The organism is Bradyrhizobium sp. UFLA05-125 (genome assembly GCF_059803515.1).
This window is the reverse complement of record NZ_JBANBJ010000028.1, coordinates 1-57671: the sequence shown is the minus strand read 5'-3', so window position 1 is coordinate 57671 and position 57671 is coordinate 1. Positions and strand designations below refer to the sequence as shown.

The window sequence follows — 57671 nt, the reverse complement described above, 5'->3', positions numbered from 1 at the left end:
CCTGCCTTGCGCCATGCGGCACCAGGAAGATGACGAGGAACAGGAGCACGCCGAACACTGCGCCGGAAAGGCCTTTTGAGATGCTTTCCGCCATGTTCGGCACGAAGATGATGAAGGCCGCGCCGACGAACGAGCCGGGCAGCCAGCCGACGCCGCCGACGACCATGCCGAGGAACAGCGAGATCGCGAGCGTGATGTTGTAGCTGTCGGGCGCGACGAACTGCACCGCGATGGCGCTGAGGCCGCCGGCGACGCCGGTGATGCCGGCGGACACACCGAAGGCCAGCGTCTTGTACAGCGCAACGTTGACGCCCATCGAGGAGGCCGCGATCTCGTTGTCGCGGATCGCCATGAAGGCGCGGCCCGAGCGGGAACGCAAGAGATTCACCGAGAAAACGTAGATCGCGAGCGTCACGAGGAGCGTGAAGTAGTACAGCCACATGTCCTGGCCCATCGGCAGGCCGAACGGGGCGTCCGGCTTGGTGACGACGAGACCCTGGACGCCGCCGGTCCAGTGCTCGAGGAAGTTCAGCTTCAGAAGCTGCGGCATGGCGGTGGCGAGCGCAAACGTCGCGAGCGCCAGATAGACGCCGGAGAGTCGCAGCGCCGGCTGGCCGAACAGGAAGCCGAAGCCGAAACAGACCACGCCGGCGACCGGCAGCGTCAGCGCATAGTTGACGTTGAACTGCTCCATCAGCACCGCTGTGACGTAGGCCCCGACGGCATAGAACGCACTCTGGCCGAGCGAGAACTGGCCGCTTCCGCCGGTGAGAATGTTCAGCGCCAGCACAGCGAGCCCGTAGATCAGGAGCATCGTCAACTGGAAGATGATGAAGTTCTTGGCGAACAGCGGAACGATCAGGAGCGCTGCGAGCACCACCAGCGAGGTGGTCGTGCTCAGCGTCATGGCCCGCTTCGGAACGGCCTCGACCGTCTCGTGGCCTTCGGCAACGACTTCTTCTGCTGCGCTCATGATCAAACTCGCTTGACGATGTGCCGGCCGAACAGGCCAGCGGGTTTGACGACCAGGACGGAAATGATCAGCGCAAGGGCGATCGGGAGCTTCAGCTCATTGCCGACGCCGGGGACGTAGGTGCCGACAAGGTTCTCGAAGATACCCATGAGGAAACCGCCGACGACGGCGCCGAACGGGCTCGACAAGCCGCCGAGCACTGCAGCTGCAAAGCCATAGAGCAGGACGCCGACCATCATATTGGGCTCGAGGAATACCACCGGGGCGATCAGCATGCCGGCAATGGCGCCGATAGCGGAGGCCATGCCCCAGCCGAGCGCGATCATCCAGCTCGTGTTGATGCCGACGAGGCGGGCCGATTCAGGCAATGAGGCTGCCGCCCGCATGGCGAGGCCGATCCTCGTGTACCGGAAAAAGAAGAACAGGCCGATCAGCAGCAGCAGGGTCACGCCGATCATGCCGGCCTGGTGGGTCGAGATGAGTTGGCTGCCGAGGAACGGCGAGGAGCCGAACGGGGTCGGATACTGCTTGATGGTGAAGTCCCAGATCAGGCCGGCCGAGGAGTTGATGATCGAAAACAGCGCGATGAAGCCGGCGACGTTGGTCAGGATCGGCGCCTTGGCGAGCGGCTTGAACAGGATGCGCTCGATCGCGATGCCGCCGACAAAGGCGAAGACCAGCGTGAGGACGAACGCGCCCCAGTAGGGCACGCCCCATTGCATCAGCTGCCAGGAGATGAAGGTTGAGAACATCGCCATCTCGCCTTGCGCGAAGTTGAGATGGTCGATCGCCTGGTAGATCATGACCACGGCGAGCGCCATGCAGGCATAGATCGCGCCGGTCGCAATCCCGGCCAGGACCTGGTTGGTGAAAAGCTCCATCGTCCCGGCTCCCTCAGTAACCCAGATAGGATTTGCGGATGTCCTCGTTGTTCGCGATGTCCTTGGCATTGCCCGACATCACGATGCGGCCGGTCTCGATCACATAGGCCTGGTCGGCGAGTTCGAGCGCGAGCTGGGCGTTCTGCTCGACCACCAGGATCGTGACCTTGTCCTCGCGGTTGATCTTGCCGAGGATCTTGAAGAGGTCGCGCACGATCAGCGGCGCGAGTCCAAAGGACGGCTCGTCGAGCAGCATCAGGCGGGGCCGCAGCATCAGCGCGCGGGCAACCGCGAGCATCTGCTGCTCGCCGCCCGAGAGCGTGCCGGCCTGCTGGGTATGCCGCTGCTTGAGGACCGGGAAATGCGCATACATGCGCTCGATGTCGGAGACGATGCCGGCATTGTCCTTGCGGGTGATGGCCCCGAGCTGAAGATTTTCCTCGACCGTCATGTTGGTGAAGGTGCCGCGGCCCTGCGGCACATGCGCGATGCCGAAGCGCACGATGTTTTCGGTCGAGCGGCTGGCGAGCGGCTTGCCGTCGAACTCGATCGCGCCGGTGGAGCGCACCATGTTGCAGATCGCGCGCAGCGTGGTGGTCTTGCCGGCGCCGTTGGCACCCAGGAGCGTCGTCAGCGAGCCCTCGTTGAGCGAAAAGGACAGGCCGTGAAGGGCCTGCACCTGGCCGTAATAGGCGCGCAGGTCCTTGACGTTGAGCAGCATCGTCATTGGTCCTTGCTCCCGAGATAGGCCTTGATGACGTCGGGATCCGCCTGCACCTGGGCGGGCGTGCCTTCCGCGAGCTTCTTGCCGAAATTCAGCGCCACGACGTGGTCGGCGATCGACATCACCAGCCCCATGTGGTGCTCGACCAGCAGCACGGTCATGTGGCGATCGTCGCGGATGCGGCGGATGAGGTCGCCGAGCACATAGACCTCCTCATGGTTGAGACCGCCGGCCGGCTCGTCGAGCAGCAGGATCTTGGGATCCGCCGCCAGCGCCCGCGCCAATTCGACGCGCTTCTGCGTGCCGAAGGGCAGGCCGGAGACGATGGTGTGGGCGACGTCCTCGAGGTCGAGATAGGCGAGGATCTCGTGCACCTTCTTGTTGACGCTGGACTCGCTGCGGCGAACCCAGGCGAGACGAAGCGAGTCACTGACGATGTCGCTGGAGGTGCGCGCATGGGTACCGACGCGCACATTGTCCATCACCGACAGGTTGGGGAACAGCGCCACGTTCTGGAAGGTGCGGCCGATGCCGATCTCGGCGATCCGGTGCGGCGGTCGCGTCAGGATGCTCGCGCCTTCCATCAGGATGTCGCCGGACGAGGGCTGGTAGAGCCGGGAGAGGCAATTGAACAGCGTGGTCTTGCCGGCGCCGTTGGGACCGATCAGCCCGAGGATCTGCCCCTTGTGCATGTCGAAGGACACGCCGTTGAGCGCGACGATGCCGCCGAACACGACGCTGACGTCGCGAACCGCGAGCAGAGGAGAATTCCCCTGCGCGAGCTGTACCTGCGTCATCTCGTCTCGCCCACACCGTTGAGTGGGCCGGAGGGCGACACGATGCACCCTCTGCAACGACGACGGCTATCTGATCCCCTCGGCCACACGTGCAACTTTCCCTCCTGATTTCAGCTTCTTGCCGGCTTCTTTTTTGAATTGCGGCGCTATTCCCCCGAGCGCCGCTTCGATGTTCCTTACCATCGCCAAGAGACGTGGTCCAATGTCGGTGATCAAACGCTCTTCCGTAAAGCGGAATGCGGGCGCGCCGCAATTGAAAGCGTAGGGACCGGTTCCATCGTTCAGCCTGAGCGCGACGCCCGCGGCGCCGATGTCGTCGTGCCAGTCGCCGACCGAAATCGCAAAGCCGTATTTCGCGACGATCTCGCCGGAACGCTCCAACCCGTCGCGCAATTTCGGCCAGCGGCTGCCGTAATGTTCGCGCAAGTCACGCAAGAGCGACGCGCGTTCCTCTTCTCCCAGTGCCCAGAAATAGGCACGGCCCATCGCGCTGGTTGCAATCGGCACGCGAGAGCCGACGTCAAGTTGAACGCCGACGGTCTCGTTGCCTCGGCTCTGCCCGAAATAGATCATGCTCTGGCGGTCGCGCCCGCCCACCGCGACGGCGCCGCCCGTGGCGCGCATCACTTCCTCGCGAAACGGCTCGGACAGATGGCGAATGCCGAGATTGGCGAGCGCCGCATAACCGAGCGCCAAAGCGGCGGGTGCGAGCTGGTACTTTTCGAAGCGGGGAACCGGTGTAAGATAACCGAGCCTGGTCAACGTATAGGTCAGCCGCGAGACGGTTGGCTTGGGCAAATTCGTGCGGGCCGCGATCTCCTGATTGCCGAGAAGCCCGTCATTGGGTTGGAATGCGCGCAATACATCGAGCCCGCGGGAAAGCGCGACGACGAAGTTCCGATCGGTCGCTGGTTTCTTTCCCGTACGTTTCATCCCTGATCTGCTTCTCGCGCGGAGTCGTTGACAAGCCACGTGCTTCAAAATAACCCTGCCGTCAAGATGCGGAATTAAATTCCGCACTGCGAAATTGAAACAAAAGTAAATCCTTATCCGGAGGGTATGCCGTGAGCGAAGTGGTCAAGCTTGAGCGTCATGACGAGATCGGGGTCGTCACGGTCAACAGTCCTCCGGTGAACGCGCTCAGTGCGGCCGTCCGCGGCGGAATCCTGGAATGCGTCAAGCAGGCGGTTGCCGATCCCGCCATCAAGGGCATCGTGCTGACCTGCGCGGGCCGCACCTTCATCGCCGGCGCCGACATCACCGAATTCGGCAAACCGCCGAAGCCGCCCGCGCTCAATGACGTGCTCGCGGAGATCGAGAATTCGCCCAAGCCGGTCGTTGCTGCGATCCACGGCACCGCGCTCGGCGGCGGTCTCGAGGTCGCACTTTCCTGTCATTTCCGCGTGGCGACGAAAGAAGCAAAGCTCGGCCTGCCCGAGGTGAAGCTTGGCCTGCTGCCCGGCGCTGGCGGTACCCAGCGCCTGCCGCGCGCGGTCGGCCCGGAACTCGCGGTCAAGATGATCGTCGGCGGCGATCCGATCGGCGCGGCGGAGGCGCTGAAGAACGGCCTGATCGAGGAGATCGTCGAGGGGCCGGCTGCGGGCGGGGAAGCCTTCGTCCGCAAGCTGCTCGCCGAGAAGCGCCCCTTGCGGCGCCTGCGCGACGATGACAGCAAGATCGCTGCGGCCAAGGCCGACCGCTCGATCTTCACCAATGCGGTTGCCGCGATGACCAAGAAGTCGCGCGGCCTGGAAGCGCCATTCGCGGCTGCCGACGCCGTCGGCTACGCCATCGACCTGCCGTTCGACGAGGGTCTGAAGAAGGAGCGCGAAGGCTTTCTCAAGCTCCTCACCAGCGACCAGTCCAAGGCGCAGCGTTACGCCTTCTTCGCCGAGCGCGAGGCCAACAAGATCGCGGGCGTGCCCGAGGGCACGAAATCGCGTCCCGTGGAGCGCGTCGCCATCCTCGGTGCCGGCACCATGGGCGGCGGCATCGCGATGTCCTTTGCCAATGCCGGCATTCCCGTCACCCTGATCGAGACCGGCGAGGAGCAGCTCAAGCGCGGTATGGGCATCATGCAGAAGAACTGGGAAGCAACCGCGGCGCGCGGCGGCATCCCGGCGGATGCGCCCGCCAAGCGCATGGCGCTGATCAACGGCGTCGTCGGCATCGAGAATGTCGGCAATGCCGATCTCGTCATCGAAGCCGTGTTCGAGACCATGGCGGTCAAGAAGGAAGTGTTCGGCAAGCTCGATCAATACGTCAAGCCGGGCGCCGTGCTCGCCTCCAACACCTCGTATCTGAACATCGACGAGATCGCCAAGTCCACCAAGCGTCCGCAGGACGTTTTGGGCATGCACTTCTTCTCGCCGGCCAACGTCATGAAGCTGTGCGAGATCGTGCGCGCCGACAAGACCGCGCCCGATGCGCTGGTGACCGCCGTCACCATCGCGCGCAAGATCGCGAAGGTGCCGGCCGTGGTCGGCGTCTGCGACGGCTTTGTCGGCAACCGCATGCTGGCGCAGCGCGGCAAGCAGGCGGAAAAACTGCTGTTCGAAGGCGCGCTGCCGCAGCAGGTCGACGCCGTCGTGACGAAGTTCGGCATGCCGATGGGGCCGTTCGCGATGGGCGATCTCGCCGGGCTCGATATCGGCTGGCGCTCGCGCAAGGATCGCGGCATCAAGTCGGAGATCGCGGACGCGCTGTGCGAAGCCGGCCGCTTCGGCCAGAAGACCGGCAAGGGCTATTACAAGTACGAGGCCGGCTCCCGCGCACCGCTGCCCGATCCGGAGGTCGAGAAGCTGATCGACGAGACGCTGCTGCGCCTCGGTCGCAAGAAGCGCGTCGTCAGCGACGAGGAGATCCTCGAGCGCATGATGTACCCGATGATCAACGAGGGCGCGAAGATCCTCGAAGAAGGCATCGCCGCACGTCCGTCTGATATCGACGTAGTCTGGCTCTACGGCTATGGCTGGCCGATCTATCGTGGCGGCCCGATGTACTGGGCCGACACCGTTGGCCTCAAGCACATCGCCGACCGCCTGTCGGTCTATGCCAAGGAGACCAACGACCCGAGCCTCGAGCCCGCGCCGCTGCTGAAGAAGCTCGCAGCAGAAGGCAAGACCTTCGCCTCGCTCGCGGCAGAGTCGAAAGCGGCGTGATGGGGTTTACCACAAGTCGTCTGTCGTTCCGGGGGCGCTCTCTCCGTTCCCTCCCCCCTTGCGGGGGAGGGGCAGGGAGGGGGGTAGCCCCGGGTGACGTCAGCGCTTGTGGCTACCCCCTTCCCCAACCCTTCCCCGCAAGGGGGAAGGGAGCCCGTCCGCTTGTGCCCACCTCACGCGACATTGTTGCGGCCGCTTTGCAGAGTATCGATCGCCCATGACCCATCCCGGCGAACAGTTTTATCCCGAAGGCGTGCATTGGGACGACGCGATTTCCCAGGGCACGTTGCCTAGTCTACTGTCGAAAGCCGCCGCCGACTTCGGCACGCGTGCCGCGCTCGAATTCCGCGATCGCCCGATCAGCTACGGCGAGCTCGAAGCGATGGCGGAAGCGGCCGCCGCTGCCTTCCTGCGCGCCGGCTGCGGCAAGGGCTCTTCCGTTGCGCTGTTCCTCGGCAACACGCCCGATCACCCCGTCAATTTCTTCGGCGCACTCAAAGCCGGCGCGCGCGTCGCGCATCTGTCGCCGCTCGACGGCGAGATCGCGCTGTCGCACAAGGTCAGCGATTCCGGCGCGCGGGTGCTCGTCACCTCGAACCTGGCAGCGCTGCTGCCGACTGCGCTGAAGTTTCTGGAAAAAGGCCTGATCGACCGCCTGGTCGTCTGTGAGGACGATCATTGGGGCAAGGTCGGCACGCCGCAAGCCGCGATCCCCGCCGATCCGAGGATCATTACCTTCAAGAGCTTCGTCGAGGGCGCCCCCAAGCCGGCACGATGGCCTGCCGTCGACGCCGATGACGTGGCACTCCTGCAATATACCGGTGGCACCACGGGCCTGCCGAAAGGCGCCATGCTCACGCACGGCAATCTCACCTCGGCCGTCTCGATCTACGACGTCTGGGGCAGGCCGAGCCGCGCCGCGCGCGGCAACGTTGTCGAGCGCGTGATCTGCGTGCTGCCGCTGTTCCACATCTACGCGCTGACCGTCGTTCTGTTGTCCTCGCTTCGCCGCGGCAATCTGATCTCGCTCCATCAGCGTTTCGATGTCGAGGCGGTCATGCGCGACATCGAGGTCAAGCGCGCGACCTATTTTCCGGGCGTCCCGACGATGTGGATCGCGATTGCGGCGCTCCCCGATCTCGACAGGCGCGATTTCTCCTCGCTTGCCATGATTGGCTCAGGTGGCGCGCCGCTGCCGGTGGAGGTCGCGAACTTCTTCGAGCGCAAGGTCGGCAAGAAGCTCAAGAGCGGCTGGGGCATGACCGAGACCTGTTCGCCAGGCACGGGGCATCCGCCCGTCGGCCCGGAAAAGCCGGGATCAATCGGTCTGATGCTGCCCGGCATCGAGCTCGACGTCGTGTCGCTGGATGATCCGACAAGGGTGATGCCGCCGGGCGAAGTCGGCGAGATCCGCATCAAGGGCCCGAACGTCACCACGGGCTACTGGAACAAGCCGAAGGAGAGCGCGGAGTCCTTTGCCGATGGCCGCTTCCTCACCGGCGACATCGGTTATCGCGACGCGGACGGCTATTTCTTCCTGGTCGATCGCAAGAAGGACATGATCATCTCCGGCGGCTTCAACGTCTATCCGCAGATGATCGAGCAGGCGATCTATACGCACCCGGGCGTGCACGAGGTCATCGTGATCGGTATTCCCGATCAGTATCGCGGCGAGGCGGCAAAAGCTTTCATCAAGCTCAAGCCGGATGCAAAGCCGTTCTCGGTCGACGATCTCCGCAGCTTCCTTGCCGGCAAGGTCGGCAAGCATGAATTGCCGGCGGCGATCGAGTTCGTCGACGAGCTGCCGCGCACGCCGGTCGGCAAGCTGTCGCGCCACGAATTGCGCCAGCAGCAGAAACCATCTCAATCCACCCAACAAAGCGCTACAGGAGTCCGCTCGTGACCGACGCCGTCATCGTTTCCACCGCCCGCACGCCAATCGGCAAGGCCTATCGCGGCGCGCTCAACGCCACCGAGGGCGCGACGCTGCTCGGCCACGCCATCGGCGAGGCCGTCGCGCGTGCGAAGATCGATCCGAAGGAGGTTGAGGACGTCGTGATGGGTGCGGCCCTTCAGCAGGGCGCGACCGGCGGCAACATCGCGCGCAAGGCGCTGCTGCGTGCCGGCCTGCCGGTTACCGTCGCCGGCACCACCATCGACCGGCAATGCGCCTCGGGCCTGCAGGCGATTGCCCTTGCCGCGCGCTCGGTGATCTTCGACGGCGTCGAGATCGCGGTCGGCGGTGGCGGCGAGTCGATCTCGCTGGTGCAGAACGACAAGATGAACGGCTTCCATGCCCAGGATCCGGCGCTGCTGAAGATCAAGGGCGAAGTCTACATGCCCATGATCGACACGGCTGAGGTCGTGGCGAAGCGCTATGGCATCTCGCGCGAACGCCAAGACGAATATTCGCTGGAGAGCCAGCGCCGCACGGCGGCCGCGCAGCAGGGCGGCAAGTTCAAGGACGAGCTCGCGCCGATCACGACCAAGATGGCCGTGGCCGACAAGGCGACCGGCGAAGTCTCCTTCAAGGATGTGACACTGTCGCAGGACGAGGGTCCGCGCCCTGAAACCACCGCCGAAGGCCTCGCCGGCCTGAAGCCCGTGCGCGGCGAAGGTTTCACCGTCACTGCCGGCAATGCCAGCCAGCTCTCCGACGGCGCCAGCGCGACCGTGATCATGAGCGACAAGGAAGCGGCCAAGCGCGGCCTGAAGCCGCTCGGCATCTTCCGCGGTTTCGTCTCGGCCGGCTGCGAGCCCGACGAGATGGGCATCGGCCCGGTCTTCGCCGTGCCGCGGCTCCTCAAGCGCCATGGACTCAAGGTTGACGACATCGGTCTCTGGGAATTGAACGAGGCGTTTGCCGTGCAGGTGCTTTATTGCCGCGACAAGCTCGGCATCGATCCCGACAAGATCAACGTCGATGGCGGCGCGATCTCGGTGGGCCATCCCTACGGCATGTCGGGCGCGCGGCTGACCGGCCACGCCCTGATCGAAGGCCGCCGCCGCAAAGCCAAATACGCGGTCGTCACCATGTGCGTCGGCGGCGGCATGGGCGCAGCGGGACTTTTTGAGGTGCTGCAGTAGAACTTTTTCGTCATTCCGGGGCGCCGCGAAGCGGCGAGCCCGGAATCCATAGCCACCGATCGGGGATATGGATTCCGGGCCTGGCCCTTCGGGCCATCCCGGAATGACGGCGGGATTGATATATTCACAGGAGGATCCGATGGATCTCGCATTCACGAAAGAAGAGCAGGCGTTTCGCGAGGAAGTGCGGCAGTTCTTCCGCGACAACGTGCCGCCGGACACGCGCCGCAAGCTGGTCGAGGGCCGCCACCTCTCGAAGGATGAGATGGTGACGTGGTGGCGCATCCTCAACAAGAAGGGTTGGGGCGTCAGCCACTGGCCGAAGCAATATGGCGGCACCGGCTGGACCAGCGTGCAGCACTACATTTTCAACGAGGAGCTCCAGTCCTATCCGGCGCCGCAGCCGCTTGCCTTCGGCGTCAGCATGGTCGGCCCGGTGATCTACACCTTCGGCAATGAGGAACAGAAGAAGCAGTATCTGCCGCGCATTGCCAATGTCGACGACTGGTGGTGCCAGGGTTTCTCGGAGCCGGGCTCGGGGTCGGACCTGGCTTCGCTGAAGACCAAGGCCGAGCGCAAGGGCGACAAGTGGATCATCAACGGCCAGAAGACCTGGACCACGCTCGCTCAGCACGCCGACATGATCTTCTGCCTCTGCCGCACCGATCCGTCGGCCAAGAAGCAGATGGGCATTTCGTTCATCGTCTTCAGCATGAAGTCGAAGGGCGTGACCGTGCGCCCGATCCAGACCATCGACGGCGGCGTCGAGGTCAACGAAGTGTTCTTCGACGACGTCGAGGTACCCTACGAGAACCTGATCGGCGAAGAGAACAAGGGCTGGGACTACGCAAAATTCCTGCTCGGCAATGAGCGCACCGGGATTGCGCGCGTTGGCGTCTCCAAGGAGCGCATCCGCCGCATCAAGGAGCTGGCCTCCAAGGTCGAGTCCGGCGGCAAGCCGATCATCCAGGACGCCGCCTTCCGTGAGAAGCTCGCGGCCTGCGAGATCGAGCTGAAGGCGCTGGAGCTCACGCAGCTCCGTGTCGTCGCGGATGAGGGCAAGCATGGAAAGGGCAAGCCCAATCCGGCGTCCTCGGTGCTGAAGATCAAGGGCTCCGAGATCCAGCAGACCACGACCGAACTGCTCATGGAAGTCATCGGCCCGTTCGCTGCGCCTTACGACATCCACGGCGACGACGGCTCGAACGAAGCCATGGACTGGACCGCCCAGATCGCGCCGAGCTACTTCAACAACCGCAAGGTCTCGATCTACGGCGGCTCCAACGAGATCCAGCGCAACATCATTGCCAAGGCGGTGCTGGGGTTGTGAGGGGGCCGTCATTCCGGGGCGCCGCGATAGCGGCGAACCCGGAATCTCGCGCCACAACCTCTGGATTCCGGGTTCACGCGCTATGGCGCGTGCCCCGGAATGACGAAACCAAATGATTCCGGGTACGAGGAAAGCTTAGAACCATGGATTTTGATTTGACCGAGGAGCAGCGGCTTCTCAAGGACAGCGTCGACGGCCTCTTGACGGATTCTTACGACTTCGAGAGTCGCAAGAAGTACATGGCCGAGAAGGGCGGCTGGAGCAAAGCCGTCTGGGGCAAGCTCGCCGAGCAGGGCCTCCTGGGCCTGCCCTTCACCGAAGCCGATGGCGGCTTCGGTGGCGGCGGCGTCGAGACCATGATCGTGATGGAGGCGCTCGGCAAGGCGCTCGTGCTCGAGCCCTATCTCGCGACGGTGGTGATCGGCGGCGGCTTCCTGCGCCATGGCGGCTCGGATGCGCAGAAGGCCGCGCACCTGCCCGGCATCATCGACGGCAGCCAGACGCTTGCGTTTGCGCAGCTCGAGAAGAATTCGCGCTACGATCTCTTCGATGTCGCGACCACGGCGAAGAAAAAGGGCAGCGGCTGGGTCATCGACGGCGAAAAGTTCGTCGTGCTCAACGGCGAGAACGCCGACACGCTTGTCGTCACCGCCCGCACCAACGGCGACCGCCGCGACAAGACCGGCATTGGCGTCTTCCTGGTTCCCGCCAACAGCAAGGGTGTCAGCAAGAAGTCGTATCCGACGCAGGACGGCCTGCACGCTGCCGACATCACCTTCACCGGCGTCGAAGTCGGCGCCGATGCGGCGATCGGCAACCCCGAGAATTCGCTCGTGCTGATCGAGCGTGTCGTCGATGAGGCCCGCGTCGCCCTCTGCGCCGAAGCGGTCGGCCTGATGGATGAGTCGCTCAAGACCACCGTCGAGTACATCAAGACGCGCAAGCAGTTTGGTGTGGCGATCGGCTCGTTCCAGAGCCTCCAGCACCGCGCCTCCGACATGTTCGTCGCCGCCGAGCAGGCCCGCTCGATGTCGATGTTCGCGACCATGGCGAGCGATTTCGAGGACGCCAGGGAGCGCTCCAATGCGGTTGCAGCAGCCAAGGTGCAGATCGGCAAGTCGCTGAAATTCGTCGGCCAGCAGGCGATCCAGCTCCACGGCGGCATCGGCATGACCATGGAGGCGAAGATCGGCCACTACTTCAAGCGCCTGACCATGATCGAGAACACGTTTGGCGACACCGAGTATCACCAGCGCCGCGTCGCCGACGCGGGCGGGTTGATCTAGCCCCACGATGACTGTCATGCCCCGGCTTGACCGGGGCATCCAGTACTCCGCAGCGGCAGTTCATTCATGCAACTTCCGCCGCGGAGTACTGGATCGCCCGGTCAAGCCGGGCGATGACGACTGAGTAAGGGGAATCAGCGAGGTACCCGCCTCGGTGGTGCCGCTGCTGTCGATGACGACAGTCTGGCCGGTCGTGAAGCTCGAAGCGTGTAGCCAGTAGAACTACTTGCAATTGTATCGATGTCGCACTTCACTTCACCCTCCCCTGGAGGGGTCCGAGACGAGCGTAGCTCGCTCGTGGGTCGCTCGCGCGAAGCGCGAGCGGGGTGGGGTGAAGCCGCAAAGATGGTCTCAACATCGATTCGACGCGCTGCCGCGAAGAGACTGAGAGCGAATACCACGCCGCACGAACGGATCCTGTGGCGTGCTCTCAAGGAGCTCCCGATCGAAGGGTCGCACTTCCGCCGACAAGCGCCGATCGGTCCTTACGTCGTCGACTTCTTTCCAGCCAAGCGTCTCATCCTGGAAATCGACGGCGGACATCATAACGAGGATGATGCGGCCAAGCGTGATCGCGAGAGGCAACAATGGCCTGAGAGTGAGGGGTATCGTGTCGTGCGGTTTTGGAATTCCGAGATTGCGGTCGACCTGAATGCCGTGCTCGAGCGAATCTACATCGAGCTGTACGGATCAAGGGATGCTGAGATCGCCCGATTGAAGCACCGAAGGCGCTGATAGTCTGTCACCCCACCCCGCCCGCGCTTCGCGCGGTCGACCCACGAGCGAGCTACGCTCGTCTCGGACCCCTCCAGGGGAGGGTCAGCGGTAGCACCTTCATCTTACCTTGACCTTCCCGCCCCAATCCGCTCCCTTAGCCGCGACACAAGAACCCTCCCGGCACACCGGAATCGCCAAGGTCAACATTCATGTCTTTCGTCCTCGCCATCGATCAGGGCACCACCTCCTCGCGCGCCATCGTGTTTCGGAGCGATATTTCCATCGCGGCGACCGCGCAGCAGGAGTTTCCGCAGCACTTCCCGGCCTCGGGCTGGGTCGAGCATGAGCCGGAGGACATCTGGACCTCGACCGTGACGGTCTGCCGCGACGCGCTTCAGCGTGCCGGCGTCACCGCCAAGGACATTGCCGCGATCGGCATCACCAACCAGCGCGAAACCACCGTGGTGTGGGACCGCGCCACCGGCCAGGCCGTGCACCGCGCCATCGTCTGGCAGGACCGCCGCACCGCCGAGATCTGCTCGAAGCTGAAGGCCGAAGGCCACGAGCCGCGGATCTCCCAGAAGACCGGCCTGATCATCGATCCCTATTTCTCCGGCACCAAGGTCGCCTGGATCCTCGACAACGTCCCCGGCGCCCGTGCGCGGGCCGCGCGCGGCGAACTGATGTTCGGCACGGTCGATTGCTACCTGCTCTGGCGGCTGACCGGCGGCAAGGTGCATGCGACGGATGCCACCAACGCCTCGCGCACGCTGCTGTTCAACATCCACACCGGCGAATGGGACGACGAACTGCTGGAGCTGATCGGTGTGCCGCGCTCGATGCTGCCGGAGGTCAAGGATTCCTCCGCCCGCTTTGGCGAGACCACCCCCGACCTGCTCGGCGGCGCAATTCCGATCTGCGGCATCGCCGGCGACCAGCAGGCCGCGACCATCGGGCAAGCCTGCTTCCGTCCGGGCATGATGAAGTCGACCTACGGCACCGGCTGCTTCGCCCTGCTCAACACCGGCACCACGCCGGTGGCCTCGAAGAACAAGCTGCTGACCACCATCGCCTATCAGCTCGGCGGAAAACGCACCTACGCCCTCGAAGGCTCGATCTTCGTTGCCGGCAGCGCGGTGCAATGGCTGCGCGATGGTCTCGGCATCATCAAGCACGCGGCCGAGACTGGCCCGCTCGCCGACCAGTCCGATTCCATGCAGAGCGTCTATCTCGTGCCGGCCTTCGTCGGCATGGGCGCGCCATACTGGAATCCGCGCGTGCGCGGCGCGCTGTTCGGGTTGACGCGCAACACTGGCCCGGCCGAGCTCGCGCATGCCACGCTGGAGAGCGTCTGCTACCAGACGTTCGACCTCTGGGCCGCGATGCGCGCCGACTGGCCCGATTCCGAGACCGCCCACATCGTGCTGCGCGTCGACGGTGGCATGGCCGCCTCCGACTGGACCATGCAGCGCCTCGCCGATCTCCTCGACGCGCCTGTCGACCGCCCCGTGATCCAGGAGACGACGGCGCTGGGCGCGGCCTATCTCGCCGGCCTCAACGCCGGCGTCTATCCCGAGCCGACGCAATTCGCCGACAACTGGCGCCTCGAGCACCGCTTCAAGCCGAACATGAGCCAGGCGACGCGCGAGCGAAAGCTCGCCGGCTGGGCGCGTGCGGTGAAGGGCGTGCTCGCGAGCGACGAGGGAGAGTGAGCGGCGAATGATCCTCCCCGATGGATATTCCGACGTGCCGAGTGGGAAGATCGCCGCGGTCGTCACACATCTGGAGATGACTGCGCGGCCGCCGCTGCGCGACGATCCGGTCGGCGCCTGGACGTTGTGCCGGGTCGAGCGCCCCGATCTCGACTGGTTTCGCGCACTCTATGCGCGGGTCGGCGAGGACTGGCTGTGGTTCTCGCGCCAGCGCATGCCGGACGCCGAGCTCGCGGCAATCGTGCAGTCGCCGCGCGTCGAGATCCACGCGCTCGTCGATGATGGCCGCGAAGAAGGTCTGCTCGAGCTCGATTTTCGCGAGGCAGGCCAATGCGAGATCGTGTTCTTCGGCGTCACCGCAAAACTCATCGGCACCGGTGCCGGCCGCTGGCTGATGAACCGCGCGCTCCAACGCGCCTGGTCGCAGGAGGTCAGGCGCGTCTGGGTGCACACCTGCACCTTCGATCACCCCTCGGCGCTCGCCTTCTACCACCGCTCCGGATTTCGCGCCTTCCGCCGCCAGATCGAGATCGCCGACGATCCCCGCCTCGTCGGCGCGGTGCCGCGCACCGCGGCGAGGCATGTGCCGATCATCGAGTGATATGCCGAGACCCGTAGCCCGGATGGAGCGCAGCGCAATCCGGGTTAATGGTGTCCCCGCATTCCGCTTCGCTGCATGCGGGCTACGCGTTGAAGACGCCTCCAGTCTCGCATGAGAACGAAACCGCGCGTCCCGGTCATGCAAACCCTCACTAGTTGTCGAAGTTCACCGCCGTGGTGTTGGCGCCGCAGATCAGCACCGCGACCCGTTCGCCAGATGAGGGACGATAGCGGCCGGAGAGCAGGGCGGCGAACGCGGCCGCGCCGCCAGGCTCGGCAACGAGGCGCAAGGTTGACCAAAGGGCCGCCTGCGCCTGCCGGATCGCATCATCGCCGACCAGAACGACCCGCTCGACATGGGCCCGCGCGATCGGAAACATCAATTGCCCGACGCGGCGCGGCGCAAGGCTGTCGGCGGCAATGCCGCCGGCCGGCGCATCGACGGGCGCTCCCGCCGCGAAGGCAGCACGCAGGGTCGGTGATTGCTCAGGCTCGATCGCGACGACACGTGTCTTGCCGGCGTACCATGCCGCAATGCCGCCAATCAGCCCGCCGCCGCCGACGGCGACCAGAAGCGTATCGATGTCGGGAGCGTCCTCTTCGAGCTCCAGTCCGACGCTGCCCTGGCCGAGCAGCGTCTCGGCCTGATCGTAGGCGTGAACCGCCAACGCGCCGGTGCGCTCGACATGCGCTTCGCTTCCCGCAAGCGCATCGGCATAGCGGCTGCCCGCGATCACGAGCTGCGCGCCATAGCCCCTGATCCGCTCCGCCTTCGCGGGCGAGGTGATCTCCGGCACGAAGATCGTTGCGGGCACGCCAAGCCGTTGCGCGGCGTAGGCCACCGCCGCGCCGTGATTGCCGCCGGACGCCGCAACGACGCCGGCTTTCGGCACCTGCCGCAGCAACAGGTTCGCAAAGGCACCCCGGGCCTTGAACGATCCGGAATGTTGCAACATCTCAAGCTTGAAGGTGACGGGCTGATCCGACAGGCCAAAATCGGTGAGATTGGCCCTCAGGAGCGGGGTGCGCCGGATATGCGGGCGGATCACGGCCTCGGTCGCCGCAATGCGCTCGCGCGTGATGTCCGTTGTCGCTGTCATGATGGCTGCCTTGATAGCGCGTTTCAGGGTTGACATCAATTAGGTAATTAGCAAAATAACTAAATGAAAATCGCGATCGTGTTGCGGGCGCTGGCCAATGAGCGGCGCCTGCAGATTCTGGAATGGCTCCGCGAGCCACGAAAACATTTTCGCGAACAGGTCGATGGTGACCTGGTCGAGGACGGCGTCTGCGGTCTGCTGATCGCGGAGAAGCTCGGCGTCAGCGCGCCAACGGTGAGCGAGCACATGCGGGTGCTGGCTGCCGCGAAGCTCGTGCGCGTCAAGCGCGTCAAGCAGTGGACGATGTACCGGCGCAACGAGGCGGCGATCGTGGCGGTGAAACGTGCTATCGAGGAAAACGTGTAGAGGTGCAAACCATGTTCCTGATCGGCCAATATGATTCTCCCTTCGTCCGCCGCGTGGCGATTGCGCTGAAGCTTTATGGCATCGCCTTCGAGCACAGGCCGTGGTCGACCTTCGGCGACGCCGACAAGATCGCGCCGTATAATCCCCTGCGCCGCGTGCCGACGCTGGTGCTCGACGACGGTGAGGGGTTGATCGAGAGCACGATCATCCTCGATTATCTGGACGATCTCGTCGGGCCAGAGAAAGCCATGTTGCCGGGTGGCGGCATCGAGCGGCGGCGGCATTTGCGCATCTGCGCGCTGGCGGGCGGTCTCGGCGACAAGGCAGTCAGCCTGCTCTACGAGCGCGTGCTGCGGAAAGAACAGCTCGCGCTGTGGGTCGAACGCTGCCAGGCACAGATTGCAGACGTGTTGAAGGTGCTGGAAGCCGAGCGCGCGAAGATAACGACGCCGTACTGGCTGGGGACGCGCATCGGCCACGCCGACGTCATAGTCGCCTGCGTCGTCCGCTTCACCCGCGAAGCGCATCCGCAGCTGTTCGATCCCGCGCGGTATCCGGCACTCACGGCGCATTCCGAGCGCTGCGAGGCGCTGGCGCCGTTCAAGGAGATCGTGCAACCACTCGCGCCGCCCAAGGGGTGAGCGAGCGCAGGTCCGTAGGGTGGGTTAGCGAAGCGTAACCCACCACTTCTCTCAATGCGCGGAAAGCAAAGAGGTGGGTTACGCCGAGCGGACTGCGCTTCGCGCAGCCGCGGGGCTAACCCACCCTACGCGCCTAGCGAGCTCTCCTGCGTCCCGTCACCGGCCGTAGAGACCGGTCAGGGTCGCCTTTCCGAGCGTATGGAAGTGCAGATTGAAACCGACCGTTGCCGCGGATGCTGAATGGTCCTTGGCGTCCGGAAGCTTATCGACGTCAACGGCGAATACGGTGATCTGATAGTGGTGCGGCTTGTCGCCAGGCGGCGGACATGGTCCGCCATAGCCGTCGCTGCCGTAGTCCGTGCGGCTCTGGATCGCTCCTTTCGGCATCAGCTTCTTCTTTGGATCGCCGGCCCCCTTGGGAAGCGCAGTGACGGATGGCGGAAGATTGAAGACGACCCAATGCCACCAGCCGCTGCCGGTTGGCGCATCAGGATCATACATCGTCACGGCGAAGCTCTTGGTGCCCGCCGGAGCACCGCTCCAGCTCAAAGCCGGAGAGATGTTGTTGCCGGTACAGCCGAAGCCTTTGAATACCTGCTCGCTGGCAATCGTGGCGCCTTCGCTGATGTCCGGGCTGCTCAGCGTGAGGCTCTGCGCACCAGCTTCGCCCGCATGAAGCAGGAGCACGCAAGCTGCTGCAAATGAGAATGCAAACCTTGTCATCGGAAGCACCTCTTCGACAATGAACTCAGAGATCGGAAAGTAGCGCCCGAGGAACTCGGTTTCAATCAGTCTGCGCGGTTGTTCTCGATGCTGCGGCGCAAATGGGCAGGCGGATGAGGGTTGCGCGCCGTGCGTCCATCTCCGAGCTTGCCAGGTTGCTGATCCCGCTGAAGGGGTGAGTGAACACATTCGCCGTCATTCCGGGGATGCGCCGTTAGGCGCAGACCCGGAATCCATCGGGCGGCATACTTCGCAGTGGAATGGATTCCGGGTTCGCGCTTTGGCGCGCCCCGGATGACGGGCGCGACTATTTCTTCCGCTTCACACCATTCGCGTTTAGATACTCGTCCAGCTCGAACCCCAGCTTCTCGGCGCGATCGAAATACGCCTCCGCCGCATCCGGGTCCTTCGCCATCCCTTCGCCGCGCGTCGCCATCACGCCGAGCGCTGCGGCGGCGCGGCCGACGCCGAGATCAGCGGCGCGCTTGTACCAGTGGACGGACTCCGTGAGATCCTTCTCGATGCCAGCCAATTGCCCGGTGGCATAGAGCGCCCCGAGATTGGCGCAGGCGCGCGGCTGGTCGCGTTGTCCGGCCTGCTTCAGGTAGAACACCGCCTTGCTGCGGTCGCCGATGCCCTGCATCGCATAGACGGACAGCTCGAAATAGGCGTCGGCATTACCGCGCTTCGCCGCCTCCAGATGCAATGCAAGACTTTCTGCCACGTCCTTCGGCCGCCCGCGACCGTTGTAAGCCATCAGCCCCAGGAGGTAGCGCAGGGCGCCGTCGGGATCAGTGCCCTTGAGGGCCCTAATCATAGGCTTCGTCATAGCGCTTGAAGGTCCAATAGAGATTATAGGCGACGATATAGGCGCCATAGTCCGATCCGAGATCGGCGCCGTGCTTGTAGGCGGCAATGGCCTCCTCCTTGCTTTCAGGCACGCCCCAGCCGTTCCAGAGACAGCGGCCATAGTCGATCCAGGCGTCCGCATGCCCGCCAATCGCCACCGCATGCAGCGCTCTCGCCAGCATGTCGCGATTCTCGACCGGCGCCTCGCCGGCTTCGATTGCTTTGAACAGGGCCAACGCTGCGGCATAGAGCTGGTCGTCGCGCGACGGCGAGCGGGGCTCGGCGAGGAGCTTTGTGACGGTTTGCATGGTTGAGCTGGTATCGTTTGGTTTGGACGGACGCTGCGCAGCCTCCGCCATCGCCGCATCGGGCGAGGCAGCATGACGCGAGACAAATATCCCGCCAACCATCACCAGGCAGACGGCCAGGATTTCCAGACGATTGCGAATGCCGCCCTCCCACGCCCGCGCCAACCGGGTGTTTGTCGGCACGAGGCGAGCGCCGGTTCATGGGACGGAGATGCGATCGAGGCGACGAACGCTCCGCGAGTCCATCCGGCGCGGTTCGCAACGATGACATTTTGCCGGTGATTTGCCCGACGAGTCAAGTCATTTCGGTAAATACGTAGTCGGTCAGCCCGGCAATTTTCTACTTTGCATGGGGTTGTTTTCCGCCTTTTAGTTCGTCGCGTGGGTTAGCGCAGCGTAACCCACCGCTTTTCTTGATACGCGGAAGGGAGGTGGGTTACGCTGACGCTAACCCACCCTACGCAACTGGCGCGCGGCACAGGGCGAGGGACCAGCTCAGCCGGCGCCGACGCGTTTCTTCTGCCAGACGAGATGCGCGGCGCAGGTGCAGCCGGGTGGATGCGAGGCGAGGTCTTTGGACGTCACATCGTTCGCCGGCGTCGCCGCGAATGTTGCCTCCGGCTTCGCAGCGGCCGCTGTTGCTTGCGCCGGGATGTAGTTCAAGATCGGCGCCAGCCAGCGCTCGACTTCGGCAACGCTCATGTCCTTGCGGGCCGCATAATCCTCGACCTGGTCACGCTCGATCTTGCCGACGCCGAAATAGAAGCTTTCGGGATGGCTGAAATAGAGCCCCGACACGGAGCTGCCCGGCCACATCGCAAAGCTCTCGGTCAGCTTCACACCGGCGGTGTTCTCTGCATCGAGCAAGTCGAACAGCGTCTTCTTCTCGGTGTGGTCGGGTTGCGCGGGATAGCCGGGCGCGGGACGGATGCCCTGATACTTTTCGAGGATCAGCTCCTCGTTGGAGAGTTTCTCGTCCGGGGCATAGGCCCAGAACTCGCGGCGGACGCGGGCATGCATGCGCTCGGCGAAGGCCTCGGCGAGGCGATCGGCCAGCGCCTTGCACAGGATCGAGGAGTAATCGTCATTGGCCTTCTTGAAGCGGTCGGCGACCGCATCCTCGCCAATGCCGGCGGTGACGACGAAGCCGCCAATGTAATCCGGCACGCCCGTACCTGTGGGCGCGATGAAGTCGGACAGGGCCGCGTTGAAGCGGCCCTCGCGCTTCTCGAGCTGCTGACGCAGCGTGTGCAGCGTGGCGATTCTCTTCGTCCGCTTCTCATCGGCATAGAGCACGATGTCGTCGCCTTGTGCGTTCGCAGGCCAGAAGCCGATCGTCGCGCGTGCCCGGAACCATTTCTCCCTGACGATGAGGTCGAGCATCTTGCGCGCGTCGTCATAGAGCGAGCGCGCGACCTCGCCGACCTTGGGATCATCGAGGATCGCGGGGAAGCGGCCGGCGAGCTCCCAGGTCTGGAAGAACGGCGTCCAGTCGATGCAATCGACGAGCTCGGCGAGATCGTAATCGTCGAACGTCTTCGTGCCGAGGAAGGTCGGCTTCACCGGCTTTGTCGCGACGAAATCGACCGGCACGCGGTTGGCGCGGGCAGCACTGAGCTTCAACCGCTTCTTGTCGGCCTGCGCGCGCAGATGGGCTTCCGAAATCTTTGCGTATTCGGCGCGCACCTCGGCCGCATAGGCATCGCGCTTCTCGGGCGAGAGCAGCGAGGAGGCGACGCCGACGGCGCGGCTCGCGTCGTTGACATGCACCACGGGGCCGGCCTTGTAGTTCGGGTCGATCTTGACGGCCGTGTGCACACGGCTCGTCGTGGCGCCGCCGATCAACAGCGGCAGCTTCAGGCCCTCGCGCTGCAACTCGCCGGCGAAGAACGCCATTTCGTCGAGCGAGGGCGTGATCAGGCCGGACAGGCCGACCATGTCGGCCTTCTCCGCCTTCACGGTCTCGACGATCTTGGCGGCCGGCACCATCACGCCGAGGTCGATGACCTCATAATTGTTGCACTGGAGCACGATGCCGACGATGTTCTTGCCGATGTCGTGGACGTCGCCTTTCACGGTCGCGAGCACGATCTTGCCGGCGGACGAGTTGGCATCGCTGCCGATGCCGTTCGCGAGGTTGCGTGCCTTCTCCTCCTCCATGAACGGCATCAGCCAGGCCACCGCCTGCTTCATGACGCGCGCGGATTTGACGACCTGTGGCAGGAACATCTTGCCGTCGCCGAAGAGGTCACCGACCACGTTCATGCCGGCCATCAAGGGGCCTTCGATCACGTCGAGCGGGCGCGAGGACGCCTTGCGGGCTTCCTCGGTATCCTGCTCGATGAACTCGGTGATGCCATGCACCAGCGCGTGCGACAGTCGCTTCTCGACCGGCCATTCGCGCCAGGCGAGATCGGCCTCCTTGCTCTCCGTCTTCTTGCCGCGGAATTTCTCGGCGAGCGCCAGCAGTCGCTCGGAGGCGCCGGGATCGCGATTGAGGATCACGTCCTCGCAAACCTGTCGCAGCTCGGGATCGATGTCGTCATACACGATCATCTGCCCGGCATTGACGATACCCATGTCCATGCCCGCCTTGATGGCGTGATACAGGAACACGGAATGCATGGCTTCGCGCACCGGCTCGTTGCCGCGGAACGAGAAGGACAGGTTGGAGACGCCGCCCGAAATGTGAGCGCCGGGCAGGTTCTGGCGGATCCAGCGCGTCGCCTCGATGAAGTCGACGCCGTAATTGTTGTGTTCTTCAATGCCGGTTGCGATCGCAAAGATGTTGGGATCGAAGATGATGTCTTCCGGCGGGAAGCCGACGCGATTCACCAGGATGTCGTAGGCGCGCTTGCAGATCTCGGTCTTGCGCGCGAACGTATCGGCCTGGCCGACCTCGTCGAATGCCATTACCACGACAGCCGCGCCGTGGCGCCGCGCGATCTTGGCCTCAAAGATGAACTTCTCCTCGCCTTCCTTCATCGAGATCGAATTGACGACCGGCTTGCCCTGCACGCATTTCAGCCCGGCCTCGATCACCGAGAATTTCGAGGAGTCGACCATCACGGGTACGCGCGCGATGTCGGGCTCGGCGGCGACGAGGTTGAGGAAGGTCCGCATCGCGGCTTCCGAGTCCAGAAGACCCTCGTCCATGTTGACGTCGATGATCTGGGCACCGTTCTCGACCTGATCGCGCGCGACCTGGAGCGCAGCCGTGTAGTCGCCGGCCGTGATCAATTTACGGAAGCGGGCCGAGCCCGTGACGTTGGTGCGCTCGCCGACGTTGACGAAAGGGATCGCATCCGTCAGCACGAACGGCTCGAGGCCGGAGAGCCTTAAGCGCGGCTCGATCGCGGGCACGACGCGCGGCTTATGCGGCGCCACTGCCGCGGCGATTGCCGCGATGTGCTCAGGCGTGGTGCCGCAGCAGCCACCGACGATGTTGACCAGACCATCACGCGCGAATTCGCCGACGAGGCGGGCCATGTATTCCGGCGTCTCGTCGTACTGGCCGAACTCGTTGGGCAGGCCGGCATTGGGATAGGCGCAGACCAGCGTGTCGGCAACGCGGCCAATGTCGGCGATATGGGCGCGCAGATCCTCCGCGCCGAGCGCGCAATTGAAACCGATGGTGACGGGCTTTGCGTGCCGCACCGAATTCCAGAACGCCTCCGGCATCTGACCCGACAGCAGGCGGCCGGACTTGTCGGTGATGGTGCCTGAGACCATCACGGGCACGTCGATGCCGCGTTCTTCCGTGATCTCGACGATCGCATAGAGCGCGGCCTTGGCGTTCAGCGTGTCGAAGATGGTCTCGACCAGCAGGAGGTCGACGCCGCCGTCGAGCAAGCCCCGAATCTGCTCGCCATAGGATTCGCGCAGGTCGTCGAAAGTGACGGCGCGGTAGCCGGGGTTCGCGACATCAGGCGAGATCGAGGCGGTGCGGTTGGTGGGGCCGATGGCGCCGGCAACGAAGCGCGGCTTGCCGTCCTCGGCCTCGACACGTTTGGCGGCGTTGCCGGCGAGGCGGGCGCCTTCGCGCGCCATCTCGTAGACGACCTCGGCGAGGTCGTAATCGGCCTGCGCGATCGAGGTCGTGGAGAAGGTGTTGGTCGCGACGATGTCAGCCCCGGCACGCAGGTACGCGGCGTGGATGTCCTCGATCGCCTGCGGCTGGGTCAGGATCAGCAGGTCGTTGTTGCCACGCAGGTCGCGGTGGAAATTCCTGAAGCGCTCGCCGCGGAAGGCGGCCTCGTCGAACTGCAGGCCCTGGATCATCGTGCCCATGGCGCCGTCGAGCACCAGGATGCGATCGCGCGCGGCGGCGAGCAGGGCAGTACGCTTGGGAGACGCGGTAACGGTCATCGGTTACGCCGCCTTCTGCGCGCTCTTGGCGCGAATGCCGAGCAAATGGCTGATCGCGAATACGAGATCGGCGCGGTTCATGGTGTAGAAATGGAAGGTGTCGACGCCATGCTTGGCGAGCTTGTGCACCTGGCCGGCGGCTACCGTCGCTGCGACGAGCTTTCGCGTTTCCGCATCGTCGTCGAGCCCATCGAACTTCTCCGCAAGCCAGTTCGGCACGCTCGTGCCGGCGCGGGTGACGAAATTGCGGGCCTGCTTGAAATTGTGCATGGGCATGATGCCCGGCACGATCGGAATCTCGATGCCGCGCGCACGGACGCGGTCGAGGTAGCGGAAGTAGAGATCGTTATCGAAGAACACCTGGGTGATTGCGCGCGTCGCACCCGCGTCGACCTTGGCCTTCAGCGTGTCGATATCGGCATCGAAGTCGCGCGCTTCGGGATGCTTCTCAGGATAGGCGGAGACCGAAACCTCGATATTGGCATGGCGCTTCCTGATGCCGGCGACGAGCTCGGCCGACGTCTGGTAGCCGTCGGGATGGGTGGCGTAGGGCGTGCCGATGCCGCCGGGCGGATCGCCACGCAGACCGACGATGTGGCGGACGCCGACCTCGTGGTAGCGGTCGACGATCTCGTCGATCTCGCCGCGCGAAGCGCCGACGCAGGTGAGGTGCGCGGCCGGCAGCAGCGAAGTCTCCTTCAGGATACGGGCGATGGTGGCGTGGGTGCGCTCACGGGTCGAGCCGCCCGCGCCATAGGTCACCGAGACGAATTTCGGGTCGAGCGGGGCGAGGCGATTGATGGTCTCCCACAGGTTCTTCTCCATCTCCTCGGTCTTAGGCGGAAAGAACTCGAAGGAGATCGCCGGACGCTTGGTGAGGTGCCCGTCTTGCCCATTGTCTTGCCCGTTATATTTGGCAGGCGTCGTCGGCTCAGTCATGGCGCCACTCACTCCAGATCTCTTCGCAACTGCGGCAGATTTAGCTTGGGAAGCGCCAAGATAGGCCAAAAGGGGCTCATTCGACAGCCCATCGGTAATGGGAAATAGCCCACTATTGCCTATTATATCTGAATTCTTGTGCCAGGTGTGAGTTTGGTGGGAAGTCACGGAGATCAATAAATATTCAGTATTTCAATGCATTAAATGGCGTTCGATGGTTTGTTGGTCTTTGGCAAGCTGGTGGGCAGCTTGAAAGTTAGGTGATTGAGGCTTCCGAAATCCCACCAGCCTCCAGCAAGTCGGCCGGGCGCCTCGCTCCCAGCACACGCCAGCCTTGCTCCATCCGGCCATTGTCGCCCCGACGCGGCGCACTACTTTCTACCGGCCATGATTCCGCTCTCCGTCCTCGATCTCTCCGTCGTCACGTCCGGCACAAAGCCGGCGGCGGCGCTGCGCAACAGCATCGACCTTGCGCGCCATGTCGATGGTCTTGGCTATGTCCGCTATTGGCTCGCCGAGCACCACAACCTCGCTTCCGTCGCGAGCCCGGCGCCTGATGTCATGATCGGGCAGATCGCGGCGGTGACGAAGCACATCCGTGTCGGCTCCGGCGGCGTGATGCTGCCCAACCATGCGCCGCTGGTAGTGGCCGAACGCTTCAAGATGCTGGAGGCGCTGTTTCCCGGCCGGATCGATCTCGGCCTCGGCCGCGCGCCCGGCACCGACGGTGCCACGGCGTACGCGCTCCGGAGCCGGCTCGATCGCCGCGAGGGCGACGATTTCCTCGAGCGGCTGCATGAACTGATCCTGTGGGAGACCCGCGAATTCCCCTCGGGCCATCCCTACAACAACGTGGTCGCAATGCCCGACGACACGGCGCTGCCGCCGATCTGGCTGCTCGGCTCCAGCGACTATTCGTCGGAACTGGCAGCCCAGGTCGGCATGGGCTTCGCCTTCGCGCATCATTTTGCGAGCCATGATGCGATCGACGCCATGGTACATTATCGCAACCGTTTCCAGCCGTCCGCCTGGCGCGCGACGCCGCAGGCGATTCTCGCGGTGGCAGTCGTCACGGCGGATACGGACGAGGAGGCGGAAAGGCTCGCCTCGTCCTTCGATCTTAATCGCCTGCGCCGCGACCGCGGCCAATATCTGCCGCTGCCGAGCGTGGAGGAAGCGCTCGCCTATCCTTACACCGATGCCGACCGTGCCTCGATCGCCCGCAACCGTTCGCGCCTGTTCGTCGGGAGCCCAGCGACCGTGCAGCAGAAGCTGAAGCCGCTGCTCGACGCCAGCAAGCCGGACGAATTGATGGTGATCACCGCCACGTATGACCATGAGGCGCGGAAGAAGTCGTATTCGCTGCTGGCGGAGGCGTTCGGGCTTACGAAGAGCGTGGCCGCCTAACGTCGTCATTCCGGGACGATGCGAAGCATCGAACGGAATCCAGAGGTCGTATGCGGCGCGAGATTCCGGCTTCGCGCTGGCGCGCGCGCCGGAATGACGATGGCTAATCCATCTTCTCGCTGAACGTTGCGCGGAACGGATGCCCCGGATAGACGCCGACAATGCGGAATTCACGCGAGAAGAACTTCAGCTCCTCCAACGCAAAGGCGAGTCCCTTGTCGTTGGGATGGCCGTCGACGTCGGCATAAAACTGCGTCGCGAAGAAATTGCCGTCGACCATGTAGCTTTCGAGCTTGGTCATGTTGACGCCGTTGGTGGCAAAGCCGCCCAGGGCCTTGTAGAGCGCCGCAGGCAGGTTGCGCACCCGGAATACAAAAGAGGTGACCAGCGGGCCCGATCCCTGCTCGGCCCATTTCGCCTCACGGGCCAACACCACGAAACGCGTGGTGTTGTGAGCCTCGTCCTCGATGTCCTCGGCCAGAATGTCGAGGCCGTAGATCTTTGCGGCAAGCCGCGAGGCGATCGCGGCGACGCTCTTGTCCTTGCGCTCGGAAATGTCGCGCGCGCTGCCGGCAGTGTCGGCGGCGACGATCGGCTTGATGCCGAGCTTGCGGATGATGCGCCGGCACTGGCCGAGCGCGTGCACATGGCTCTCGACGCTCTTGATGTCCGATAGCTTGGTGCCCTTCACCGCCATCAATTGATGCTGGATTGGCAGAAACCACTCGCCGATGATGAAGAGGCCGGAGGCCGGCAGCAGATGATGGATATCGGCGACGCGTCCTGCGACCGAATTCTCGATCGGGATCATGCCGAGATCGGCCTCGCCCGACGAGATCGCCGACAGCGCGTCCTCGAAGGTTGCGCACGGCATCGGCTCGGCGTTGGGAAAGGCCTCGTCGATGGCGATGTGGGAGTTGGCCCCAGGCTCGCCCTGGAATGCGATTTTCATCTTGCTCATGTCGGGCCTTGTAACAGCGGCTCAGGATTTGGAAAGGATGCTGCGGGCGGTCTCTAGGTCCGCCGCGGTGTCGACGCCGCGGGGCACGGTATCGACGATGGTGAAGTCGATGCGCATGCCGGCCTCCAGCGCCCGGAGCTGCTCCAGCTTCTCCTGCAATTCCAGCGGCGAGGGCGGCAGCGACACGAACCGCTCCAGCGCCGCGCGGCGGTAGGCGTAGAGGCCGATATGGTGGTAACGCGGTCCGTCTCCGGTGGGGGCGGTGGCGCGGGTAAAATACAGCGCGCGCATGCGCTTGCCCCCGAGTGAGGTTCCCACCGCCTTCACCACGCTGGGGGCGAGGTCCTCCTCCTGGGAATGGATTTGCGAGGCCAGCGTCGCGATATCGACCGCGGGGTCGGTGAGCGGCGGCAGCACGTCGCGAATATTGCCGGTCGAGATCGTCGGGAAATCGCCCTGGAGATTGACCACGATCTCGGCCTTGCCGTCGGGGTCGAGCGTCCGCATGGCCTCGTGGATGCGGTCCGACCCCGACGGATGCTCGGGGCGGGTCATCACGGCAACGCCGCCATGCGCGGTGACGACGTCGGCGATCTCCTGCGTGTCGGTTGCGACCGCAACCCGGCCGATGGCGGCCTCTTCCGCGCGCCGCAGCACGTGCACGATCATCGGCTGGCCGGCGATGTCCTTGAGCGGCTTGCCGGGCAGGCGGGTGGCCGCCATGCGGGCCGGGATCAGCACTAAAATGCGAGGATCGGTCATCGGGTCAAGGGCCTGGAAACGGGGCGTTTTCCGCACCGGGAAATCGGGTGGGGATGGGAGGAAAGCGGGGCTGTTTATACGGGTTGCCAGACCACTGGCAAACCGATATCTCAATGTCAAAACTCGGGGGAACGATAAGGAACATTTGATTCTCCCGAGGCACGTCCTGGCGGCCGCTTGAGGCCGCTTTATCCTTCTTGCGGTGTGGGGCCTGGCCGGAAATGGACTCTTTCGAACTCAACAAGATCCTCGGTGCGATTCTCGGCACCTGCCTCATTGTCCTGGTGACGAGCTTCACCGCCCAGGCGCTGTTCGCCGCGAAACCGCCTGAGAAGCCCGGTTTCGAGATTGCCGTGAAGGAAGAGGCTGGCGGCAAGGAAGGCGGCGCGGCTGCGGCCGCGCCCTCCGAGCCGATCGAGAAGCTCCTTCAAACGGCCTCTGTCGAAAAGGGCGCGGCTGCCGCCAAGAAGTGCCAGGCCTGCCACACCTTCGAGAAGGGTGGTCCTAATCGCGTGGGTCCGAACCTCTTCGGCATCGTCGGCGATCACCGGGGCGAAGGCCGCGGCGGATTCAATTTCTCGGCTGCGATGAAGGCCAAGGGCGGCACCTGGACGATCGATGAGCTGAACAAGTTCATTGCCAATCCCAAGGGCGATATTCCCGGCACGGCGATGGGCTTTGCAGGTATTCCCAAGGACTCAGAGCGCGCCGACGTGATCGCCTATCTGAACAGCCTGTCGGATAACCCGCAGCCGCTGCCGACCGCATCGAAGTAAGATCGCCAAAAGATTATGCTGACCTGCGGCCAGGCTCGAAAAGCCTGGCCGTTTCCTTATCTACCGCTTGGCCGCCTCGCAGCGTTGTTATCGAGGCGTTTCGCCGCAGCGAACGGTCCGCTCCGACTTCCAAGATGAGGAAAAAGCAACACAATCGGTCGAAACCTTGCCGTATATTGGGGCCTTAAAGGGGTAACCTCCTTCCATACAGGGACGTTCATTTGGCCATTACCCGACGCGACCTTCTGCTAGCTGGCGCCGCGACTGCTGCGCTCCCCACCCTCGGTTCCCGTGTTCCGATCATTGGGGCCGCCCGGGCGCAATCAGCAGCCGAGCTTCCTTGGCGCCACGGACTGTCCCTGTTTGGCGACATCAAGTATCCGGCAGATTTCAAGCGCTTCGACTACGTCAATCCTGACGCGCCAAAGGGCGGCGTCGCGCGCATGATCTCGATCGGCACCTACGACAATTTCAACATCGCAGTTGCCGGCATTAAGGGTGCGATCGCGCCGGCGGTGGCCATGATCTACGAAACGCTGATGACCCGGGCGCAGGACGAGGTGGCGACCGAGTACGGCGAACTTGCCGAAGCGGCCCAACATCCGGACGATTTTTCCTGGGTGATCTATCGCCTCCGCAAGGAAGCCCGTTGGCATGACGGCAAGCCAGTGACGCCGGAGGACGTCATCTTCTCGCTGGAGACGTTCAAACAGCAAAGTCCGCAATATGCGTCCTACTATCGCCACGTGGTGAAGGCCGAAAAGGTCGGCGAGCGCGACGTCAAATTCTCCTTCGATGGGCCGGGCAACCGGGAATTGCCGACCATCGTCGGCGAGCTGATTGTGCTGCCGAAACATTGGTGGGAAGGCGCCGACGCGCAAGGCAAGAAGCGCGACGTCGGCGCGACGACGCTGGAGATCCCGCTGGGGTCCGGACCGTATCGGATCAAGGAATTCGTGGCGGGACGCTCAATCAAGCTCGAACGGGTGAAGGATCATTGGGGCGCCAATCTGCCGAGCCAGATCGGCCAGAACAATTTCGACGAGTTGCGCTTCGAGTTCTTCCGCGACAACATCGTGGCGCTGGAAGCCTTCAAGGCCGATCAGGCCGACTGGATCGCGGAGAATTCCGCCAAGCAATGGGCAACCGCCTACGATTTTCCGGCGGTCACCGAGAAGCGGGTGGTCAAGGAGGAATTTCCGATCAACGACTCCGGTCGCATGCAGGCCTTCGTGGTCAATACACGGCGCGACCAGTTTAAGGACCCGCGGGTGCGGCGGGCTTTCAACTACGCCTACGACTTTGAGGAGATGAACAAGCAGCTGTTCTTCGGTCAGTACAAGCGGATCAACAGCTACTTCGAGGGGACGGAGCTTGCCGCAACCGGCCTGCCTCAGGGTGAGGAATTGCAGATCCTCGAGACCGTGAAGGACAAGGTGCCGCCGGAAGTCTTCACCACGCCATATCAGAATCCGGTCGGCGGCACTCCGGAAGCGGTGCGCGCCAACTTACGCGAAGCGGCAAAGCTGCTGAAAGAGGCGGGCTTCGAGGTGCGCGACCACAAGCTGGTCGACGCCTCGGGCAAGGTTCTGACGGTCGAGATCCTGGTACAGGATCCCTCGTCCGAGCGTATCGCGCTGTTCTACAAGCCGTCGCTGGAGCGGATCGGCGTCAATACGTCAGTCCGCACGGTCGACGACGCGCAGTACCAAAACCGGCTGCGCAGCTTCGATTTCGACATGATCATCGATCAGTGGGGCCAGTCGCTCTCGCCCGGCAATGAGCAGCGCGAGTTCTGGGGATCACAGGCGGCCGAGGTGCCCGGGGCGCGCAACACCATCGGCATCAAGAACCCGGCCGTAGATGCATTGATCGAGAAAGTGATCTTCGCCAAGGACCGCGCCGGTCTCGTCGCCGCAACGCGCGCGCTCGATCGCGTGCTGTTGTGGAATTTCTATGTCGTGCCCCAGTTCACCTATCCGTTCTCGCGCTACGCCCGGTGGGACCGCTTCAGCCATGCCGAGCCGCTACCGAAATATGGCAGGTCGGGCCTGCCGACGCTGTGGTGGTATGACGCCGAGAAGGCCGCCCGAATCGGAAAACGCTCTTGAGGAAGCTTTCGCGCATGGCGCAGCTTTCACGCCGGCATGTGCTCGCCTTAGGTGCTGGCGGCGCCTTGAGTGCATCGCTGAGCCCGTCCTTGCTGCTTCGCGCAGCGGCATCGGAGATGCCGGCCGAGATGCACGGCATCTCGGCGTTCGGTGATCTCAAATATCCGGCCGACTTTCACCATTTCGACTACGTCAATGTCGATGCACCGAAGGGCGGCACGTTCTCGCTGATCCCGGCCGTACGCGCTTACAACCAATCCTATTTCACGTTCAGCTCGCTCAACGCCTTCATCCTCAAGGGCGAGGGCGCGCAAGGTATGGACCTGACCTTCGTTTCGCTGATGGCGCATGCGGGCGACGAGCCCGATGCGATGTACGGCTATGCCGCTAAATCGGTGCAGATCTCGCCCGACAAGCTTAGCTACCGCTATACGATCCGGCCCGAGGCGCGGTTCCACGACGGTTCGAAGCTGACCGCGCATGACGTCGCTTTCTCCATCAATACGCTGAAGGAGAAGGGCCATCCGCTGATCCAGTTGCAGATGCGCGACGTCAAAGGCGCCGAAGCACTCGATGACGCCACGGTGGTGGTGAAGTTCGCCGAGAAGCGCGCGCGCGACGTGCCGCTTTATGCGGCGGGCCTGCCGATCTTCTCGAAAACCTATTACGCGACGCGGCCGTTCGACGAATCGTCGACCGACGTTCCGCTTGGGTCTGGCCCCTACAAGGTCGGGAAATTCGAGATCAACCGCTACATCGAGTTCGAACGGGTGAAGGATTGGTGGGCAGCCGATCTTCCCGTTTGCCGCGGCTGCAACAATTTCGACATCGTGCGCTACGAGTTCTACCGCGATCGGGACGTTGCGTTCGAGGGCTTTACCGGCAAGAACTATCTCTACCGCGAGGAATTCACCTCGCGCATCTGGGCGACGCGCTACGATTTTCCAGCCGTTAAGGATGGCCGCGTCAAGCGCGAACAAGTGCCGGACCGCACGCCGTCGGGTGGCCAGGGCTGGTTCATCAACACCCGCCGCGACAAGTTCAAGGACGTGAAAGTCCGCGACGCCATGAATTGCGCGTTCGACTTCGAGTGGACCAACAAGACCATCATGTACGGCGCCTATGCGCGCACAATCTCGCCGTTCCAGAACTCGGACCTCGTCGCGCAAGGCATGCCTTCGCCCGCGGAGTTGAAACTGCTCGAGCCCTATCGCGGCCAGGTCCCCGATGAGGTGTTCGGCGAGCCCTACGTGCCGCCGGTGACGGACGGCTCAGGCCAGGACCGCACGCTGTTGCGCAAGGCGCAGCAGTTGCTCCAGGAGGCAAAGCTTCTGGTCAAGGACGGCAAGCGTCTGCTGCCGAACGGCGATGTCTTCACTGTCGAGTTCCTGATCGACGAGCCCTCCTTCCAGCCGCATCACGCATCCTTCATCAAGAACCTGAACACGCTGGGGATCGAGGCCAGTCTTCGGGTTGTCGATGCGGTCCAGCATCGCGCGCGCGTCGAAGCGTTCGATTTCGACATCGCAATCGAACGCATCAGCATGACGCCGACGCCCGGTGACAGCCTCCGCACTTATTTTACCACACAGGCGGCGACGACGAAGGGATCGTACAATCTGGCAGGCGTCGCCAGTCCCGCGATCGACGCGCTGGTGGAGAAAGCGATGGCGGCCAATACGCGCGATGAGTTGACGGTCGCCTGCCGCGCGATCGATCGCGTCTTTCGCGCCGGGCGCTATTGGGTGCCGCAATGGAACAATACCAGCCACCGGCTGGCCTATTGGGACATGTTCGATCACCCAAACAAGTTGCCGCGCTACCAGCTCAGCGACTATTCCAGCGACGTCGGCGAACGGACTCTGTGGTGGTTCGACGCCGCCAAGGCCGCCAAGCTCGATCAGGCGAAGTAGCTCATGAGCGCCTATATCGCCCGCCGCATTCTCCTGATGATACCGACGCTGCTCGGGATCCTCTTCATCTCCTTCGTCGTGGTGCAATTCGCGCCGGGCGGCCCGGTGGAGCGCGTCATTGCGCAGCTCTCCGGCGCCGACACCGGCGGCAGCTCGCGCATCTCGGGCGGCGGCGACTTCGCGCAGCGTGCGCCGGGACAACTCGGCGCCGGCGCCGACGCCGCAAATTCGAAATACCGCGGCGCGCAGGGGCTCGATCCCGAGTTCATCAAGAAGCTGGAGCAGCAGTTCGGCTTCGACAAGCCGGCGCCCGAGCGCTTCCTGATGATGGTCTGGAATTTCGCGCGGTTCGATTTCGGCACCAGCTATTTCCGCACCGTCAGCGTCATTCAGCTCATCAAGGAGAAACTGCCGGTCTCGATCTCGCTCGGCATCTGGCTGACGCTGATAACTTACCTGATCTCCATACCGCTCGGCATTCGCAAGGCGGTCAAGGACGGTGCACGTTTCGACACCTGGACCTCGGCAGTGATCGTGCTCGGCTACGCGATCCCCGGCTTCCTGTTCGCGATCCTCCTGATCATCCTGTTTGCCGGCGGCTCGTTCTTCAACTGGTTCCCGCTGCGCGGGCTGACATCGGACGGCTGGTCGCAATTCCCCTGGTACTGGAAGATCCTCGATTATTTCTGGCACCTGACCTTGCCGCTGATCTCGATGGCGCTCGGTGCATTTGCGACCATGACGTTTCTCACCAAGAACTCGTTCCTGGACGAGATCCGCAAGCAATACGTCATGACTGCGCGGGCAAAGGGCTGCAGCGAGCGCCAGGTGCTCTACGGCCACATCTTCCGCAACGCCATGCTGATCGTGATCGCGGGTTTCCCCGGCGCCTTCATCAGCGCCTTCTTCTCCGGCTCGCTCCTGATCGAGACCATCTTCTCGCTGGACGGGCTCGGGCTGCTCGGTTTCGAAAGTGTTCTCAACCGTGACTATCCCGTCGTGTTCGGCACGCTCTACATCTTTTCGCTGATGGGTCTCGTGGTCAACCTGATCTCCGATCTGACCTATATGTGGATCGATCCTCGGATCGATTTCGAGGCGCGGGAGGTCTGATGACGGTCACCGCGCCCACCCCGATCGAGACCAAGACCCAAGTGCCGCTGGGCGAGGCGGTGCCGCCTACGCGCAAGGCGTTCGAGCCATCGCCGCTCAACCGGCGGCGCTGGCAGAACTTCAAGGCGAACAGGCGCGGCTACTGGTCGTTCTGGATATTCATGGTCCTGTTCGTGGTCTCCCTGTTCGCCGAACTGATCGCCAACGACCGTCCCTTCGTGATCAAGTTCGATGGTCGTCTCTACTGGCCCGCCTTCGTCACCTATTCGGAGACCACCTTCGGCGGTGACTTCGAGACTGCGGCCGACTATCGCGATCCCTATTTGCAGAAGCTGATCAAGGACAAGGGGGGCCTGATCGTCTGGCCGCTCATCCGCTATTCCTACGACACCCACAATCTCGATTTGCCGACGCCCGCGCCGTCGCCGCCGACCTGGATGCTGACGGAGGCGCAATGCAAGCCGGTGGTGGAGAAAAAGGGCCTGAAGAGCTGCCGCGATCTCGAATACAACTGGCTCGGCACCGATGACCAGGGCCGTGACGTGGTCGCGCGGCTGATCTACGGCTTCCGCATCTCGGTGCTGTTCGGCCTGACACTGACCATCGTTTCGTCCGTCATCGGCATCATCGCCGGCGGCGTGCAGGGCTATTTCGGCGGCTGGATCGATCTGTTGTTCCAGCGCTTCATCGAGATCTGGAACGCGATACCGTATCTCTATCTGCTGCTCATCATATCGGCCGTGCTGCCGCCGGGTTTCTTCATCCTGCTCGGCATCATGGTGCTGTTCCACTGGGTGGCGCTGGTCGGCCTCGTGCGCGCGGAATTCTTGCGAGGGCGCAATTTCGAATACATCCAGGCTGCGCGGGCGCTCGGCGTCTCCAACGCCGTGATCATGTTCCGGCACCTGTTGCCGAACGCAATGGTGGCGACGATGACGTTCCTGCCGTTCATCGTCTCCTCGTCGGTGATGACGCTCACGGCCCTCGACTTCCTGGGCTTCGGGCTGCCGCCCGGCTCGCCGTCGCTCGGCGAGATGTTGTCGCAGGCCAAAGCCAACGTACAGGCGCCGTGGCTCGGTTTCTCCGGCTTCTTTGCCGTCGCGATCATGCTGTCGCTCCTGATCTTCACCGGCGAAGCGGTGCGCGACGCCTTCGATCCGCGCAAGACGTTCAGGTAAGCGATGGACGCGATCAACCAGCCCCTGCTTAGCGTGCGCGATCTCTCGGTAGCCTTCCACCAGGGCGCAGGCACGACGCTCGCCGTCGACAAGGTGTCGTTCCAGATCAAGCGCGGCGAATGCGTGGCGCTGGTCGGTGAATCCGGCTCCGGCAAGTCGGTCAGCGCGCTCTCGGTCATGAAGCTCCTGCCTTATCCGAACGCCTCGCACCCCTCGGGAAGCATTCGCTTCAAGGGGCGTGAAATCCTGAGCCTCTCGGAACAGGAGATGCGCGGGATCCGCGGCAGCGACATCTCCATCATCTTTCAGGAGCCGATGACCTCGCTCAATCCGCTGCACACGATCGAGGCGCAGATCGGCGAGATCATCCAGCTCCACAATCCGACCAGCAACGCGCTGGCGCGCAAGCGGACGCTGGAGTTGCTCACGCAGGTCGGCATCCCCGATCCCGAGACGCGGCTCGCGAGCTATCCGCATCAGCTCTCCGGCGGCCAGCGCCAGCGCGTGATGATCGCGATGGCGCTCGCCAACGAGCCCGACCTGTTGATTGCGGACGAGCCGACCACGGCGCTCGACGTCACGGTGCAGGCGCAGATCCTGGCGCTGCTGGCCGAGATCCGCTCGCGCCTCGGCATGAGCCTGCTCTTCATCACCCATGATCTTGGCATCGTGCGCCGCATCGCCGACACCGTCTGCGTGATGAACGGCGGCAAGATCGTCGAGCAGGGCCCGGTCGAGCAGGTCTTCAACAGCCCCAAGCATCCCTATACGCGCGACCTGCTCGCGGCCGAGCCGAAGCCCGATCCGGCGCCGCCGCAGCCGAACGCGCCGCTCGTAATGTCGGCGGATGCGCTGAAGGTCTGGTTTCCGATCAAGCGCGGCTTCCTGCGCAAGACTGTCGGCCACATCAAGGCGGTCGATGGCGTCAGTGTCGCGGTGCGCAAGGGCGAGACGCTCGGCGTCGTCGGCGAGTCCGGTTCCGGCAAGACCACGCTCGGGCTCGCGCTGTTGCGGCTGATCTCGTCGAACGGCCGTATCGTGTTCCTGGGAAAAGACATCCAGGGACTGCGCTTCAAGGAGATGCGCCCGTTCCGCCGCGACATGCAGGTCGTGTTCCAGGATCCGTTCGGCTCGCTCAGCCCGCGCATGTCGATCGCCGATATCGTCGGCGAAGGGCTCTCGGTGCATCAGCCGAAGCTGTCGCGCGAAGACCGCGAGGCGCGCGTCATCAAGGCGCTCGAGGATGTCGGTCTCAATCCGGAGACGCGTTTCCGCTATCCCCACGAATTCTCCGGCGGTCAGCGCCAGCGCATCAGCATCGCGCGCGCGATCGTGCTCGAGCCGGATTTCGTCGTGCTGGACGAACCGACCAGCGCGCTCGACATGCTGTTCCAGGCGCAGATGGTCGACCTCCTGCGCGAATTGCAGCGCAAGCGCAATCTCACCTACATGTTCATCTCGCACGATTTGCGCGTCGTGGCTTCGCTCGCCAGCCATCTGATCGTGATGCGCGGCGGCAAGGTGGTCGAGGAGGGGCAGGCGGCGGAGCTGTTCAAGAACCCGAAGACCGATTACACACGCGCGCTGTTCGCGGCGGCGTTCCGGCTGGAGACGGCGGGCGACGGGTCGGTGGCGACGTAGTTGCTATCACTCCGGGGCGATGCGAAGGTCGAACCCGGATCTCGAGATTCCCCAATGCGCAATTGCGCATTGGGGTTCACGCTTCGCGTGCCCCATAGTGACGATCGGAGGTCAGAGCCGCTTGATCGCGACGATCTCGCTGCCGGCCAGCTTGATACGCGCGATCGCCGGGTCGATCGGCTCAATCACCGTCGTCATGTGATGTGCATTGGCGTGGACCATGGTGCTGCCATCGCGCACGATCGCGACATGGCCCTTCCAGAAGATCAGGTCGCCGCGTTGGAGCTTGGCCCTCTCATGCGGTTCCAAGGCTCGCCCGAGACCGGCCAGTTGCATGTCACTGTCGCGCGGGCAGCCGATGCCAGCGGCGGTGAGTGAAACCTGGACCAGCCCGGAGCAATCGATACCGAGTGAGCTCTTGCCGCCCCAGAGATAGGGCGTGGCGACGAAGCGCTCGGCCACGCTGACGAAATCTGCCTCGCGATGGTCGAGAGCGACGACGTGCGTCCTCGGCAGATAGTGTCCCTCGCGGGTGATCGCGAAGGGACCGTCGTCGCGTGTCACGACAACCTTCGATCCCATCACGAGCGCGTCGGATGGCGGCAGCTTGATCGATGGGCCTGGAAAAGCAAAGGTCCGGAGGGCGCCGACCTTGTGCGTCGGCGCAGCCGCGGGCTTGGCGAGGGCCGCATCGGGAAGCCAGCCGACATAGCCGTCGCTCACGAGCTGACCCCAGGCCCAGCCTTCGCCGTTGCGTTCGTAGACCGTGACGCGCTCGCCGCGCAGCGCCTCCGTCATCAGCATCGCGCTCGACGACGGCTGTTCGCGCAGCGGCGCGATCGCCTCGACCACCTCGAACTCTTCGCCCTCGACGAAGCGCTCGGCCTGCACCTTGCCTTCGAGGTATTTCGCGGCGATGTCGCCGCGCGCCGGCGTCAGCCGCGGATCATGCATAGCGTTCGCTCAGGAGTGTGTAGAGTGCGCGCGCGGCCTGGCATTCGCCGCCCTCGGGGCGCGCGGGTTTTGCCGATGGCGTCCAGGCATAGATGTCGACGTGCAGCCAGCTCTTCGCCTGTTCGACGAAACGCTGCAGGAACAGCGCGCAGGTGATCGAGCCGGCGAAGGCTCCGGATGGTGCGTTGGTGATGTTGGCCGTCTTGGAGTCCAACCAGGAATCGTAAGCCGGCCATAGCGGCATGCGCCACAACGGATCGTTCTCCCTGACGGCGCAGCGCGCGACGTCGGCGGCAAGCGTCTCATCATTGGTGTAAAAGGGCGGTAAATCCGGCCCCAGGGCGACGCGCGCGGCGCCGGTCAGCGTGCCCAGATCGATCAGCAGATCGGGCTTCTCCTCGTCCGCCAGCGCCAGTGCGTCGGCCAGCACCAGCCGGCCCTCCGCGTCGGTGTTGCCGATCTCGACCGTGATCCCCTTGCGCGAGGGAAAGATGTCGAGCGGCCGGAAGGCGTTGCCGGCGATCGCGTTCTCCACGGCGGGGATCAGCACGCGCAGCCGCACCTTGAGCTTGGCATCCATCACCATGCGCGCGAGTGCCAGTACGTTGGCCGCACCGCCCATGTCCTTCTTCATGATGAGCATGCCGCTCGACGGCTTGATGTCGAGCCCGCCGGTGTCGAAGCAGACGCCCTTGCCGATCAGCGTGACCTTGGGATGCGCAGGGTTGCCCCAGGTGATGTCGATCAGGCGCGGCGCGCGGGTCGAAGCCATGCCGACGGCATGGATCAGCGGAAAATTCTGCGCCTTCAATTCGTCGCCGACGATGCAGCCAAAGCTCGCGCCGAATTCGGCGGCGAGCGCCTGCGCGGCCGCAGCGAGCTCCTCCGGCCCCATGTCGTTGGCAGGCGTGTTGACGAGGTCGCGCGCCAGACACGCCGCATCGGCAATCCGCGCAACTTCGGCGACGTCGATGCCATCGGGCGGCACCAGTCTGACCTCGGGAGCATCCGTCTTGCGGTAGCGGGCAAAGCGATAGCTGCCGAGCGCAAAGGCGAGGGCGGCGAGGCGGGCATCATGCGGTGCGTTGGCGAAGCGATAGGTCCCCGGCGGCAGCAACCCCGGCAGGCTGCCTGGCCGGAACAGGTCGCGCGATCGCGCGACGTCGTCCTCGAGCCCGAACAGCACCCGGGAGATTGCGCCGTCCGGCGCCGGCAAAGCGAGATATGCGCCCGGCTTTGCGGCAAAGCCGTTGGCCGTTGCGAACTGGCGTTGCGGCGGCGCCAGCGTCTCGGCGACCTGATCCCAGCTCGATTTGGTCACGAAGGTGATGGGAATGGCGGCAGACGACGACTCGAATACGGAAGGCATTGGCGGGTCCGGCCCAAGATGGTTCAGATGATGACAGGAGACTTCGCAGAGTTTTGCGGCACCTGCAATCGCTTCGTCGCCACCCGGCGCGCCCGCGAGCCGCTACTCGGTCCGCCGTCATCATGCTAGGTTCCGGTAAAACTCGCTCGCGGCGTCAGTGCCCGCGGGACAAGACGTGCCGGGAGGGAACGCAATGGAATTTCTGTGGAGCGTGGTCGCGTTTTTCGGCCAGGCCATCGAGGCGGTCTTCACCTATGTCGAACATCATCACTGGATCTTCGCGTTCATCGCCGGCGGCTACGTTTTCTATCTCCACGACCGCGCGGTCCATGCGCGCTTCGACGCGCTCGACAAGCGTATCGATGAGGTCAGGAAGCGGCTGGCCATGGAATATTGAGCCGCGGCTCGCGATGCCACTGGCGATCTGATTGCGCAGCTCGCGCGAAGAGCTGACACCAAATCTTGGGGTGACCTCAACCGGGCCGGCCGGCGCGCCAACCCGCGCCGCGGGCGGCGTTAACCGGCTGTTAGGGTTAACAGTCTATTGCTGGCGCGTTCGGCTCGATCAATCGGCTCGAGAGTCAAAGCGTCATGCGTCAGCGGTCTTGTGTTGCCCGGCTTCTTGCGTCCAGCTCGCTGGTAGCGGTCTTGGCCGCAAGCCTGGGCGGCTGCCAGACCATGGCCGACATCACGGGCTCGGTGACGCCGCGCGCGGAAGCCGCAGCGCCCGCGGACCCCGCCCGCGCCGCCGACGTCTATGGCGAGCGGTACCGCGCCAACCCCAAGGATCCCGACGCGGCGCTCGCCTATGGCCAGGCGCTGCGCGCCAACGGCCAGCGGGCCCAGGCCGCCGCGGTGCTGGAGCAGGCAACCATCGCCCATCCCGGCAACAAGCCGCTTCTGGCGCTCTATGGCCGTGCACTCGCCGACAACGGCAATTTCCAGCAGGCCTTCGACGTGCTGTCGAAGGCGCACTCGCCCGACAACCCGGACTGGCGCCTGCTCTCCGTGCAGGGCACCTGTCTCGACCAGATGGGCAAGCACGAGGAAGCGCGCCGCTACTATGTCAGCGCGCTGAAGATCACGCCCGGCGATCCCGGCGTCCTGTCCAATCTCGGCCTTTCCTACATGCTGACGAAGGAGCTGCCGCGGGCGGAAGAGGCGCTCAGGCAGGCCTATGCCTCGCCACGCGCCAATGCGCGGGTGCGGCAGAATCTCGCGCTGGTGGTCGGCTTGCAGGGACGCTTCGCGGAGGCCGAGACGATCGTCAAGGCCGATCTGCCGCCGGACGAAGCCGCCGCCAACGTCGCCTACCTCAAGGAAATGCTGAACCGCAACGACGCGCCGCGCAACGCGGCAAAGCGCATGCCGGTCGCTTCCCTCAGCCAATCCGAATAGCCGGCCAAAAGCTGGACGAGCCTTGTTGAATCTTTGCGAGCCGAGGCGCACTCGGCTCGCGCTTGATTTCACCGTGTTCGAGGCTTGTTCGACGGCGCGGGCCGGTACGCGGCCCGCCGCGAGCCGTCAATGCAGCTCGGAGACCTTGATGCCGGTCGGTCCGAGAATGACGACGAACAGCACCGGCAGGAAGAACAGGATCATCGGCACGGTCAGCTTCGGCGGCAGCGCGGCGGCCTTCTTCTCGGCCTCGTTCATGCGCATGTCGCGGTTTTCCTGCGCCATCACGCGCAAGGAATGTCCGAGCGGGGTGCCGTAGCGCTCCGCCTGCTGGAGCGCGAGACAGACCGATTTGACGCCTTCGAGGCCGGTGCGCCGCGCCAGGTTCTCATAGGCCACCTTGCGGTCCTGCAAGTAGGACAGCTCGGCCGTGGTCAGCGTGAATTCCTCCGACAGCGCGATCGACTGGCCGACGATCTCGGTCGCGACCTTCCGGAACGCCATCTCGACCGACATGCCGGATTCGATGCAGATCAGCAGCAGGTCGAGCGCGTCGGGGAAGGCGCGCTTGATCGAAAGCTGGCGCTTGGAGATCGCGTTCTTCAGGAACAGCATCGGCGCCTGGAGGCCGAGATAGGCGGCACCGACGCAGATGCCGATCTTGATCGGCAGCGACTTCTCCATATGCGCGATCACGAAGACGTAGAGCATGGAGCCGACGAACAGCACGAGCGGCGTCACCATGCGGGCGAACAGGAAGGTGATGTAGGGCGCCTGGCCACGATAGCCCGCCATCACGAGCTTCTCGCGCGCGGCTTCCTGCGCCAGCCATTTGGTGAGGTTGAAGTCCTCGACCACCCTGGAGACGAGCTGCTTCGGCGTCTGGCGCAGCGAAACCTTCTCAGTCTTGGTGAGCCGGTCGCGCTCGCGCTGCCGGATGCGCTCGCGCTCGCTTGCCACCGCCTTCATGCGCTTGGCAAGGCCTTCGCCTGCGAACAGTGGCATCACAAGCGTGTAGACGGTGGCGCTGGCGGCGATTGCCGCCAGCAGCATCGTCATGAAGTGAACGTCGTGTAGTTTCGTGACGAGGAGATCGACCATACGCACACCGTCAGAAGTCGAAGTTGATCATTTTCTTCATCACCAGAATGCCAATCGACATCCAGACGACGCAGCCGACCAGCATGAGCTGGCCGGTGGGGTGGGTCCACAGCAGCGAGATGTATTGCGGGGTCGTGAGATAGACCAGGAACATCACGATCGGCGGCAGCGAGCCAATGATGCCGGCCGAGGCCTTGGCCTCCATCGACATCGCCTGGATCTTTTCCTTCATCTTCTTGCGGTCGCGCAGCACCTTCGAGAGGTTGCCCAGCGCCTCGGAGAGGTTACCGCCGGACTTCTGCTGGATCGAGACGACGATGCCGAAGAAGTTCGCCTCCGGCAGCGGCATGCGCTCATAGAGACGCGAGCAGGCCTCACCCAGCGGCATGCCGATGGCCTGGGTCTCGATGATCGCCAAAAATTCGCTGCGCAGCGGCTCCGGCGAGTCGGCGGCGACGACCTTGATCGATTCGAACAGCGGCAGGCCGGCCTTGATGCCGCGGACGATGACGTCGACCGCGTCCGGAAGCGCTGCCAGGAACTTGTTCTCGCGGCGCTTCTTCAGGAAGCTCAGCAGCCAGCGCGGCAGGCCGAGGCCGCCGGCGAAGGCAAGGCCTGCGGCCCCCAGCAATCCGCCGCCGACGAACATGGCGACGAAGAAGAACGCGCCGCCGAGCGCGGCGGAGACGATCCAGAATTTCTGCGGCGTCCAGTCGAGCCCGGCCTGCGACAGCCGCACGCTGAGCGGAACGCTCTTTTCCTTGAGGCGGCGCTGCTCGAGATCCTTGAGCGTGCTCTCGACCTGCTCGCGGCGCGAGCGCTGGCTTTTCTCGGCCTGCCGTGCCGCGACCGGCTCGGCGCGCGCGACCGAGGCGCGCCGGCTCTCCGCCTTTCGCTCGCCGGACAGCAGCGGATAGAGGAAAACCCAGGCGATGCCGCCGACGGCGGCGGTGGCGAGAAAGGAGAGAGCGAGAACCTGCATCTTCATGGTGCGTTACCGCTCAAGTCTTCGCTTCCGCCGCATCGAGCGCGGCGGCAAGGCGCTTCTCCTCGCCGTAGTAGCGGGCGCGCTCCCAGAAGCGGGGGCGGCCGATTCCGGTCGAGCGATGCCGTCCGATGATCTTGCCGTTGGCGTCCTCACCCACGAGATCATAGAGGAAGACGTCCTGGGTGATGATGGTGTCGCCTTCCATGCCCATCACCTCGGTGATGTGGGTGATGCGGCGCGAACCGTCGCGCAGGCGGGCGGCCTGGATGATGACGTCGATGGAGGCGCAGATCATCTCGCGGATGGTGCGCGAGGGCAGCGAGAAGCCGCCCATCGTGATCATGGATTCGCAGCGCGACAGCGCCTCGCGCGGATTGTTGGCGTGCAGCGTGCCCATCGAGCCGTCATGGCCGGTGTTCATGGCCTGCAACAGGTCGAAGGCTTCTGGTCCGCGGACCTCGCCGACGATGATGCGTTCGGGGCGCATACGCAGGCAGTTGCGCACCAATTCGCGCATCGTGACCTGGCCTTCACCCTCGATGTTGGGCGGGCGGGTTTCCAGCCGCACCACGTGAGGCTGCTGGAGCTGCAATTCCGCCGCGTCCTCGCAGGTGATGACGCGCTCGTCGTGCTCGATGTAGTTGGTCATGCAGTTGAGCAGCGTCGTCTTGCCCGAGCCGGTACCGCCGGAGATCAGCACGTTGCAGCGGCAGCGGCCGATGATCTGGAGGATCTCGGCGCCCTCGGGGGTGATGGCGCCGAACTTGACGAGCTGATCCAGCGTCAGCTTGTCCTTCTTGAACTTTCGGATGGTCAGTGCGGGACCGTCGATCGACAACGGCGGCACGATGGCGTTGACGCGGGAGCCGTCGGCAAGACGGGCGTCGCAGATCGGCGAGGATTCGTCGACGCGTCGGCCGACCTGGCTGACGATGCGCTGGCAGATGTTGAGGAGCTGCTGGTTGTCGCGGAAGCGGATGCCGGTGCGCTGGATCTTGCCGCCGACTTCGATGAACACGGTGTTGGCGCCGTTGACCATGATGTCGGCGATGTCATCGCGCGACAGCAGCGGCTCGAGCGGGCCATAGCCGAGCACGTCGTTGCAGATGTCGTCGAGCAGCTCCTCCTGCTCGGCGATCGACATCACGATGTTCTTGATCGCGATGATCTCGTTGACGATGTCGCGGATTTCCTCGCGTGCGGACTCGGAGTCGAGCTTGGCGAGCTGGGCGAGGTCGATCGCCTCGATGAGGGCGCCGAAGATCGTTGCCTTGACCTCGTAGTAATTGTCCGAGCGGCGGCTCTCCATCGGCGGAGGCGGCGGAGCCTTGATCGGCGCCAGCGGCGGCGAGGCGATGGCGGGGGGCGGCGGCGCGCGCGAAACACTCGGCGCCGGGGCCTGGGCAGGCTCTGGCGACACGGCGCCGGGCTTGGGGGCCCGAAGATCGGTGTCTGTTCCGCTACGCTTACCGAACACTTAACAACTCCATGCGGCGGCTATTTTCCGCGCAACTTCTCAATCAGGGGTGAAAGGAACGACGACTTTTGCTTTTTGGTCTCGCTGCGGCCGGTCAGGCGCTGGGCGATCTGAAGGAACATGTCGATCGACTTATGGTTGGCCGAGATTTCCGCGATCATCTGGCCATTATTGGCCGCGGAGCCGAAGGTCTGGGGCTCGAACGGGATCGAGGCGATCGGCTGGCTCTCGATCGCCTTGGCGAACTCGGTGGCGGCGATTTCGGGCCGTTTGGGGACGCCGACCTGGTTCAGGCAGTACAGCGGCGGCCGATCGTTCGGCCGGGCCGCCTTCAAGAGGTCGAAGAGGTTCTTGGTGTTGCGCAGGTTCGCAAGGTCGGGTGCGGCCACGATCAGGATGTCGTCCGCCCCGATCAGGGCGCGCTTGGTCCAGCCCGTCCATTGGTGCGGGATGTCGAGCACGATGCATGGCATTGTCGAGCGCAGCGTGTCGAACACGGCATCGAAGGCGTCGGTGCCGAAATCATAGACCCGCTCGAGCGTGGCGGGCGCGGCCAACAGGCTCAGATGGTCGGTGCATTTCGACAGCAGACGGTCGACGAAGGCTGTGTCGACACGGTCCGGCGAGAAGACGGCGTCGGCGATGCCCTGCGGCGGATCCTGGTTGTAGTCGAGCCCGGCGGTGCCGAAGGCGAGGTCGAGATCGGCGACCACCGCGTCCATCGCAAGGTCGCGCGCGATCGCCCAGGCGACGTTGTGGCTGATGGTGGAGGCGCCGACGCCGCCCTTGGCGCCGACGACTGCAATGATGCGGCCGACCGCCTTGGCTTCCGGCGCAGAGAACAGATTGCAGATCGATCGCACCACGTCGATCGGCCCAACCGGTGCCAGCACATAGTCGCTGACGCCGCGGCGTACGAGCTCGCGATAGAGCATGACGTCGTTGATGCGGCCGATCACGACGACGCGGGTGCCGGCATCGCAGACGGTCGCGAGCTGGTCGAGCCCGCCAAGCAGGTCAGCCCGCCCGTCGCTCTCCAGGACGATCACGTTCGGTGTTGGGGCGGAGCGATAGGCCTCGGCCGCAGCCGCGATGCCGCCCATCTGGATCTTCAGATGAGCCTTGCCGAGGCGGCGGTCCTCGCCGGCCGACTGCACGGCGGCGGCGGTCTCCACGGTCTCGCAGAAGGCCTGGACCGAGACGCGCGGGGCAGGTGCAATATGCTCCTCTGCCGGCGGCGGCGCGCCTTGCGGCTGTTCTTCCTGAGTCTGGCGAGCGTAGCTGATCATTTGCCGGTGTCGCTGAGTTTGGCCTTCTCGGCCTCGGGATAGGTGATCGCCGTCGGCATGCCCTTGCGATACTTCTCGAAGGCGGCGTTACGGCGCATGGTGTAGGCCGGTGTTTCAGGCCGCGGCTGCTCGAGATCCGACGGATTGTCGATCATTGCAGCCATATTGCGCTGATAGCTGCAGCCGAAATTGTAATAGGACTTGTTCTCGAACCATCGCGGGTTCTTGATCGAGGGGCCGAGATCTTCAGGCCATAACCCGCAGGGACCCGCGACCGCGGCAATCCTGGAATAGGTCAGGCGGATCGGCGGCAGGAAGCGCTGGTCTTCGGGATGATAGCGGCGCACGATGACGCCGCGCGGCGGCACGCCGGCGGCCGCCAGCATGGCCTGGATTTCCCGCAGAGAGTCCGCGGCCGGGCGTGCATTGGGCGTATCGGTCGGCACGTCGATATGGATCGCGCCGGTGCCCTCATGCGTCCAGGTCGACGCCAGGCCCATGACGTCGGCGCGCTGGGCTGCGGTCAGGCCGCCGCGCGCGTGACCGACGAAGACAACGATAGAGCGGTTCTGCTCTTCGATCGCGATCGGGTGGCGCTGCTTGTAATCCTCGGGAATGGAGGCGGTGACGGCGTCGTCGGTATGGGTGCAGGCGCCGAGCGCGATCGCGACGCCGACGAGCGCGCCACTGACGCGCAGGGCACTGTTGCGATTCTGGGGTGGTCTGGTGGTCATTCTCGTAGTCCCCGTTCCGCCTCAGTCGGTGATGAAGCCATAGGTGCCGCGGTAATTCCGTGCAGGATCGACCCGGCCCGGAACGCCATAGATGCGGTTGATGTTGCCGAGCAGCTCGGCCTGCGGATCAGCGGGTGCCGCAAAGCCGTCATCCGGGCGCGACAGGTCCTTCTGCGCGACGGCGCGCACGATATAGGGCGTCACCAGCACCATCAGCTCGGTCTGATTGTTGACGTAGTCGCGGCTGCGGAAGAGTGAACCGAGCACCGGGAGCTGCATCAGCCCGGGCAAGCCGCTGACGGCCTGCTTGGTCTGCTCCTGGATCAGGCCCGCCATCGCCATCGCGCCGCCGGAGGGAATTTCCAGCGTCGTGTCCGCGCGCCGGGTCTTGATCGAGGGCACCGTCAGCGAGTTGACCGAGGTCGAGGTTACGGCCTGCGACAGCGTGATCGCGTTGTCGTTGGACAGCTCCGAGACCTCGGTCATGACGTGCAGGCTGATCTTGCCCTCGGTCAGGACCACAGGCGTGAAGTTGAGCGAGATGCCGAACTTCTTGAAGCTGATCTGGGTGGTACAGACGTGTGTCGTTGGATCGCAGGCATAGCCCGCCGGAACCGGGAATTCGCCGCCTGCGATGAAGGTCGCCGACTCGCCCGAGATCGCGGTCAGGTTCGGCTCGGCGAGCGTGCGGATCACGCCCGCGGTTTCCATCGCGCGCAGCGTCGCCTGCACGGAGGGAGTCGAGCCGAACGACGTGGTCAGGCTGTTGCCGGACACCAGGTTACGGCCCAAGGCCGTGAACGGGTTGGAGTTGGTGAAGTTCACCACTGCGGTGCCGTAAGCGAGATTGGCGGAGAGGTCGATGCCGAGCTGCTTGACGATGTTGCGCGCGACTTCGGCGACCGTCACCTTCAGCATGACCTGGTCGCGGCCGCGGACCGCGATGGAGTTCACCACCTTGTCGGCGCCGCCGGCAAGGCGCGCGGCGAGGTCGTTGGCCTGCTGCGCCTCGATCGGATTTGCCGCCGTGCCGGTCAGGATGACGCTGTCGCCGAGGCCGTCGATCTGGATGTCCGAGTTGGGCGAGACCTGCTTCAGCGCGGCGCGGATGCCGTTGAGGTCGCGCTTGACCGCGATGTCATAGGCCGCGATCTGCTGACCGGCGGAATCGAAGAATACGATGTTGGTCTGGCCGACGGCGGCGCCGATGATATAGGCGCGCTGCGCCGAGCGGACCACGGCGTTGGCGATCTTGGGATCGGCCACCAGCACGTCCTTGATGTCGCGCGGCAGGTCGATCACGATCGACTTGCCGACACCGAGCGACAGGAAGCGCGCGTTCATCTGGCCGTCGGCCGCGACCGGCGGCGCCGCGTTGCGATAGTCGGCGGCGATGACCGGGGTGAGCGCCGGATTGAGCGTCAGTGCGAGCGCGGCTGAAAACGACAGGGCCCGGACCGTGCCGGTCCGCAGCGCCGCCCGATTGCCCCTGCATTTCATATCGAAGGTCCCCGTCGTCACTTCTGTGCCGTGATCTGGCTCGGAACGCCAAAGCGAATGATCGAAACGCCCTCGCGCTTTTTCGCCGCGTCGTCGATCGTGATCTCACTCATGTTGACGTCGGCAATGCTGCGCAGCGCCAGCGACAGCGTGCCGCTCTGGCGCGCGGCGGAAAGTGCCGCGGTTTGCTGAGGACTGAGCTCGAGCGTGACGGTCTTGCCGACCACCGTGTTCTGGCCGTCCTTTTCCTTCGGCGCCTGGTCGATGGCCAGCACGCGGATATTTGCGAGGATGATCTCGGACGTGACGATGTCCTGGCCGCCGCCGCTTTGGTCCTGGTTCTTGAGGCGGCGCGTCAACAGGACGTCGACGCGATCGTTGGGCAAAATGAAGCCGCCCGCGCCGGTCTCCGGTGAGATTTCGGTGGAGACGGCGCGCATGCCGCTCGGCAGGATCGCGGCCATGAAGCCGGATCCTTCGGCCTTCACCAGCTTCTGCTCGCGGATCGGTTCGCCCTGGATGAACGGCGCGCGGGCGATCGAGCCCATGAGCTGGGTGGTGGCGTCGGGGCGTTCGTTGCGGCGGATGAACGTGCTGCTGGCGGTCGCGGCCGGCCAGGTCTGCCACTGCATATCTTCAGGCTTGACGGTTTGACCGAGGCCGATGTCGGACTTGGCCACCAGGACGTCGACGGTTTGAAGCTGAGCGACCGGCGCGGCCGGGGACGGCGCCGGGCTGTCGGACCCGCTCGCCAGGTACGCGGCGATGCCGCCGGCACCGATAGCGACCGTCAGGACGACAATGCGTGCGGTATTCATTACGCTTCACTTTCCACAAAACGCCGCGACGCTGCCGCCGCCGTGATTGGCAGTTGACCAGCTAAACGTCAAAGCATGGTTAATGAGGCGTATCTAAATCGCCTTAACGCCGGGTTTATCCGGTGTGTTCAGCGCAGCGCGAGGTGAGCGAGATCAATCGCTTTCACCCATTCCGTCTCCGGATAGACCATCAGTGCGCTGATCGCGAGCGCGATGCCGTAGGGGATGCCCGTCTCCTTGGCGTGCAGCCGCGCGAGCCAGGCCTGTCCGGCAAGTCCGTAAGGCAACGGCCATTGCCGGAATTGGAGCAGCAGCAAGGTCAGCGCGCCGCCGAACAGCGATGCGTAGAGCAGGAAGTTCATCAACTGGGCAAAGCCGAACCAAAGCGCCACGGAGGCTGCGACTTTCGCATCGCCGCCACCGACCCAGCCCATGGCAAAGCAGCCGAATGCGACGACCAGCATCAGGGCACCGGCGCAGACATGGGTCAGCATGTCGTAAGGCGCCATGCCGCCCGCCAAAGCAACAACGAAGAAGCCGGCGACCAGCGCCAGCGACACCCGGTTCGAGATGGTCATCGTGAACAGGTCGCTCGCGGCGGCGAAGGCGATCAGGGCCGGGAAGAGCAGAAGGCGCGCGAGGTCGAGGATCATGATCTGCTTCTTGAAGGAGCGCTGGCCGGCGCGGGATCGGGGCTCGCGGGATTTTAGCTGCCAGTGCTAAACAAACCTGAAACGGGAATGCAGCGGAGATCACCAGATGCTGGCAATCCGGGCCGTGAGCGCGACGAGTGCGAGCAACAGTGCAAGGCAGACCCAATAGGTCGGCGCCTCGCTTTGCGCGGAAGCGGCCGTCTCGAACACGGCATCGGTTCTGGTTTTACGCAAGGCCACTGGAACTCGAGTCTTTCCGGAAAGACAAAGCCCCGGACGTATCCGGGGCTTCTGTTGCAACTGGTCGTACGCTTATTTCAGCGAGCTGCTGATCGAGCCGAACTTGGAGTTCAGCGAGGTGCCGAGGTTGTTGACGACGGTGATGATCGCGAGCGCGATGCCGGCGGCGATCAGGCCGTACTCGATGGCGGTCGCGCCGGATTCATCCTTCACGAAACGCGCAATCAGATTCTTCATGAGCAAAAACTCCATGTGGGTGTGGGGTGGCCTCGTTCGGCGCAATTCTCAAGCATTGCGAGGATGAGAGCTCAGCCGTTGCGGTAGGGTTAACCTGATCACGGAAACTCGATCGTGGCGCGATGCTTTTGAGCAGAGTCAATTTCTTCTTAAGGCGCGCATTCGAAAATTCGACGTACTTGCGGCCCACGGGAACAAAGTTCGCCAATGTGCGGAGCGGCTTCACGCTCCCTTAAATTTCGAAGCGTAGGCGTAAAGCCGATGCACAGATGAGAGATGAGACGCTGATGTCGAGCCTGCCCATGGACGTCGCCTTGATGCTTGGCGAGACCATCGCAAAGGTCATTCCCGTTACCGCGGCGCTCGCGGTGGTCTTCACGGTGCTCGAGCATTTCTGGGCCTGCAATCCCGGCGTGCCGTGGTGGCGCAAACGCGAGATCGTCACCGACATCTGCTACTGGTTCTTCGTGCCGGTGTTCGCTCGCACGATGCGGATCGGGCTCCTGATCGTCGCCGCCGGCGTCGTCTTCAACATCCACGGTCCCGACGAGCTGATCGCCTTCTACGACAACGGTCACGGTCCGCTGTCGGAGCTGCCGCTATGGGCTCAGGCGGGGCTGTTCCTCGTCCTGTCGGATTTCATGCTGTACTGGCTGCACCGGCTGTTTCACGGTGGCGGCTTCTGGAAGTACCACGCGATCCACCATTCCTCGGAGGAGCTGGGCTGGATCTCGGCGGCGCGTTTCCATCCGGTGAATCTGGTGCTCGGCACGATCGGTGTCGACGTCGTGCTGCTCACCGCCGGCATCTCGCCGAACGTGATGATCTGGCTCGGGCCGTTCACCACCTTCCACTCTGCCTTCGTGCACGCCAATCTCAACTGGACGCTCGGACCGTTCAAATATGTACTGGCGACGCCGGTGTTTCACCGCTGGCACCACACCTCGCTCGAGCAGGGCGGCAATACCAATTTTGCCGGCACTTTCCCGCTCTGGGACATCCTGTTCGGGACCTTCCGGATGCCGGCGAACGAGCTGCCGCAGGACTATGGCAAGGACGAAGCGGAGATGCCGAGCGAGATCGGCGGCCAGCTCGCCTATCCGTTCCGGCAGTAAAGGCGAGAACCGAACCCGGAGGCCGCGTTAGCGGAAAGTGTGCGTCGATTTTCCAAAGCGCGACGTTTTTTTGCCCGATCGCATCAGGCTTTAACCCTCGCGTTTGCGGAACGTTCATGAATTGAGGTCAGTTTAGACGGGTCGGGCGTCGGCTCCGCCTTGTATCGCTTTTAGCCGGCCAGGTTACGTCCCGGGGTAGAGTATGCGTACAGAGTTTCTGCGCCGTCACGCGCGTGTTTGTGTCCTGGTTGCGGCCGCCGTCCTGGCATCGCCGGCAGCCGGTCTTGCCGAATCCTCAAGCGACGCCATCGCGGTCAATGTCGACCAGGCCAAGCTGGTGAAGCTGCCTGGAAAAGTCGCGACCATCGTGGTCGGCAATCCCCTGATCGCTGACGTCACGCTCCAGCCGGGCGGCATGATCGTGGTGACCGGCAAGGGCTACGGCGCCACCAACTTCATCGCGCTGGACCGAGGCGGGGAGATCCTCGTCGACCGGCAGATCCAGGTCGAAGGACCGAGCGACCGGCTCGTTACCGTCTATCGCGGCATCGAGCGCGAGTCCTATAGCTGCATGCCGACCTGCCAGCGCCGCGTGACGCTCGGCGACAGCGATACCTATTTCAACAACACGATCGGTCAGGCCGGTGCGCTGAGCAACACGGCCAGCGGCAACGCCAGTTCGGCGGCCAAGACCAACTAAGCCGCCGGCCGCGGCCTGGGGCCGCGCTCCGCAGGACCCGAAACGGGCAAGATATCCTCCACGGACATCTTGGACCGCCTGAAACGGGCGAGTCGTTCGTTTCATGTGAGAGGCAGAGTCTCACTGCCGCCACAGGGTCTTTTCGCGATGCCGTCGCCCGCCGCCCGGACGTTCTCGTTGCGCAGCCAGTTCCAGCGGTTTCGCCGCAACCGCCGCGGCTCTGCGGCGGTCGAGTTCGCGCTTGTCGCGCCGATCTTCTTCGCGCTGCTGTTCGCGATCATCGAGACCGCCCTCATGTTCTTCGCAGGCCAGGTGCTCGAGACCGTCACGCAGGATGCTGCGCGCTCGGTCCTGACCGGCCAGGCGCAGACCGGCTCGGTGTCGGCCTGCGCGGTCTCCGGTGTGGCCGCGGCCTGCACGCAGACGACGTTCAAGAGCTACGTCTGCACCCTGATCCCGGCGGTGTTCTTCGATTGCAATAGCCTCTACGTCGAGGTGTTGAGCTATTCGTCGTTCTCATCGGTGACGCTGTCGAGCCACATCGATTCGGCCGGCGATTTCGATTCCAGCATGAGTTATAGCGCCGGCAGCGCTGGCGACATCGTGGTCGTCCGGCTGTTCTACCAGTGGCCGCTCTATGTCACCGGGCTCGGTTACAACCCCTCGAACCTCGCGGGCAACAAGCGCCTCCTGGTCGCGACGGCCGCCTTCAAGAACGAACCCTACTCCAACTGATGCCAACGGCCCCGGGCAGAACCATGCAGGCGATTGCGAACATCTGGCGAAACGCTGTCTCCTCCGCGCGCGATTTCGGCGTGGACAGCGGCGCGCTGGCGGCGACCGAGTTCGCGGTGGTGGTGCCGCTGATGTTGGTGATGTTCTTCGGTACCGTCGAGTTCTCGTCAGCAATCGCGATCGACCGCAAGGTCACGATAATGGCGCGGACGCTGTCCGACCTCACCTCGCAATCGACCTCGGTCGGCGACACCGACATGACCAATTTCTTCGCGGCGTCCTACGGCATCATGACGCCATACTACGACAGCTCGGTCACCTCGGCGACGATCAGCGAGCTCTACGTCGATCCCACGACCAAGGTGGCGCACGTTCAATGGAGCAAGGGTTCCTCGGCGCGATCGCAGGCTTCGGTGGTGAGCATCCCCTCGACGCTCGCGATTGGGGGTACCTATCTGATCTTCAGCGAGGTCAGCTACGTGTACACGCCGACGATCGGCTACGCACTCAAGAGCGCGATCACGCTCAGCGACGTCGCCTATACGCGCCCGCGTCAATCGACTTGCGTCTATTACAGCCCGTCGACGAGCTGCACGACCTACTGAGCGCCTCGTCTTCGGACATGAAAAAAGGCCGCGCGCAACGCACGGCCTTTTCGTTCGCCCAAGTCCGCTCGGAGCGGGCCGGCCTCAGCCGGCGGAGCGGAGGTTGTCGGCTGCCGACTTGCCGGACCGGCGATCAGCCACGATCTCGTAGGAGATCTTCTGGCCTTCGCGCAGCGTGCCGAGGCCGGCACGTTCCACGGCGCTGATGTGCACGAACACGTCCTTGCCGCCGTCGTCGGGCTGAATGAAGCCATAGCCTTTGGTCGCGTTAAACCACTTCACGGTTCCCATGCTCACGTGGGTAGTCCCTTCTCAGATAAAACAATGTCAAAGCCCACTCTCGCGGGCTGGTTCGATCGAATTTTTGGAAGGGTCGTCAGCGTGTCTGAACCGGCTGTACCGGTGGATGCTAATGTCGTCCGGCCGAAAATCGATTAACTCATTTTATTGGAAAGGGATTTTCAAGACAATCCTGACGTGCACGATTTTTTGATCCGCCGCCCGGGTGGGCGGCAGATCGCATCAGGTCAGAACTTTATTTCCGTACCGCGGCGCGGCCGCGGCCTTAACGACGGCGGAACTGACCACCGCGTTGAGCCGCGCCCCGCGGCGGGCCGCCGGCCGGACCCGGACGTTCGTCCTTGTGGCGGAAAATCAGCCGTCCTTTCTCGAGGTCATAGGGTGACATCTCCACCGTCACGCGATCCCCCGCCAGCGTCTTGATGCGGTTCTTCTTCATCTTGCCGGCGGTGTAGGCGACGATCTCGTGCCCGGCGTCGAGCTGCACGCGGTAGCGCGCGTCGGGGAGGATTTCGGTGACCAGTCCTTCGAACTGGATCAGCTCTTCCTTAGCCATGAATTTCTCCAGGTCGTGGGACGGCTAGTGCGAAAAGGGTTTGCGATTGGGTCGACCGTTCGGACGACTCTCGCGGCGTAAAAACGCAACGCCTTGTATCCCATCAGAGTGGCCGGCGCCATGCGCGGGGCGCTGTTCCGGCCGATCGTTTGGTGACGAATTCATCTTACCACCGGAACGGTGGCGGCGAGACCCCTTTGAGGCCTTGTGGCCGTCCCCGGGCCTGGCATCCACATGCCGGCCATCGCCGTGCCGGCCATCACCATGCCGCGCGCCGTGCGGCCGCGGACCAGGGCGGCCCGGACGATGCTGCTTCGCCGGAGCAGACGGCGCATGCGCCGCCTCACGGCCGGCATCGGTGCGATGATCCTCGCGCGGAAGCGCGACACGGATCAGGCGCTCGATGTCGCGGAGATAGCTGAGTTCCTCGCCGCCTGCTACCAGCGAGATCGCGGTGCCGTCGGCGCCGGCCCGCGCGGTTCGACCGATCCGGTGGACATAGGTCTCCGGCACGTTCGGCAGGTCGAAATTGATGACGTGGCTGATGCCGTCGACATCGATGCCGCGGGCGGCGATGTCGGTGGCCACCAGCGTGCGGATCTCACCTGAGCGGAACTGGGCCAGCGTCCGCTCGCGATGGTTCTGCGATTTGTTGCCGTGAATGGCGTTGGAGGCGATGCCGGCCTTGGCCAGCGTCTTCACCACTTTGTCGGCGCCGTGCTTGGTGCGGGTGAAAACCAGTGCGCGGTCGATCGGCTCGTCCTTCAGGAGCTTGGTCAGGAACGCGGGCTTGGCGGAGAAATCCACCTGGATGATGCGCTGGCGGATGCGTTCCGCCGTCGAGGACACCGGTGTGACGGCGACGCGCGCCGGGTCGCGCAGCATCGAGTCGGCGAGCTCGGCGATGTCCTTCGGCATGGTGGCCGAGAAGAACAGCGTCTGACGCTTGATCGGCAGCTTGGCGACGATTTTGCGGATATCGTTGATGAAGCCCATGTCGAGCATGCGATCGGCTTCGTCGAGCACGAGGAACTCGACGCTCGAAAGCTTCAGCCCGTTGCTCTGCACGAGATCGAGCAGGCGGCCGGGGGTGGCCACCAGCACCTCGATACCAGGCATGAGCGCGCGGACCTGGCGGCCCATCGGCACGCCGCCGATGGCGAGCGTCGAGGACAGGCGGATGTGGCGGCCATAGGCGTTGAAGCTGTCGAGGATCTGGCCGGACAGCTCGCGGGTGGGCGACAGCACGAGCACGCGGCAGGTCTTGGGCTGCGGCTTGACGCGGTTGTCCAGCAGGCGGTGCAGGATCGGCAGCGCGAAGGATGCGGTCTTGCCGGTGCCCGTCTGGGCAATGCCGACGACGTCCCGTCCGGTCAATGCCAGCGGGATGGTCTGGGCTTGAATGGGGGTCGGCGTGACGTAGTTCTCTTCTTTGAGGGCACGCGAAATGGGATCGGCCAGGCCGAAGTCCTGAAAGGAAGTCAAAAGAGGGGTTCTTTCCAATGTCAAAAGCGAGCGCCCACGCTGTTTCCGCGTGGCGCGCGCAAGGGTGTCGAGAAGACACCTGCGTGTTTGGGGTGTCGGATTGCTTGATGAGAGGGGCAAGCCAGAGGCCCAAACGGGCTTAAGAACACGCGGCTCGCTACGACCCGTTGATCATTCGGATGATTCGGATCTCAGCCCTTCATATGGAACATCCCGGGGGCGCTTTCAAGGCGGCGCTGCCGCAGCTTGGCGTTGCGGTGCACGAATAGTTATGCCGGAAATTTAGACAGTGGGCGAATTCTGATCAAAAAATAGACTGTCTGCCGCATAAGCATACATTTTTTTTGCTCAATATTTGGGCCGACCAAGTCTGTTAAATTTTTGGTTCCAGCAAAATCCCTATTACGTAGCAGTAGCTTAGCCGTCTCCAGGCCCATGGCATGGTTCTTGCGATTCCGTTAATCGCAGGCGGCCGTGGGGCCGTCTCGCAGCGTTTTCACGTCTGCGTCAGGGAGATGATACCTCATGCTTACTAAATCCACTCACGATATAGCGGCGTCATTTAGCCGCCGCGGCCTGCTCGCCGCGACCGCCGGACTGTTGCTCGGTCTGGCTTCCTTTACCGGCGCAAAGGCCGCGGACGACACCATCAAGGTCGGTGTGCTGCATTCTCTCTCAGGCACCATGGCCATCAGCGAGACCACGCTGAAAGACACTATCCTCTTCCTGATCGACGAGCAGAACAAGAAGGGCGGCGTGCTCGGCAAGAAGCTCGAGGCCGTCGTCGTCGATCCCGCTTCGAACTGGCCGCTGTTCGCCGAGAAGGCGCGCGAGCTGATCACCAAGGACAAGGTTGCCGTCGTGTTCGGCTGCTGGACCTCGGTGTCGCGCAAGTCGGTGCTCCCGGTCTTCAAGGAGCTGAACAACATCCTGTTCTATCCCGTGCAGTACGAGGGTGAGGAGAGCGAGCGCAACGTGTTCTACACGGGTGCTGCGCCGAACCAGCAGGCGATCCCCGCCGTCGACTACCTGATGAAGGAAGAGAAGGTGAAGCGCTGGGTGCTCGCGGGCACCGACTACGTCTATCCGCGCACCACCAACAAGATCCTGGAAGCCTACCTGAAGTCGAAGGGTGTCGCCCAGGAAGACATCATGATCAACTACACCCCGTTCGGTCACTCCGACTGGCAGACGATCGTGGCCGACATCAAGAAGTTCGGCTCGGCCGGCAAGAAGACCGCGGTGGTCTCGACCATCAACGGCGACGCCAACGTTCCCTTCTACAAGGAGCTCGGCAACCAGGGCATCAAGGCCAAGGACATCCCGGTGGTCGCGTTCTCGGTGGGTGAGGAAGAGCTCGCCGGCATCGACACCAAGCCGCTGGTCGGCCATCTCGCTGCCTGGAACTACTTCGAGTCGATCAAGACACCCGCGAACGAGAAGTTCATCAAGGAGTGGCAGGCCTACACCAAGAACCCGAAGCGCACCACCAACGACCCGATGGAAGCGCACGTGATCGGCTTCAACATGTGGGTGAAGGCGGTCGAGAAGGTGAAGTCGACCGATCCGGACAAGGTGATCGATGCGCTTCCCGGCATCGAGGCGCCGAACCTGACCGGTGGCGTGTCGAAGATGCTGCCGAACCACCACATCACCAAGCCGGTGTTCATCGGCGAGATCAAGGGCAACGGCCAGTTCGACGTGGTCTGGAAGACGCCGAGCCTCGTTCCGGGCGACGCCTGGTCGAAGGAGCTGGAAGGCTCCAAAGACCTGATCGGCGACTGGGTCGAGAAGAAGTGCGGCAACTACAACGTCAAGACCAACAAGTGCCTTGGAGCGGGTTCCTGATCCGCACCTGACTGACGACACGGAGAAGGCGGCGCTCCCGCCGCCTTCTCCACCTGTTTCTGCCGGGGTTCTCACAGTGCCAGCCATTCTATTCGCGCGCCTTCGCACGCTCGTGCTCGCGTTGCTTCTGGTCGCATTTGCCGCGCCGGCCTTGGCCGGTCCGTTCGAGGATGCGGTCGCCAAGTTCGCCAACGACGAGTTTTCCGACACCGAGGAAGCGATCGGTGTAGTTGCGAGCAGCGGAAATCCGCTCGCTTTTCCGATCATCAGTGCGTTGCAGGACGGCCGTCTGATGGCCGATCCGGACAGCAAGAAAGTTTACGTCACCGGTACCGACGGCAAGTCGATCGATGCCGCGACCGGCCAGCCGGTCGCGAGCGTTCCCGACAGCGCCAGCGCGGTTCGCCTGAACAACCGCCTGCGCCGCAGTGTCGATGCCGCGCTCGGCAGCCTGACGCTCCAGTCGCCGGATCTTTCGACACGCATCCAGGCCGCGCAATCGGTCTTCAAATCGCACGAAGAGACGGCACTCGAGGCTGTTGAAAGCGCGCTCTCGAAGGAGACCAACAGATCCGCCAAGACTGCGCTCGGAGAAGCGCGCGCTGCGATCCTGCTGTTCAAGTCCGATGCGACCGAAGTCCAGAAGCTCGAGGCCGTTGCCACCATCAAGGCGCGCGGCGACCAGGACGCGCTGGCCCTCCTCTCCGATATCGGCACCGACCAGCCGGCTTCGGTGACCAAGGCCGCGGCCAGCGCGATCGGCTCGATCCAGAGCTCGCTCGCGGTCTGGTCCACGGTGCAGAACGCCTGGTATGGCCTGTCGCTCGGCTCGGTGCTGCTGCTCGCCGCGATCGGCCTCGCCATCACCTTCGGCGTGATGGGTGTCATCAACATGGCCCACGGCGAGATGGTGATGCTGGGCGCCTACACCACCTTCGTGGTGCAGGAGGTGATCCGCACCCGCTATCCCGCCTTGTTCGACTATTCGCTGCTGATCGCCGTGCCGCTCGCCTTCCTGGTGTCGGGTGCGATCGGTGTCTTGATCGAGCGCAGCATCATCCGCTTCCTCTACGGCCGCCCGCTGGAGACGCTGCTCGCGACCTGGGGCCTGTCCCTGGTGCTCCAGCAGGCGGTGCGCACCGCCT

53 protein-coding genes (1 of these 53 running past the window's edge) are annotated in these 57671 nt (G+C 64.0%); 25 read left to right on the top strand and 28 right to left on the bottom strand.

Annotated features, from left to right (window positions below; translation table 11 throughout):
- From SO156_RS23680 to SO156_RS23660, 5 genes are all read right to left on the bottom strand, one after another.
- Positions 1-973 carry the 5' portion of a branched-chain amino acid ABC transporter permease gene (locus SO156_RS23680; protein WP_498536432.1) on the bottom strand. It extends 47 nt beyond the left edge of the window, so the window shows 973 of its 1020 coding nt (coding positions 1-973); it begins with the start codon at positions 971-973; its stop codon lies beyond the left edge, outside the window.
- Positions 974-975: 2 nt separating this feature from the next.
- The gene (locus SO156_RS23675) at positions 976-1854 is read right to left on the bottom strand and encodes a branched-chain amino acid ABC transporter permease (protein ID WP_458145679.1); all 879 of its coding nucleotides are present in this window, start codon (positions 1852-1854) and stop codon (positions 976-978) included.
- A 13-nt stretch (positions 1855-1867) separates the two neighbouring features.
- Complete coding sequence (locus SO156_RS23670) at positions 1868-2581, bottom strand: ABC transporter ATP-binding protein (RefSeq protein ID WP_458145680.1); 714 nt, start codon at positions 2579-2581, stop codon at positions 1868-1870.
- On the bottom strand, positions 2578-3375 hold the full coding sequence (locus SO156_RS23665; RefSeq protein ID WP_458145681.1) for an ABC transporter ATP-binding protein: 798 nt from the start codon (positions 3373-3375) through the stop codon (positions 2578-2580). Before SO156_RS23665 ends, SO156_RS23670 begins: the two co-directional genes overlap by 4 nt.
- A 66-nt stretch (positions 3376-3441) precedes the next feature.
- A complete protein-coding gene (locus tag SO156_RS23660) occupies positions 3442-4308 on the bottom strand; it encodes an IclR family transcriptional regulator (RefSeq protein ID WP_498536431.1) in 867 nt (288 codons plus the stop codon).
- 131 nt (positions 4309-4439) lie between these two features.
- Between SO156_RS23660 and SO156_RS23655 the strand changes: the two genes are divergently transcribed.
- The 8 genes from SO156_RS23655 (at position 4440) to SO156_RS23620 (ending at position 15269) form a co-directional block, all read left to right on the top strand.
- On the top strand, positions 4440-6536 hold the full coding sequence (locus SO156_RS23655; protein ID WP_498536430.1) for a 3-hydroxyacyl-CoA dehydrogenase NAD-binding domain-containing protein: 2097 nt from the start codon (positions 4440-4442) through the stop codon (positions 6534-6536).
- Positions 6537-6753: 217 nt separating this feature from the next.
- Positions 6754-8439 carry a dicarboxylate--CoA ligase PimA gene (pimA, locus tag SO156_RS23650; RefSeq protein WP_498536429.1) on the top strand — a complete coding sequence of 562 codons (1686 nt, stop codon included), beginning with the start codon at positions 6754-6756 and terminating at the stop codon, positions 8437-8439.
- Complete coding sequence (locus tag SO156_RS23645; protein ID WP_498536428.1) at positions 8436-9623, top strand: acetyl-CoA C-acyltransferase; 1188 nt, start codon at positions 8436-8438, stop codon at positions 9621-9623. Before pimA ends, SO156_RS23645 begins: the two co-directional genes overlap by 4 nt.
- 139 nt (positions 9624-9762) lie before the next feature.
- A complete protein-coding gene (gene pimC, locus SO156_RS23640; protein WP_498536427.1) occupies positions 9763-10953 on the top strand; it encodes a pimeloyl-CoA dehydrogenase large subunit in 1191 nt (396 codons plus the stop codon).
- Positions 10954-11096: 143 nt separating this feature from the next.
- Positions 11097-12239 carry a pimeloyl-CoA dehydrogenase small subunit gene (gene pimD / locus SO156_RS23635; RefSeq protein ID WP_498536426.1) on the top strand — a complete coding sequence of 381 codons (1143 nt, stop codon included), beginning with the start codon at positions 11097-11099 and terminating at the stop codon, positions 12237-12239.
- A gap of 240 nt (positions 12240-12479) precedes the next feature.
- Positions 12480-12974 carry an endonuclease domain-containing protein gene (locus SO156_RS23630; RefSeq protein WP_498536425.1) on the top strand — a complete coding sequence of 165 codons (495 nt, stop codon included), beginning with the start codon at positions 12480-12482 and terminating at the stop codon, positions 12972-12974.
- Between the two features lie 191 nt (positions 12975-13165).
- Positions 13166-14668 carry a glycerol kinase GlpK gene (gene glpK, locus SO156_RS23625; RefSeq protein ID WP_458145689.1) on the top strand — a complete coding sequence of 501 codons (1503 nt, stop codon included), beginning with the start codon at positions 13166-13168 and terminating at the stop codon, positions 14666-14668.
- A 7-nt stretch (positions 14669-14675) separates the two neighbouring features.
- Complete coding sequence (locus SO156_RS23620; protein ID WP_498536424.1) at positions 14676-15269, top strand: GNAT family N-acetyltransferase; 594 nt, start codon at positions 14676-14678, stop codon at positions 15267-15269.
- 151 nt (positions 15270-15420) lie between these two features.
- Here SO156_RS23620 and SO156_RS23615 read toward each other — a convergent pair whose 3' ends face one another.
- Positions 15421-16368, bottom strand: coding sequence for a threonine/serine dehydratase (locus SO156_RS23615; protein WP_498536423.1), 948 nt, complete (start codon positions 16366-16368; stop codon positions 15421-15423).
- A gap of 63 nt (positions 16369-16431) precedes the next feature.
- Here SO156_RS23615 and SO156_RS23610 point away from each other — a divergent pair, with 63 nt between their 5' ends.
- Positions 16432-16734, top strand: coding sequence for an ArsR/SmtB family transcription factor (locus SO156_RS23610; RefSeq protein WP_498536422.1), 303 nt, complete (start codon positions 16432-16434; stop codon positions 16732-16734).
- Positions 16735-16745: 11 nt separating this feature from the next.
- The gene (locus SO156_RS23605; RefSeq protein ID WP_458145695.1) at positions 16746-17375 is read left to right on the top strand and encodes a glutathione S-transferase family protein; all 630 of its coding nucleotides are present in this window, start codon (positions 16746-16748) and stop codon (positions 17373-17375) included.
- Between the two features lie 156 nt (positions 17376-17531).
- Here SO156_RS23605 and SO156_RS23600 read toward each other — a convergent pair whose 3' ends face one another.
- The 5 genes from SO156_RS23600 to metF all read right to left on the bottom strand — a co-directional run bounded on the left by SO156_RS23600 (position 17532) and on the right by metF (position 24562).
- Positions 17532-18098 (bottom strand): YbhB/YbcL family Raf kinase inhibitor-like protein, encoded by a 567-nt coding sequence (locus SO156_RS23600; protein WP_498536421.1) that lies wholly within the window; start codon positions 18096-18098, stop codon positions 17532-17534.
- A 307-nt stretch (positions 18099-18405) separates the two neighbouring features.
- A complete protein-coding gene (locus SO156_RS23595) occupies positions 18406-18915 on the bottom strand; it encodes a tetratricopeptide repeat protein (protein WP_498536420.1) in 510 nt (169 codons plus the stop codon).
- The gene (locus SO156_RS23590) at positions 18908-19438 is read right to left on the bottom strand and encodes a hypothetical protein (RefSeq protein ID WP_498536419.1); all 531 of its coding nucleotides are present in this window, start codon (positions 19436-19438) and stop codon (positions 18908-18910) included. The genes SO156_RS23595 and SO156_RS23590 overlap by 8 nt, the downstream gene beginning before the upstream one ends.
- Positions 19439-19750: 312 nt before the next feature.
- Positions 19751-23623: a methionine synthase gene (gene metH / locus SO156_RS23585; protein WP_498536418.1), complete on the bottom strand. Its 3873-nt coding sequence runs from the start codon at positions 23621-23623 to the stop codon at positions 19751-19753.
- Between the two features lie 3 nt (positions 23624-23626).
- Entirely contained in the window at positions 23627-24562 is a 936-nt protein-coding gene (metF, locus tag SO156_RS23580) for a methylenetetrahydrofolate reductase [NAD(P)H] (RefSeq protein WP_498536417.1), read from the bottom strand.
- A 387-nt stretch (positions 24563-24949) separates the two neighbouring features.
- Here metF and SO156_RS23575 point away from each other — a divergent pair, with 387 nt between their 5' ends.
- A complete protein-coding gene (locus tag SO156_RS23575; RefSeq protein WP_458145700.1) occupies positions 24950-25969 on the top strand; it encodes an LLM class flavin-dependent oxidoreductase in 1020 nt (339 codons plus the stop codon).
- Positions 25970-26072: 103 nt separating this feature from the next.
- Here the strand turns inward: SO156_RS23575 and SO156_RS23570 are convergent, their stop codons facing one another.
- Both SO156_RS23570 and SO156_RS23565 read right to left on the bottom strand, forming a co-directional pair.
- Entirely contained in the window at positions 26073-26930 is an 858-nt protein-coding gene (locus tag SO156_RS23570) for a prephenate dehydratase (protein WP_458145701.1), read from the bottom strand.
- Positions 26931-26951: 21 nt separating this feature from the next.
- The gene (locus SO156_RS23565) at positions 26952-27692 is read right to left on the bottom strand and encodes a 3-deoxy-manno-octulosonate cytidylyltransferase (protein WP_458145702.1); all 741 of its coding nucleotides are present in this window, start codon (positions 27690-27692) and stop codon (positions 26952-26954) included.
- A 221-nt stretch (positions 27693-27913) separates the two neighbouring features.
- Here SO156_RS23565 and SO156_RS23560 point away from each other — a divergent pair, with 221 nt between their 5' ends.
- From SO156_RS23560 to SO156_RS23535, 6 genes are all read left to right on the top strand, one after another.
- Entirely contained in the window at positions 27914-28468 is a 555-nt protein-coding gene (locus SO156_RS23560; RefSeq protein ID WP_458145703.1) for a c-type cytochrome, read from the top strand.
- Positions 28469-28689: 221 nt separating this feature from the next.
- A complete protein-coding gene (locus tag SO156_RS23555) occupies positions 28690-30579 on the top strand; it encodes an extracellular solute-binding protein (protein WP_498536416.1) in 1890 nt (629 codons plus the stop codon).
- Between the two features lie 14 nt (positions 30580-30593).
- Positions 30594-32492, top strand: a complete 1899-nt coding sequence (locus SO156_RS23550; RefSeq protein ID WP_498536415.1) for an extracellular solute-binding protein — start codon at positions 30594-30596, stop codon at positions 32490-32492.
- A gap of 3 nt (positions 32493-32495) precedes the next feature.
- The gene (locus SO156_RS23545) at positions 32496-33605 is read left to right on the top strand and encodes a microcin C ABC transporter permease YejB (RefSeq protein ID WP_498536414.1); all 1110 of its coding nucleotides are present in this window, start codon (positions 32496-32498) and stop codon (positions 33603-33605) included.
- Entirely contained in the window at positions 33605-34783 is a 1179-nt protein-coding gene (locus SO156_RS23540; protein ID WP_458145707.1) for an ABC transporter permease, read from the top strand. The genes SO156_RS23545 and SO156_RS23540 overlap by 1 nt, the downstream gene beginning before the upstream one ends.
- Positions 34784-34786: 3 nt before the next feature.
- Entirely contained in the window at positions 34787-36424 is a 1638-nt protein-coding gene (locus SO156_RS23535) for an ABC transporter ATP-binding protein (RefSeq protein WP_458145708.1), read from the top strand.
- 111 nt (positions 36425-36535) lie between these two features.
- On the opposite strand, the gene SO156_RS23530 is transcribed toward SO156_RS23535, so the two are convergent.
- A complete protein-coding gene (locus SO156_RS23530) occupies positions 36536-37378 on the bottom strand; it encodes a C40 family peptidase (RefSeq protein ID WP_498536413.1) in 843 nt (280 codons plus the stop codon).
- Positions 37371-38747 (bottom strand): leucyl aminopeptidase family protein, encoded by a 1377-nt coding sequence (locus SO156_RS23525; protein ID WP_498536412.1) that lies wholly within the window; start codon positions 38745-38747, stop codon positions 37371-37373. Before SO156_RS23525 ends, SO156_RS23530 begins: the two co-directional genes overlap by 8 nt.
- Before the next feature lie 193 nt (positions 38748-38940).
- On the opposite strand from SO156_RS23525, the gene SO156_RS23520 reads away from it, so the two are divergent.
- Positions 38941-39144 carry a hypothetical protein gene (locus SO156_RS23520; protein WP_498536411.1) on the top strand — a complete coding sequence of 68 codons (204 nt, stop codon included), beginning with the start codon at positions 38941-38943 and terminating at the stop codon, positions 39142-39144.
- A 194-nt stretch (positions 39145-39338) separates the two neighbouring features.
- Entirely contained in the window at positions 39339-40145 is an 807-nt protein-coding gene (locus SO156_RS23515) for a tetratricopeptide repeat protein (RefSeq protein WP_498536410.1), read from the top strand.
- A gap of 126 nt (positions 40146-40271) precedes the next feature.
- Here the strand turns inward: SO156_RS23515 and SO156_RS23510 are convergent, their stop codons facing one another.
- The 10 genes from SO156_RS23510 to SO156_RS23465 all read right to left on the bottom strand — a co-directional run bounded on the left by SO156_RS23510 (position 40272) and on the right by SO156_RS23465 (position 49182).
- Entirely contained in the window at positions 40272-41246 is a 975-nt protein-coding gene (locus SO156_RS23510; RefSeq protein WP_458145713.1) for a type II secretion system F family protein, read from the bottom strand.
- Positions 41247-41256: 10 nt separating this feature from the next.
- Positions 41257-42234: a type II secretion system F family protein gene (locus SO156_RS23505; protein ID WP_458145714.1), complete on the bottom strand. Its 978-nt coding sequence runs from the start codon at positions 42232-42234 to the stop codon at positions 41257-41259.
- 13 nt (positions 42235-42247) lie between these two features.
- A complete protein-coding gene (locus SO156_RS23500) occupies positions 42248-43711 on the bottom strand; it encodes a TadA family conjugal transfer-associated ATPase (protein WP_458145715.1) in 1464 nt (487 codons plus the stop codon).
- 20 nt (positions 43712-43731) lie between these two features.
- Entirely contained in the window at positions 43732-45000 is a 1269-nt protein-coding gene (locus SO156_RS23495) for a CpaE/TadZ family protein (RefSeq protein WP_458145716.1), read from the bottom strand.
- Positions 44997-45734 (bottom strand): CpaD family pilus assembly protein, encoded by a 738-nt coding sequence (locus tag SO156_RS23490; RefSeq protein WP_458145717.1) that lies wholly within the window; start codon positions 45732-45734, stop codon positions 44997-44999. The genes SO156_RS23495 and SO156_RS23490 overlap by 4 nt, the downstream gene beginning before the upstream one ends.
- A gap of 21 nt (positions 45735-45755) precedes the next feature.
- Positions 45756-47234 (bottom strand): type II and III secretion system protein family protein, encoded by a 1479-nt coding sequence (locus tag SO156_RS23485; RefSeq protein ID WP_458145718.1) that lies wholly within the window; start codon positions 47232-47234, stop codon positions 45756-45758.
- Positions 47235-47251: 17 nt separating this feature from the next.
- Positions 47252-48052 carry a Flp pilus assembly protein CpaB gene (cpaB, locus tag SO156_RS23480; protein ID WP_498536409.1) on the bottom strand — a complete coding sequence of 267 codons (801 nt, stop codon included), beginning with the start codon at positions 48050-48052 and terminating at the stop codon, positions 47252-47254.
- Between the two features lie 128 nt (positions 48053-48180).
- The gene (locus SO156_RS23475) at positions 48181-48705 is read right to left on the bottom strand and encodes an A24 family peptidase (protein ID WP_498536408.1); all 525 of its coding nucleotides are present in this window, start codon (positions 48703-48705) and stop codon (positions 48181-48183) included.
- Positions 48706-48804: 99 nt separating this feature from the next.
- A complete protein-coding gene (locus SO156_RS23470; protein WP_458145747.1) occupies positions 48805-48939 on the bottom strand; it encodes a hypothetical protein in 135 nt (44 codons plus the stop codon).
- 78 nt (positions 48940-49017) lie between these two features.
- Entirely contained in the window at positions 49018-49182 is a 165-nt protein-coding gene (locus tag SO156_RS23465) for a Flp family type IVb pilin (protein ID WP_027521689.1), read from the bottom strand.
- 287 nt (positions 49183-49469) lie between these two features.
- On the opposite strand from SO156_RS23465, the gene SO156_RS23460 reads away from it, so the two are divergent.
- The 4 genes from SO156_RS23460 (at position 49470) to SO156_RS23445 (ending at position 52337) form a co-directional block, all read left to right on the top strand.
- Entirely contained in the window at positions 49470-50297 is an 828-nt protein-coding gene (locus SO156_RS23460; RefSeq protein ID WP_458145721.1) for a sterol desaturase family protein, read from the top strand.
- 202 nt (positions 50298-50499) lie between these two features.
- Positions 50500-50997 carry a pilus assembly protein N-terminal domain-containing protein gene (locus SO156_RS23455; RefSeq protein WP_458145722.1) on the top strand — a complete coding sequence of 166 codons (498 nt, stop codon included), beginning with the start codon at positions 50500-50502 and terminating at the stop codon, positions 50995-50997.
- Positions 50998-51144: 147 nt separating this feature from the next.
- Complete coding sequence (locus tag SO156_RS23450) at positions 51145-51732, top strand: TadE family protein (protein WP_498536407.1); 588 nt, start codon at positions 51145-51147, stop codon at positions 51730-51732.
- Between the two features lie 23 nt (positions 51733-51755).
- Positions 51756-52337 carry a TadE/TadG family type IV pilus assembly protein gene (locus SO156_RS23445; RefSeq protein ID WP_498536406.1) on the top strand — a complete coding sequence of 194 codons (582 nt, stop codon included), beginning with the start codon at positions 51756-51758 and terminating at the stop codon, positions 52335-52337.
- A gap of 84 nt (positions 52338-52421) precedes the next feature.
- Here the strand turns inward: SO156_RS23445 and SO156_RS23440 are convergent, their stop codons facing one another.
- The 3 genes from SO156_RS23440 to SO156_RS23430 all read right to left on the bottom strand — a co-directional run bounded on the left by SO156_RS23440 (position 52422) and on the right by SO156_RS23430 (position 54678).
- Positions 52422-52634, bottom strand: a complete 213-nt coding sequence (locus tag SO156_RS23440) for a cold-shock protein (protein WP_283038183.1) — start codon at positions 52632-52634, stop codon at positions 52422-52424.
- A 268-nt stretch (positions 52635-52902) separates the two neighbouring features.
- Positions 52903-53193, bottom strand: coding sequence for a translation initiation factor IF-1 (infA, locus tag SO156_RS23435; RefSeq protein ID WP_283038182.1), 291 nt, complete (start codon positions 53191-53193; stop codon positions 52903-52905).
- Positions 53194-53217: 24 nt separating this feature from the next.
- A complete protein-coding gene (locus tag SO156_RS23430) occupies positions 53218-54678 on the bottom strand; it encodes a DEAD/DEAH box helicase (protein WP_458145725.1) in 1461 nt (486 codons plus the stop codon).
- A gap of 525 nt (positions 54679-55203) precedes the next feature.
- Here SO156_RS23430 and urtA point away from each other — a divergent pair.
- Together urtA and SO156_RS23420 are read left to right on the top strand one after the other, a co-directional pair.
- Positions 55204-56526 (top strand): urea ABC transporter substrate-binding protein, encoded by a 1323-nt coding sequence (urtA, locus tag SO156_RS23425; RefSeq protein WP_498536405.1) that lies wholly within the window; start codon positions 55204-55206, stop codon positions 56524-56526.
- A gap of 76 nt (positions 56527-56602) precedes the next feature.
- Positions 56603-57671, top strand: a 1069-nt coding sequence (locus SO156_RS23420) for an ABC transporter permease subunit (RefSeq protein ID WP_498536404.1), incomplete at its 3' end; no start/stop codon positions are given.

Excerpts from the sequence above, each read along its gene's own strand:
- SO156_RS23675 (WP_458145679.1), bottom strand. The coding sequence starts at position 1,854 with ATGGAGCTTTTCACCAACCAGGTCCTGGCCGGGATTGCGACCGGCGCG.
- SO156_RS23670 (WP_458145680.1), bottom strand. The coding sequence starts at position 2,581 with ATGACGATGCTGCTCAACGTCAAGGACCTGCGCGCCTATTACGGCCAG.
- SO156_RS23665 (WP_458145681.1), bottom strand. The coding sequence starts at position 3,375 with ATGACGCAGGTACAGCTCGCGCAGGGGAATTCTCCTCTGCTCGCGGTT.
- SO156_RS23660 (WP_498536431.1), bottom strand. The coding sequence starts at position 4,308 with ATGAAACGTACGGGAAAGAAACCAGCGACCGATCGGAACTTCGTCGTC.
- pimA (WP_498536429.1), top strand. The coding sequence starts at position 6,754 with ATGACCCATCCCGGCGAACAGTTTTATCCCGAAGGCGTGCATTGGGAC.
- pimC (WP_498536427.1), top strand. The coding sequence starts at position 9,763 with ATGGATCTCGCATTCACGAAAGAAGAGCAGGCGTTTCGCGAGGAAGTG.
- pimD (WP_498536426.1), top strand. The coding sequence starts at position 11,097 with ATGGATTTTGATTTGACCGAGGAGCAGCGGCTTCTCAAGGACAGCGTC.
- SO156_RS23630 (WP_498536425.1), top strand. The coding sequence starts at position 12,480 with ATGTCGCACTTCACTTCACCCTCCCCTGGAGGGGTCCGAGACGAGCGT.
- glpK (WP_458145689.1), top strand. The coding sequence starts at position 13,166 with ATGTCTTTCGTCCTCGCCATCGATCAGGGCACCACCTCCTCGCGCGCC.
- SO156_RS23620 (WP_498536424.1), top strand. The coding sequence starts at position 14,676 with ATGATCCTCCCCGATGGATATTCCGACGTGCCGAGTGGGAAGATCGCC.
- SO156_RS23615 (WP_498536423.1), bottom strand. The coding sequence starts at position 16,368 with ATGACAGCGACAACGGACATCACGCGCGAGCGCATTGCGGCGACCGAG.
- SO156_RS23610 (WP_498536422.1), top strand. The coding sequence starts at position 16,432 with ATGAAAATCGCGATCGTGTTGCGGGCGCTGGCCAATGAGCGGCGCCTG.
- SO156_RS23605 (WP_458145695.1), top strand. The coding sequence starts at position 16,746 with ATGTTCCTGATCGGCCAATATGATTCTCCCTTCGTCCGCCGCGTGGCG.
- SO156_RS23600 (WP_498536421.1), bottom strand. The coding sequence starts at position 18,098 with ATGACAAGGTTTGCATTCTCATTTGCAGCAGCTTGCGTGCTCCTGCTT.
- SO156_RS23595 (WP_498536420.1), bottom strand. The coding sequence starts at position 18,915 with ATGATTAGGGCCCTCAAGGGCACTGATCCCGACGGCGCCCTGCGCTAC.
- metH (WP_498536418.1), bottom strand. The coding sequence starts at position 23,623 with ATGACCGTTACCGCGTCTCCCAAGCGTACTGCCCTGCTCGCCGCCGCG.
- metF (WP_498536417.1), bottom strand. The coding sequence starts at position 24,562 with ATGACTGAGCCGACGACGCCTGCCAAATATAACGGGCAAGACAATGGG.
- SO156_RS23575 (WP_458145700.1), top strand. The coding sequence starts at position 24,950 with ATGATTCCGCTCTCCGTCCTCGATCTCTCCGTCGTCACGTCCGGCACA.
- SO156_RS23570 (WP_458145701.1), bottom strand. The coding sequence starts at position 26,930 with ATGAGCAAGATGAAAATCGCATTCCAGGGCGAGCCTGGGGCCAACTCC.
- SO156_RS23565 (WP_458145702.1), bottom strand. The coding sequence starts at position 27,692 with ATGACCGATCCTCGCATTTTAGTGCTGATCCCGGCCCGCATGGCGGCC.
- SO156_RS23560 (WP_458145703.1), top strand. The coding sequence starts at position 27,914 with ATGGACTCTTTCGAACTCAACAAGATCCTCGGTGCGATTCTCGGCACC.
- SO156_RS23550 (WP_498536415.1), top strand. The coding sequence starts at position 30,594 with ATGGCGCAGCTTTCACGCCGGCATGTGCTCGCCTTAGGTGCTGGCGGC.
- SO156_RS23545 (WP_498536414.1), top strand. The coding sequence starts at position 32,496 with ATGAGCGCCTATATCGCCCGCCGCATTCTCCTGATGATACCGACGCTG.
- SO156_RS23540 (WP_458145707.1), top strand. The coding sequence starts at position 33,605 with ATGACGGTCACCGCGCCCACCCCGATCGAGACCAAGACCCAAGTGCCG.
- SO156_RS23535 (WP_458145708.1), top strand. The coding sequence starts at position 34,787 with ATGGACGCGATCAACCAGCCCCTGCTTAGCGTGCGCGATCTCTCGGTA.
- SO156_RS23530 (WP_498536413.1), bottom strand. The coding sequence starts at position 37,378 with ATGCATGATCCGCGGCTGACGCCGGCGCGCGGCGACATCGCCGCGAAA.
- SO156_RS23525 (WP_498536412.1), bottom strand. The coding sequence starts at position 38,747 with ATGCCTTCCGTATTCGAGTCGTCGTCTGCCGCCATTCCCATCACCTTC.
- SO156_RS23520 (WP_498536411.1), top strand. The coding sequence starts at position 38,941 with ATGGAATTTCTGTGGAGCGTGGTCGCGTTTTTCGGCCAGGCCATCGAG.
- SO156_RS23515 (WP_498536410.1), top strand. The coding sequence starts at position 39,339 with ATGCGTCAGCGGTCTTGTGTTGCCCGGCTTCTTGCGTCCAGCTCGCTG.
- SO156_RS23510 (WP_458145713.1), bottom strand. The coding sequence starts at position 41,246 with ATGGTCGATCTCCTCGTCACGAAACTACACGACGTTCACTTCATGACG.
- SO156_RS23505 (WP_458145714.1), bottom strand. The coding sequence starts at position 42,234 with ATGAAGATGCAGGTTCTCGCTCTCTCCTTTCTCGCCACCGCCGCCGTC.
- SO156_RS23495 (WP_458145716.1), bottom strand. The coding sequence starts at position 45,000 with ATGATCAGCTACGCTCGCCAGACTCAGGAAGAACAGCCGCAAGGCGCG.
- SO156_RS23490 (WP_458145717.1), bottom strand. The coding sequence starts at position 45,734 with ATGACCACCAGACCACCCCAGAATCGCAACAGTGCCCTGCGCGTCAGT.
- SO156_RS23485 (WP_458145718.1), bottom strand. The coding sequence starts at position 47,234 with ATGAAATGCAGGGGCAATCGGGCGGCGCTGCGGACCGGCACGGTCCGG.
- cpaB (WP_498536409.1), bottom strand. The coding sequence starts at position 48,052 with ATGAATACCGCACGCATTGTCGTCCTGACGGTCGCTATCGGTGCCGGC.
- SO156_RS23475 (WP_498536408.1), bottom strand. The coding sequence starts at position 48,705 with ATGATCCTCGACCTCGCGCGCCTTCTGCTCTTCCCGGCCCTGATCGCC.
- SO156_RS23465 (WP_027521689.1), bottom strand. The coding sequence starts at position 49,182 with ATGAAGAATCTGATTGCGCGTTTCGTGAAGGATGAATCCGGCGCGACC.
- SO156_RS23460 (WP_458145721.1), top strand. The coding sequence starts at position 49,470 with ATGTCGAGCCTGCCCATGGACGTCGCCTTGATGCTTGGCGAGACCATC.
- SO156_RS23455 (WP_458145722.1), top strand. The coding sequence starts at position 50,500 with ATGCGTACAGAGTTTCTGCGCCGTCACGCGCGTGTTTGTGTCCTGGTT.
- SO156_RS23450 (WP_498536407.1), top strand. The coding sequence starts at position 51,145 with ATGCCGTCGCCCGCCGCCCGGACGTTCTCGTTGCGCAGCCAGTTCCAG.
- SO156_RS23445 (WP_498536406.1), top strand. The coding sequence starts at position 51,756 with ATGCAGGCGATTGCGAACATCTGGCGAAACGCTGTCTCCTCCGCGCGC.
- infA (WP_283038182.1), bottom strand. The coding sequence starts at position 53,193 with ATGGCTAAGGAAGAGCTGATCCAGTTCGAAGGACTGGTCACCGAAATC.
- urtA (WP_498536405.1), top strand. The coding sequence starts at position 55,204 with ATGCTTACTAAATCCACTCACGATATAGCGGCGTCATTTAGCCGCCGC.